Source organism: Roseovarius sp. B-10, from assembly GCF_056859295.1.
This window is the reverse complement of the sequence record NZ_JBSXOE010000030.1, coordinates 1-55,280: the sequence shown is the minus strand read 5'-3', so window position 1 is coordinate 55,280 and position 55,280 is coordinate 1. Positions and strand designations below refer to the sequence as shown.

Below are 55,280 nucleotides of genomic sequence, written 5' to 3'. Positions count from 1 at the left end.
CAGCGAATAGGGCTTGATGACGTAGTCATCCGCCCCGGTCTCGAGCCCGCGCACCCGGTCCACCTCTTCCGAGCGCGCCGACAGCATGATGATCGGGATGCCCCGCGTCTCCGACCGGGTCTTGAGCTGGCGGCACACCTCGATCCCCGAGACATTGGGCATCATCCAGTCGAGCACGATGATATCCGGCGGCGCCTCGGCCACCATCATCAGCGCCTCTTCGCCATTCCCGGCGGTCACCACGCGAAAGCCGTCGGCCTCCAGGTTGTAGCCCAGCACCTCGCGCTGCGCCGGCTCATCCTCGACCAGGAGCACGGTGGGTTGTTCGGTGGACATGGCCCGGTCCTCCCCTCACGACACCGGAGAGATCGAGGGGTCGGTGGAGGTCTTGTCGCCCTTGGGGCGCGGCTCGTCCGGCATCTCGCCGGTGACGAGGTAGATCACCTGCTCGGCCACCGAGGTAACCAGATCGCCCATCCGCTCGGTGTTCTTGGCGATGAAATGCAGGTGCATGCAGGGCGTGATGTTGCGCGCATCCTCCATCATGAAGGTCAGGAACTCGCGGAAGATGGCGTTGTACATCTGGTCGACGTCCTCGTCGCGCGCGATCACGTCCTCGGCCACCCCGGCGTCGCGCTGGATATAGGCGTCGAGCACGTCGCGCAGCATCTCCTCGACCTCGCGCGCCATCCGCCGCAGCGCCGCCGGAGAGCCGTTGACCTGCGTCATCGAGGTCAGCACGGCGGTGCGCTTGGCGATGTTCTTGGCATAATCGCCGATCCGCTCGAGGCTCGCGGAAATCTTGATGACGGTCAGCACCAGGCGAAGGTCGCTCGCCGCTGGCGCGCGCCGCGCGATCAGAAGCGCGGCCTCCTCGTTGATCTTCTCTTCCAGCGCGTCGATCGCCGCGTCGGCGCGGCGCACCTCCTCGGCCAGCTCCTCGTCGCGAGTCTCGAGTGACCGCGCCGCATCCGCGATGGCCCGCTCGACCATCCCGCCCATCTTCATGATCTGCGCCTGGATGGCCTCCAGATCGCGGTCAAACGAGGACACGATATGTTTTTCGTTCATGGTCTCTGACTCTCCTCCGCCGGGCCCCGCCCGTGATGGGCCCCGGGGGTGATATGGGTTGCGCGGTCACGCGCGGCTCGGCGCCCGTGCTAGCTGTCTTGGACAACAGGAATGCTAAACTTTTGCAACAGGATTATGACATCATGTTGCGTCGGGCGCCATGCCCGCCCGTTACCCGGTCCATCGCGGCAGAATCACGGAAAATGTGCTGCCCTGCCCCGGCTCGGACGCGATGCGCAGGCGCCCGCGGTGGCGGTTGACGATGTGCTTGACGATGGCAAGGCCCAGCCCCGTACCCCCCATCTCGCGAGAGCGGTGGGTGTCCACGCGATAGAACCGCTCGGTCAGGCGCGGGATATGCAGCGGGTCGATCCCGGGGCCGCGGTCGCGCACCGTGGCGGCGATGGCGGGTCCCCGCAGCGTCGCGTCGTCGGGATGCGGCGCAAGCGTGATCTCCACCTCGTTGTCGTCCCCACCATACTTGATCGCGTTCTCGACGAGGTTGGTGAACACCTGCTGCAACTGGTCTGCATTGCCCGGCACGAGGCACGCTTCTCCCGGCTCAAAGCGCAGCGCGCAGCCTCGTTCACGCGCCAGCGGCCGCAGCATGGTCACCACGGTGCCCATCACGTTACCCAGGTCGACCGGCTCGCGCGGGCGCACGCGCTCCTCGCCCTCGACCCGGCTCAGCGATAACAGGTCATGGACCAGCCGTTCCATCCGCGCCGCCTCGCGCGCCATGATGCCCAGAAACCGGTCCATCGCCGCCTCGTCGCGGCGCGCGGGCCCCTGCAACGTCTCGATGAAACCCATGAGCGAGGTCAGCGGCGTACGCAACTCGTGGCTCACGTTGGCGACGAAATCGCGCCGCATCTGCGCCGCCTGTTCGCGCTCGGTCAGGTCCTCGAACGACACCAGAACGCCGGGCGCCGCGCCCTCCTCGAGCGTCACCGCCGCCACGTGGGCGCGAAAGGTGCTGTCGCGCCCGTCCTTCGCGGCCTGGTAGGTGACACTGCGCACCGTGCCGTCCCCGGCGGTGGCCTCGATCGCCGCGCGCAGGTCGGGCTGGCGCATGGCGGTGAGGAAATGCCGCCCCTCGATGGCCTGCCCCAGCATCTCGCGCGCCGCCGCGTTGGCCGCGAGAATGCGTGCGTCGGGCCCCACGAGCACCGCCGCGAGCGGCACCGCCGCGAGCAGCGAGACGATGCCCTCCATCCCCGCTCAGACCTCGCTCAGCCCGGCGCGAAAGCGGCGCATCCGCTCCTGGTAATGCACGGCACTCGCGCGCAGCCCGGCGATGGCGTCGGCATCGAGGCCGCGCACCACCCGCCCCGGCGCGCCCACAACAAGGCTGCCATCGGGGATTTCCTTGCCTTCCGTCACCAGCGCGCCCGCCCCGATCAGGCAATCGCGCCCGATCACCGCGCCGTTGAGCACGGTGGCCCCCATGCCGATCAGGCTGTTCTCGCCGATGGTGCAGCCGTGCAGCATCGCCTTGTGCCCGATGGTGCAGCCCGCCCCGATCGTGAGCGGATAGCCCATGTCGGTGTGCATCACGCAGTTTTCCTGCACGTTGCTGCCCCTGCCCACGCGGATTTCCTCGTTGTCACCCCGCAGCGTGCAGCCGAACCAGACCGACGCCCCCGCCTCGATTACCACGCGGCCGATCACGTTGGCATCGGGCGCGATCCAGGTGTCGTCCGCCACCTCGGGCGCGACACCGTCCAGTGCATAGAGCGTCATAGCGTCTCCTCGAATTCGGTCTGCAGCCGCCGCACATGTTCGGTCAGCCAGGGCTGTTGCGTGCGGCGCAGGCGGGTTGCCTCGATGATGGTCCTGAGTCGCGCCTCGGCGACGTCGAGGTCGTCATTGACCAGCACGAAATCGTAGCTGTCCCAATGGCTTATCTCGTCCCAGCTCTTGTGCATCCGCCGCGCGATCACCTCCGGCGCGTCCTTGCCGCGCGCCTGCAGCCTGCGGTGCAGCTCGTGGATCGAGGGCGGCAGCAGAAAGATCGACAGCGTGTGCCCGCCAAGCGCGGAGTTTCTGATCTGCTGCGCACCCTGCCAGTCGATGTCGAAAAGCACGTCGTTTCCTGCGTCGATCGAGGCCTGTACGGGTGCGCGCGGCGAGCCGTAGAAATTGCCGAAGACATGCGCGTGTTCCAGCATCCCGCCCTCCGACACCTGCCGCTTGAACGCCTCTTCCGACAGGAAATGATAGTCGCGCCCGTCCTCCTCGCCCGCCCGCGGCGGGCGGGTGGTGGCCGAAACCGAAAAGCTCAGCGTCGGATCCCATTGCAAAAGCCGCTGCGACAGCGTCGACTTGCCCGCGCCCGAGGGCGAGGACAGGATGATCAGAAGCCCACGCCGCTCGCTCATCGCGCGGCCCCCCGCTTCATCTTGCCAAAAATATCCATCCACCCTCTCCGCTCATTCCACGTTCTGAATCTGCTCGCGCATCTGGTCGATCACCGTCTTGAGATCGAGCCCCACGGCCGTGAGATCCGCGTTCTGCGCCTTCGAACACAGCGTGTTGGCCTCGCGCATGAATTCCTGCGCCAGGAAATCGAGCTTGCGCCCCACCGGCGAGCCTTGCGCCAGCAATTCGCGCGCCGCCGCCACATGGGCGCGCAGCCGGTCGATTTCCTCGGTCACGTCGAGCCGCACCGCCACCAGCGCCAATTCTTGCGCGATCCGCTCAGGGGCAACCTGCCCGGCCTGGTCGGTGACCCGCGCCAGCGCCGCGCGATGCGCCTCGGCGATCGCCCCGGCGCGCGCGCCCAGCATGTCCTCGGCCTGCGTCACCCGCGCCGCGATCCGGTCGAGCTGATCCGCGATCACCCGGCCCAGCGCCGCGCCCTCGGCCTCGCGCATCGCCACGAAATCGCCCAGCAGCGCGTCGAATTCCGCCTCCAACGCCGAGGCGTCCTCCGCGTTGGCCACCGGCGCGCCGCCGGTCTCCAGCAGGCCACGCAGCGCCAGCACCTGCGCCGCTGTCGAAGGCGCGAGCGTCAGCCCCGCCGCATCGGCGCGCCGCTCGGTCTCGGCCAGCGCCGCCAGCGCCACGTCGAGCGCCCCCCCGTCAAGCGCCAGCCCACCCGCCTCGGCCATGTCGTGAAACCGCAGCACCACCGTCACGTTGCCGCGCGCGAGCCGCTTCGCGGCCGCCGACCGCAGCCGCGTCTCCAGCCCCTCGACGCCTTCGGGCAGGCGCAGCCGCAGGTCGAGCCCCTTGCCGTTGACGCCGCGTATCTCCCAGACCGTTGCGCGCGGGCCATGCTGTCCGCTGCGCGTGGCAAAGGCGGTCATCGAGCGGATCATGGGGCTTTGTGCCTCCCTCGTGGCGGTGCAGCCCCCGTGTTAGCCATTGCGCGTCCGGCTGGCAAGCCGCGCATCCGGGCGCGCAAGGGTTAACCAGATACCGCGAATTTTAGATACATGCGCGGCGAATTGTGGCAATCTTTACGCATCGTCCGGCGCGCAGAACGCGGCTTCACCAAGCTGAGGCAAGCCTGCGGCACCCAGGCGCATATCGACGGTGCGGGGGCGCACAACGAGGGATTAGGACCATGTGGGATGATCCGACGGAACCGGGCCCGGTGCAGGGCGACACAAGCGAAACACAGGCGCAGACCGAGGCGCACCTGCGCGCCTTTCGCGCCCATTGGGAGGATTGCCGACGCGGCGGCGACGTGCCCATGCGCGCCGATATCGACCCGCGCGGCATCGAACCGCTGATTTCCAGCGCCTTCATCGCCGAACGCATCGCACCGGGCATGGTGCGGCTGCGGGTGGCGGGAATGCACCTCAACGACCTGATGGGCATGGAGGTGCGCGGCATGCCGCTCGCCACCTTCATCGAGCCGGACGACCGCGATGCCTTTGCCCTGCGGCTGGTCGATCTCTTCGACGGCCCGGCGGTCCTGCGCTTCGCGCTGCGCGCGCGCCGCGGGGTCGGGCGGCCCGCGCTCGGCGGCACGCTGATGTTGCTGCCGCTACGCAGTGACCTGGGCGACATCTCGCGCGCGCTGGGCTGCCTCGTGACCGACGGCGCCAGCGGGCGCACGCCCCGCCGCTTCGGAATCGCGGATGCCGAGACGCAGCCGCTTTCCGGCGCCGCGCCGCGCCGCGCCGCACCGCCCCTGCGCACGCTGGCAGGCGGACGGTCGCAGGCCCCGACCGGGCCCCGCGACCGCTCTCACCTGCGGCTCGTCACCTGAGCATCAGACGGCCTGCGCCTCGGCCATGCGCTCGCGCTGGCCCTTGAGCTCCTCGGCCACGAGAAACGCAAGCTCCAGCGATTGCGACGCATTGAGCCGCGGATCACACGCGGTGTGGTAGCGATCCGACAGGCTCTCCTCGCTCAGCGCGCGCATCCCCCCGGTGCATTCGGTCACGTCCTGTCCGGTCATCTCGAAATGCACGCCGCCGGGGACGGTTCCTTCCGCGCGGTGGATGGCAAAGAATTCCTGCACCTCGCGCAGCACCGAGTCGAACGGCCGGGTCTTGTAGCCGGTGGCCGACTTGATCGTGTTGCCGTGCATCGGGTCGCACACCCACAGCACGTTGGCGCCCTCCTCCTCGACCGTGCGGATGAGCCGCGGCAGGTTCTCGCCCACCTTGCCCGCGCCGAACCGCGCGATCAGCGTCAGCCGCCCGGCCTCGTTCTCGGGGTTGAGCGTCGCCAACAGCCGCTTGAGATCGTCCGAGGTCATGGTCGGGCCGCATTTCAGCCCGATCGGGTTGAGCACCCCGCGCAGGAACTCCACATGCGCGCCGTCGGGCTGGCGCGTGCGGTCGCCGATCCACAGCATGTGTCCCGACCCTGCCAGCCATTTGCCAGAGGTCGAATCGAGACGGGTGAGCGCCTCCTCGTATTCCAGCAACAGCCCCTCGTGCGAGGTGTAGAAATCCACCGACTTGAGCGTGTGCGCGCTCTCGCTGTCCACGCCCGCGGCCTTCATGAAGTCGAGCGCGTCGGCGATATGGCTGGCCATCTCGCGATAGCGCGCGGCCTTCTCGCTCTCGGTGAAGCCCAGCGTCCACTGGTGCACCTGGTGCATATCGGCGTAGCCGCCGGTAGAGAACGCGCGCAACAGGTTCAGCGTCGCCGCCGCCTGCGTGTAGGCCTGCAGCATCTTCGCCGGGTCAGGGATGCGCGCCTCCGGGGTAAAGGCCAGCTCGTTGACGATGTCACCGCGATAGCTGGGCAGCTCGACACCCTCCACCACCTCGGTGGGCGCGCTGCGCGGCTTGGCGAACTGCCCGGCCATGCGCCCCACCTTGACCACCGGCACCTTGGCGCCATAGGTCAGCACCATCGCCATCTGCAGCATCACCTTGAACGTGTCGCGGATCGCATCGGCCGAGAACTGGTCGAACGCCTCGGCGCAATCGCCGCCCTGCAACAGGAACGCCTCGCCCCGCGACGCCGCCCCAAGCGCGCGCTTGAGGCGCCGCGCCTCCCCGGCAAAGACCAGAGGCGGATACTGGCGCAGACGATCCTCGACGCGGGCGAGCGCCCCGGCATCGGGATAATCCGGCATCTGCACCCGCTCTTTCGCGCGCCAGCCGGTTTTCTGCCATTCCGTCATCTTCGGTCTCCGCTTTCTCATTTGGTCGGACATCTCTATAATCCACCGGACGCGCAGAGGCCAGCCGCGGAATCGGTCAAAATGCGACACGAATGTGCGTGTTTGGCTTGTGAATCGCGACGTTTTGGTGACAGTGACGCTGGGACGGAGCGCAAGAGGGGGCCCGATGTCAGATGCCGTGACAGTCAAGGTGGATGTGCCAAGGGCGCCAACACGCTTCGTGTTCGTGCTGCTTGACTCGTTCACGCTCCTGAGCTTTGCCGGCGCGCTGGAATGCCTGCGCATCGCCAACCGCATGGCCGGAGCAGAGCTTTACACATGGGCTTTGACCGGAGACACCGACGATGTCGTGACCTGCTCCAACGGCGTGCGCTTCCACGTCGATTTCCCGCTCTCCGAACTGAAACGCGAGGATGTGCTGATCCTGTGCGGCGGGGTCGATGTCCAGAAGACCGCCACCAAGCGGATGCTCAACTGGCTGCGCCGCGAGGCGCGCCGCGGGTTGCGCATCGGCGGGCTGTGCACCGCATCCTACGTGATGGCGCGCGCCGGGCTGCTCGACGGCAAGCGCGCCACCATCCACTGGGAGAATCACGATGCCTTTCTCGAGGAATTCGAAGAGGTAACGCTGACCAAGTCGATCTTCATGATCGACGGCAACCGCATGACCACGGCAGGCGGCACCGCCTCGATCGACCTGATGCTCAGCCTGATCGCCGCCGAGCATGGCGAAAAGCTCGCCAACGCGGTGGCCGACCAGCAGATCTATTCCTCGATCCGCACCGACCAGGACACCCAGCGTCTCTCGGTGCCCACCCGAATCGGCGTGCGCCACCCCAAGCTCAGCCAGGTCATCCAGATGATGGAGAGCAATATCGAGGAACCGATCAGCCCCTCGATCCTCGCCCGCGAGGTGGGCATGTCCACCCGCCAGCTCGAACGCCTGTTCCGCCGTTACCTCAGCCGCAGCCCCAAGCGCTATTACATGGAACTGCGGCTGCAAAAGGCGCGCAACCTGTTGATGCAGACCGACATGACGGTGATCAACGTGGCGCTTGCCTGCGGCTTCGCCTCGCCGTCGCATTTCTCAAAATGCTACCGCGCGCACTACCAGACCACCCCCTACCGCGAGCGCGGTGCCCACGGGGCGCGGCTATCGGTCTGACGCGGCGGGGCGCGAGGGCGGTATCGGCCTTGTGCGGACGTTGGACCATCTGGTCCCGGCGCGGAATCAAGGGCGAAGCCCGCCGCGCCATCGCATGTCCGCCCCCCGGACAGGCGATTTGGCTAAGCTAGCGCGCCGATTGCATGTTCTTCGGGAAAGCAGAAATAAAGTGCCCTGAAAAACCGTTGGATCGCCTGCCCGCGGACATGCGATGGCGCGGCTCACTGCAACGGCAGCTCCAGGCCAACCACAACACCTGACCCTCCGCGCCAAGCCCCGTCCTCCCCGGGCCTGACCCCCAGGATATCCCGAGACATCCCGCCTGCCCTACTGCGCGCCTTCCGTCTCGATCTTCAGCTCGATGCCGCAATGCTTGCAATGGATTGCGTCGGGGTCGTGCTTCAACAGCCCGCATTCCGGGCACTTGTGGCGCACCTTGGCGGGCACGAAAATGGTCCGCGCCAGCCGCAGGAACAGCCCCACACCCACGATCATGATCCCCACCGCCAGCAGCCGGCCAGTCCCGCTGTCCATCAGGATGTCGCCGTACCCCGTCGTCGTCAGCGTCGTCACCGTGAAATAGAGCGCGTCCACGTAAGTGTTCAGCCCCGGCTCCCGCCCGCCGCGCAACAGGTGAACCAATGCTGTCATGGCAAAGATAAACACCAGCAGGTTGACCGCGGCGAGGATCGCGTCCTCGTGCAGGCGAAAGAACCGCCAGTCGCGCCGCAGGTCGCGCAGCAGGTGATAGGAATGCACCAATCGCAGCGCGCGCAGCAGCCGCAACGCCGCCCATCCCTGCCCCAGCACCGGCACCGCCACCAGCGAGACCAGCACCGCGATATCCACCAGCACGTAGATCTGCCGCAGGTGGCGCAGCCGATTCTCCGCGATCCACAGCCGGCACAGGAAGTCGGCCCCGATCACTGCCGCCACCAGAATGTCCGCCACCAGTATCGCGGGCGTCAGCGGCAGCGTTGCCGTGGCGAGAAAGAACACGATGCTCGCCACGTCGAACACCAAGAGCGCATAGCGAAACCGCGTCGCGCGTTTCGAGCGCCCCTCGTAGAGGAGGCGGACACTGTCGTGCAGGCTGCGATCCGAACTGCTCATGCGCCCGAGCATATGCGCGCAACCGCCCGGGCTACAGCGAAAAATCAGCCCGTTGCCTCGGCCTTCTCGGCGAGCGACAGCCACTCCTCCTCGGCCTCGGCCAGCGCCTTTTGACGCGCGGTCAGCGCCTCGGTCGCGCGGCGGAACTTGACCGGCTCGCGACTATAGAGATCGGGATCGGCCAACAGCTCCTCCAGCTTGGCGATCTCCGCCTCCAGCCGCTCGATCTGCCCGGGCAACTCCTCCAGCCGGTGCGCCTCGGTAAAGCTCAGCCGTACAGGCTTGACTTCCTGCTTCAACTCCGCGTTCTTCTGCGTTGTTTTCGCGCTTTTTTTCGCAGTTTCATCGCTTTCCTTCGCGCCATCGCGTTGCGCGCGATAATCGCTCCAGCCGCCGGCATAGGCGGTTGCGCGGCCGTCACCCTCCATGGCAATTGTGGTGCTTGCCACCCGGTCGAGGAAATCACGGTCGTGGCTCACCAGCAGAACGGTCCCCGCGTAATCGTCCAGCAATTCCTGCAACAAATCCAGCGTCTCGATATCGAGATCGTTGGTCGGCTCGTCGAGCACCAGCACGTTGCTCTTCCGCGCCATGATCCGCGCCAGCAAGAGCCGCGCTTTTTCTCCACCCGACAATGACTTGACCGGCGCGCGTGCCTGCCGCTCGTCGAACAGGAAATCCTTGAGATACCCCACGACGTGGCGCGGCTGCCCACGCACCAGCACCTGGTCCGCCTGGCCAGAGACGCGCATCTCCGAGTCACCCGTCAGGCTCTCCCACAGCGTCATCTCGGGGTCGAGCCGCGCACGCGCCTGGTCAAACACCGCCGGCACCAGGTTGGTGCCATGCGTGACCGTGCCGCTGTCGGGGGCCACTTCGCCCATCAGCATCTTCAAGAGCGTCGTCTTGCCCACGCCATTGGGCCCGACAAACGCCACGCGCTCGCCCCGCATGATCCGCAGGCTGAACGGCTTCAAGATGAGCTTGTCATCGTAAGCTTTTGAAATATCCTTGGCTTCGATCACCTTGCGACCGGAGTTCGGGCCACTCTCCAGCGCCATTGCCGCCGTGCCCTGCCGCTTGATCTGGTTGCGCCGTTCCTCGCGCAGCGCCTGCAACGCGCGCACCCGCCCCTGGTTACGCTTGCGCCGCGCGCTGATGCCCTCCACGGCCCAGCGGGCCTCGGCCTTGATCTTGCGGTCGAGCTTGTGGCGCTGCTGGTCCTCTTCCTCCCAGACCTTGTCACGCCATTCCTCGAAATGCGCGAATCCCCGCTCCTGCCGCCGCGTCATTCCCCTGTCAATCCATAGAGTTGCACGGCTAAGCTCACGCAGAAAAGCGCGGTCGTGGCTGATGAGAACAAAGCCCTTTCGCGTGGCCTTCAACTGCTCTTCCAGCCAGCCGATCGCCTCGATGTCGAGATGGTTGGTCGGCTCGTCGAGCAGCATCAGCTCCGGCGCCTCGGCCATCAGCTTGGCCAGCGCCGCGCGCCGCCGTTCCCCGCCCGAGGCGGTCTCGACCGGCCGCGCGGGGTCGAATTTCAGCCCCTCGCCCGCCATCTCCACCCGGTATTCCTCGCCCGGCGCCAGCGCGCTCGCCGCGAAATCACCCAGCGTGGCAAAGCCGGTCATCGCCGGTTCCTGCTCCATGTAGCCCACGCTCACGCCCGGCGAGACGACGCGCACGCCCCGGTCGGGCTCCACCAGCCCGGCCATCACCTTCATCAGCGTCGATTTTCCCGATCCGTTCCGTCCCACCAATGCCACCCGGTCGCCGGGCTGCACCACCAGCGACAGGTCGGCGAACAGCGGTGCGCCGCCAAAAGTGAGCGAGATATCGGTGAGTTGCAAAAGCGGGGCACGGGCCATGCGCGCGGGCTATCCCGCGGCCCCGCCACAGTCAAGCCTCACCCCGCCAGCGCCCGCAGCAGCCGCGCGCGCGCCGCCGGGATTGCGCCGATCTCGACCCCGGTAAAGACGTGCAACGTGTCCATCTGCCGGTCGATCACCGCGTGATCGCTCACCCAGCCGCCCATCATCAGGTAGGTTCGCAGCAAGGGCGGCATATGCCGCATCGCCTGCCTGGGATCGGGTTTGTGCCGTTTCAATCGCTCGGCAAAGCGGAACACGGCGGGCGCCTTGACCCGCGGCCACCACCGCCGCGGCGCCAGGTGCCGCGCCCCCAGCACCGCAAAGGCATCGAGATACGGGGCCGTCTCCACTCCCTTGAAAGACGAACAGCCAAACAGCATCGCCACCCCGTGCTCGTCCACCAGCCGCGTCATCGCCGCCCACGCCACGCGCAGGATGTCCGGATCGGTCAGACCGGGCCGGATGCAGAATCGCCCCATCTCGGCCATCCGCCCCTCGAACGCACCCAGTGCCGACAATTCATAGAACTGCGCCGAATAGCTGCGCGCAATCCCGGCCCCGTCCTCCAGCAGCAGCACCCGGAAACAGCAGACCAGCCGCCCGCCCCGCGCCTCCTCGACCAGCAGGTGCAGGCACACCGCGTCATGGGCATCGGCGTCGCAGCCTCCGGCAGTCCCCAGAAACGCCTCGGCGCGCAGCGCCTGGGCGCGGGCGACGTCCCCGGGACCGCGCGCCAGCCGAGCCACGTAGCGCCCCTGCCGGATCTCCCTCATGTCACCGTCTCCACGCGGTCGCTCGATCCTCGGCGATATCTCATGCACTCGGCGCGTGACATCTCCAAGACAATGCGGCGCGCGTCGCGCTATTCGCCGAACAGTTGCTCGGGGTTGAGCGCGCCGATATTGCTGAGCACCTGCCGCAGGAAGCCGTTCTTGACCACCGAGCTGTCTGTCACCCGGCGCGAGAGCGGCACGATCTGTCCGTCCTCCAGCCCGAATCTCTCGATATTGGCGATGGTGTCGTCGTCGTTGAACGAGATCGCCAGCACCTCGCGCTCGATCACCTGCGGGCGCAGCATCATGTAGGTGCGCTTGCGCGAGCGGACGTAGTAATAATCGCCATCGCCCACCATCCCCGAGACCGAGGGCGGCCCGATCAGGTCATCCACCGTCGCGCGGGTATCGACCCCGACGATCAGATTCTCGAGATCGTTCTCGGGCGGGACATAGCCATGATTCTGGTAGGTGGCCGAGCAGGCGGCCACCCCGATGAGACCACACAGGGCAAGGACACGCAGCACTCGCATTGAAATCGCCGTCATCTCTGCCCTCTTGTCACCACCGCTCACGGCTTTTATCCCGCTTACATCAATGCAGCCCCCGGGTTCAAGAATTCAAAGCAAGAGGCCGCGATGTCCACCGATACCGGCTCCACCCACCGTATCCCCGTCCCGCGCCTCGCCCGGCACGGCGGCCACCGCTTCGAGATCGTGCCCGACGCGGCGGCGCGCGCGACGCTGGCCGCGCGCCTCGACCTCCTCGATCTGCGCAAGCTGACCCTCAGGGGAGAGATCACCCCCGACGGCCCCCGCGACTGGCTGCTCAGCGCCACGCTCGGGGCGACGGTCGTGCAGCCCTGCGGCGTCACCCTCGCGCCGGTGACCACCCGGATCGACGAGACCGTGACGCGCCGCTACACGCCCGACGCCACCCCGCCAGAGGCCGCGCCCGCCGACGAGATCGAGATGCCCGAGGACGACACGATAGAGCCCCTTGGCGCGGTGATCGACCTCGATGCCGTGCTCGCCGAGGCGCTGGCGCTGGCGCTGCCGCCCTGGCCGCGCAGCGACGCGGCAGAACTCGGCACGCTCTCGGCCGCGCCCGACGGCGCGGAAAACGACGATGACGACGCGCCCCGCCGCCCCTTTGCCGGGCTCGCCGGACTGCGCGACCGGCTGGCCGGGAATGACGACGACGAGGGCAATGACGGCGGCCCCTCCGGCTGAGCCGGAAGCCACCCCAAGAATCGCTTGCCCCGGCCCCAAATCTCTGTATTTTCGCGCTCTCACCGGAATTTGGGGTTGAACCGGCGGCTCGGTCAGGATTAAGAGCCGCGAACACCCGTGAAACATGGGCCGATCCGGCCCGCAGGAATTGAGGTTGTGACATGGCCGTCCAACAGAACAAGGTCTCGAAATCGCGCCGCAACAATCGCCGCGCGCATGATTCACTCACCGCGGGCAATCCCAACGAATGCCCCAATTGCGGCGAGTTGAAGCGCCCGCACCACGTCTGCGCGGCCTGTGGCCACTACGCAGAACGCGAAGTCGTCGCCCTGGTGGACGATATCGACCTGGAAGACGACGCCGCCTGAGACACTATTCGGGGGCATCGGCCGCATGGGCGCTCAGGGCGATCAGGACATGACCGGCGCGGGGCGCTTCGTGATCTCGATTGACGCCATGGGCGGCGATGAGGGGCCCGCCGCCGTGGTGGCGGGCATGGCCCAGTCCGCCAGCAAGAATCCGCGCATCGGATTCATCCTGCACGGCCCGCGCGACACGCTCGCGCCGCTGGTCGCCAGGCGCCGGGAGCTGACCGACCGGGTCACCATCCGCAACGCACCCGAGGTCGTGTCGATGACCGACAAGCCCGCTCAGGTGGTGCGCCACGGGCACGACACCTCGATGTGGTCGGCGCTCGAATCGGTGCGCGCGGGCGAGGCGACGGTCTGCGTCTCCTGCGGCAATACCGGCGCGCTGATGCTGATGTCGGTCATCCGCCTGCGCAAGCTGCCGGGCATCTACCGCCCCGCCATCGCTGTGATGTGGCCCTCGCAGAACCCGCAACAGCACAACATCATGCTCGACGGCGGCGCGGATATCCGGGCCGACGCCAAGGACCTGATGCAATACGCGTTGATGGGCGCGTCCTACGCGCGCAACGGCTTTGGCCTCAAGCGCCCGCGCATCGGCCTGCTGAACGTGGGCACCGAAGAGCACAAGGGCCGCGCCGAGCTGCGCGAGGCGCATGAGCTGATCGCCGCCAATGCAACGAGCGCGGATTTCGAGTTCGTGGGCTTCGTCGAGGGGCGCGACCTGCCCGGCACGCGCTGCGACGTGATCGTGACCGACGGCTTCACCGGCAATGTCGCGCTCAAGACCGGCGAGGGCATCGCCAACCTGATCACCGACCTCCTGCGCGAGGCCTTCGCCTACACGCCGCTGTCGCGGCTGGCGGCGCTGCTGGCCTATACCTCGCTTCGGCGGATGAAAAAACGCGTCGATCCGCGCCGCGCCAATGGCGGCGTGTTCCTCGGGCTGAACGGCACCGTGGTCAAGTCGCACGGCGCGGCGGACGCCACGGGCGTTTCGTCGGCGATAAAGCTCGCCTTCGACCTCGCGCAGACCGGCTTCACCGCCAAGCTCGCCGCCCGCGTCGCCGCCGCGGCCCCGCTCGACCGCGAGGACGACGGCGACCAACACGACACAGGGGACGACAACACCGGAGACGACAACACCGGGGACGACAACCACGGAGACCTCGCGCCATGACCCGCCGCGCCACGGCCCTCGGCACCGGGCACTACCTGCCCGCCCGCATCGTGCCCAACAGCGAATTCGAGGCCACCCTCGACACCACGGACGAGTGGATCCGCTCGCGCTCGGGGATCGAGCGCCGCCGCTTCGCCGCCGAGGACGAGACCACCTCCACCCTCGCCCTCCATGCCGCGCGCGCCGCCCTCGCCAATGCCGGGCTCACGCCGGACGACATCGACGGCCTGATCGTCGCCACCTCCACGCCGGACCTCACCTTCCCCTCGGTCGCCACGATGGTGCAGGAGGGGCTGGGCATGACCCACGGTTTCGCCTTCGACGTGCAGGCGGTCTGCGCCGGGTTCGTCTACGCGCTCGCCACCGCCAACGCGATGATCGTCGCGGGCCAGGCCGAGCGCCTGCTGCTGATCGGGGCCGAGACGTTCTCGCGCATCATGGACTGGTCCGACCGCTCCACCTGCGTGCTGTTCGGCGACGGCGCCGGCGCTCTGGTACTCGGGGCCACCGAGGGCACCGGCACCAACGCCGATCGCGGCATCCTCTCGGTCGATCTCAATTCCGACGGGCGCTACCGCGACATGCTCTACGTCGATGGCGGCGTATCGACGACTGGCGATGCGGGCAAGCTCAGGATGCAGGGCAACGCGCTCTTCCGGCAGGCCGTCGAGAAACTCGCCTCCACCGCCGAGACCGCGCTCGGCAAGGTCGGCCTCACCGGGCCGGACGTCGATTGGATCGTGCCGCACCAGGCCAATATCCGCATCATCCAGGGCACCGCAAAGAAGCTGGGCCTGTCGATGGACCGCGTCATCGTCACCGTGCAGGACCACGGCAACACCTCCGCCGCCTCGATCCCGCTGGCGCTCTCGGTGGGCGTGGCCGAGGGGCGCATCCGCCCCGGGCAGATCGTCTTGTCCGAGGCGATCGGCGGCGGGCTGGCGTGGGGCGCGGTGGTGATGCGCTGGTAAACCGCGCGTCGGCCTGCAAAAATCCGCGCCACCTCCCAGCACCCGGGACCATCACGATTGACACGGCACGGGCTTCGCCGCAAACTGAGCCGCAAAAATGCGGGGACGGTATGACCAACAAGACACTGACACGGATGGACCTGAGCGAAGCGGTATTCCGCGAGGTGGGGCTGTCGCGCAACGACGCGGCCCAGATGGTGGAGAGCGTGCTTACCCACGTCTCGGACGCGCTCTCGCGCGGCGAACCGGTCAAGATATCTTCCTTCGGCACGTTCTCGGTGCGCGACAAGTCGGCCCGCGTGGGCCGCAACCCCAAGACCGGCGAGGAAGTGCCCATCAAGCCGCGCCGGGTGCTCACCTTCCGGCCCTCGCACCTGATGAAGGATCGCGTTGCGATCGGCAACAAGCGCTGAGGACACCGCCGCACATGGGCAAATCCGCCGACGCCTTCCGCACCATCAGCGAGGTGGCAGACTGGCTCGAGGTGCCCGCCCACGTGCTGCGCTTCTGGGAAAGCAAGTTCACCCAGGTGAAACCGGTCAAGCGCGCGGGCGGGCGACGCTACTACCGCCCCGCGGACATGCGCCTGCTCGGCGGGATCAAGGTGCTGCTGCACGACGAGGGCATGACCATCAAGGGTGTGCAGAAGATGCTGCGCGAACAGGGGGTAAGCCACGTCGCCGCGCTCTCGCCCGGGTTCGAGGGAGAGCAGGCGGCACCCACGCCAGTCGCGCAGGTGCTCAGCTTCGCCCGCCCCGACACGCCGCAGGGCGTCCCCCCGGACGCGGCCGCGCAAGAGCCAACCTCCGACACAGAGCCCGAGCCTGACGTCGCCCCCACCACCGCGGCAGAACCCGAACCAGAACCGCAAACCGAGTCAGAGCCCGCACCGGAGCCGCAGACAGCGACAGAGCCTGGATCGGAGCCCGAGACCGAACCGGAAACCGCCTCTGCGCCCGAACCGGCCCCCGAACCGCAGGCCCCCGCCCTGCCCCCGCTGCCGGATCTGCCCGACGATCCGCCCGACGACGTGGCCGCCGCGCCGGGGCCGCTCGCGCGTCTCGCCACGCTGCCCCGCCCGCTGCCAGCCGATCTCGCGGCCACGCTCTCGGCGCTGGCCGAACGGCTGCGCGACGCGGGTGCGCCAAAGGCATGAGCGGCGGCAATATTTCGCATCGCCCCCCTTGCCCCCGCGCGCAAAACCGGTATGAACAGCGCATCGTCGGGCTATGGCGCAGCCTGGTAGCGCGTCCGTCTGGGGGACGGAAGGTCGCAGGTTCGAGTCCTGCTAGCCCGACCAAATCGACCGACGATCCCGCCGCCCGCGTGTCGCGGGGCCTCTGCGACGGCCGAGGGGGCCACCGATGACCGGCGTTCTCTCCTGCCAGCAAATCTCGGCGATGATCGACGCGGGCCAGATCGCCTCCGATCCCGCCATCCTGCCCGAACAGGTCCAGCCCGCCAGCCTCGATCTCCGCCTCGGTCCGGTCGCCTACCGGGTGCGCGCCTCGTTCCTGCCCGGTGCCGGACAGACCGTCGCCGACCGGCTTGATGAGTTCGGGATGCACCGCATCGAGCTTGGCCCCGGCGCGGTTCTGGAAAAGGGCTGCGTCTACCTCGTCCCGCTGATGGAACGGCTGGCACTGCCCGAGGGCGTGCAGGCGGTGGCCAACGCCAAATCCTCCACCGGACGGCTCGACCTGCTCACCCGCACGATCACCGATGGCGGGACCGAATTCGACCGCGTGCCGCCGGGCCACACCGGCCCGCTCTATGCCGAAATCTGCCCGCGTTCCTTCTCGGTGCTGGTGCGCCCCGGCATGCGGCTCAACCAGGTTCGCTTTCGCTCGGGCGACGCGCGGCTCTCCGATGCCGCGATGCATCGCTTGCACGCCGAGACACCGCTCGTCGACGGCCCGGCGGTGATCGACGGCGGGCTCGCCTTCTCGGTCGACCTGCGCCCCGAGGCAGGCACGCTCACCGGCTACCGCGCCAAGCCGCATACCGGCCTGATCGACCTCGACCGCATCGGCCACTACCCGGCCGCCGATTTCTGGGAAGAGGTCCACGCGCGCGACGGCCATATCGTCCTCGACCCCGGCGCGTTCTACATCCTCGTCAGCCGCGAGGCGGTGCACATCCCCCCCGGCTATGCCGCCGAGATGGCCCCCTTCGTGGCGATGGCGGGCGAATTCCGGGTGCATTACGCGGGGTTCTTCGATCCCGGCTTCGGCCATGCGGCTGCGGGCGGCACCGGCGCGCGTGGCGTGCTCGAGGTGCGCTGCCACGAGGCGCCCTTCGTGCTAGAGCACGGCCAGATCGTCGGGCGGCTGGTGTATGAGAGCATGGATACGGTGCCCGACCGCCTCTACGGCGCGGACATTGCGTCAAACTACCAGGGACAGGGGTTGAAACTCTCCAAGCACTTCCGGGCCTGACGCCCGGTCAGAAGCGCCCCATCCGCCGCCCCAGTTTCATCGTCTTGCGGGCATTGCGCGCGGTCTTCTGCCCGTCGGGACCGTTGTCACCGCGGCCACGCGTGACCTTGTCGATCCCGGCATTGACCCCGCGCCGCATCACCTGCCGCATGACCATGCGGATCACCATGTTGATCACCTGGTTGGCGTTCATCGCGGCCTCCTCTCGCTGCCTCTGTCCGGGACCATAGCACCGAAACGTGCGGAAATCAGGGCGGGTGCGGCGATTATCTTGACGATTTCCTGCGCGAGCGTCCGCGCGATGCGCCGAACCGTGCGGTTCGGGCCGCGAACCGACAGGTTCGTCAGTCCCCGAACAACTCGTCCTGCCCTGCGGGCGGCACTTCCGCGTCCTCGTCCTCCTCGCCTTCGTCGCCGATCCCCGGCAATGTCCCCGGCGGCGGGCGGTTGTCCAGCAGCCCCGCGGCGCGCAATTCCTTGAGTCCCGGCAGGTCGCGCGCGCTTTCCAGGCCGAAATGGTCGAGGAATGTCTCGGTGACCACGAAGGTCACCGGACGGCCCGGCGTCATCTTGCGTCTGCCGAAACGAATCCATTCCATTTCAAGGAGTTGATCGACGGTTCCCCGGCTGACGGACACGCCGCGTATCTCCTCGATCTCGGCGCGGGTGACCGGCTGATGGTAGGCGATGATGGCCAATGTCTCGATGGCCGCCCGGCTCAGTTTGCGGGTCTCCACCACCTCGCGCCGCATCAGAAAGCCAAGGTCGGGCGCGGTGCGCATGGCCCAGCCATCGCCCACTTTCACCAGTGTAACCCCCCGTCCCTCATACCTTTTCTTCAGATGGACCAGCGCTTCCGCCGGATCGCATCCATGCGGCATCCGCGCTGCCATCTCGCGCGTGTCCATCGGCTCGGTGGCGGCAAAAAGCATCGCCTCGATCATCCGCTCCTGCTCGGCCATCGGCGGAGCCTCGAACAGGTTTTCCTTTTCTGTATCAATATCTTGCGGCATGTTCTTAATCCTTCCGCCGAAGCTCGACCGGCGCGAATATCTCGGTCTGCCGCAGCTCCGCCCGCCCCTCCTTCACAAGCTCCAGCGCCGCGGCAAAGGTCGAGGCCGTGGCCGAGCGCCGCCTCTGCCGATCGGTGGTGAACCCCTCCGGCAGATAGCTCGCGATATCGGTCCATGTCGCCGCCTCGCCGATCACCCCGCGCAATCGCTCAAGTGCTTGTTCCATAGTGAAAATTGCGTCACGGTCCATGACGAAGGGGCGAAATTCGTCGCGCGTGCGAAGCCGCGCATAGGCCTGCATCAGGTCCAGCAGGTTCGCCGTATAGCGCACCTCGCGCCGCCGCGTCACGTCCTCGGGCAGCCCCCGCGCAAAGAAATCCCGCCCCAGCCGATCGCGCGCCATCAGCCGCGCCGCGCAATCCCGCATCGCCTGCAACCGCTCAAGCTGAAACGCCAGATGCGCCGCCAGGTCCTCGCCCGACGGCCCCTCTTCGGCGGGGTCGGGCGGCAAGAGCAGACGCGACTTGAGAAACGCAAGCCACGCCGCCATCACGAGGTAATCGGCGGCCAGCTCGATCCGCAGGGCGCGCGCTTGCTCGACGAAGGCGAGGTATTGCCGCGCCAGTTGCAGGACGGAAATGCGCCTTAAATCAACCTTTTGCGTGCGCGAGAGCGTCAGTAACAGGTCCAGCGGCCCCTCGAACCCGTCGACATCGACGATGAGCGCCTCCGCCGCGAGCCGCTCGGCCACAGGCACCGGTTCCGCGCTGTCATCGAAGGTGTCTTCAGCCATGTTGCCGTCCGCCCGTCAACGCATCAAGCTGCGCCGCGAGGGCGGAGATGTCAACCGGATCGGGCGTCCGGCGCGCGGCCAACGCCCGCTCGGCACGGTCCTGCGCAGCGGCCCGCATCTCGCCCGCTGCCGCCGTCACGGCCTGTCGCTCGGCCAGCGTGCCGTTGCAGTGCAGGACCACGTCGCACCCCGCCGCGAGCGCGGCCCGCGCCCGCTCTACCAGGCTGCCCGAGAGCGCGTTCATGGCGATATCATCGGTCATCAAGAGCCCGTCAAACCCGATGGAGCGGCGAATTATTTCAATGATAACAGGTGACAAGGTCGCTGGCCGCGCATCGAGCGCGGCATAAACCACATGCGCCGTCATCGCCATCGGCAAATCGGCAAGCGCCTCGAACGGGGCGAAATCGACCTCGGCCAGATGCTCTGCCGGATCGGTCACGCGGGGCAGTTCGTGGTGGCTGTCAGCCCTCGCGCGCCCGTGTCCCGGGATGTGCTTGACCACCGGCAGAACGCCCCCCTCCATAAGCCCGTCCGCCACCGCCCGGCCAAAGAGCGCAACCCGCCCCGCCGTCTCGCCATAGCAGCGGTCACGCAGAAACGGGTGGGTGTCCCGCCCCGCCACGTCCACCAAAGGCGCACAGTTGCTGTCGATCCCGAGGGCAACAAGCTCGTCGGCGATGATCCGGTAGCGCAGGTGCAGCGCCTCCGCCGCCTGCGCGCCAGCCGCGGCCACGTGATCGAGCGGCGCGGGCCACTCGCGCCAGGCAGGCGCACGCAGGCGTTGCACGCGCCCGCCTTCCTGGTCGATGGTGATAACCGCCTCGTGCCCCGCCGCCTCGCGTAGTTCGTGGCACAGCGCGCGCACCTGGTCGGGGGTGTCAATATTTCGCGCGAAGAGGATGAATCCGAAGGGCTTAACCTCGCGAAAAAACGCTTTTTCTCCGGGGGTTAGCCGATACCCCTCGGCGCCGGTGATGACCGCGCCGAACCCTGTCACCGAGTAACCACCGGGATGCACTCGGCCCGCTCTGCCTGCAAGGCCGAACAGAAACGGCGCGCATCTGCGAGGTCTTCGAAACCGGCTGCGCGCAGCCGGTAGAAAATCCGCCCGCCGCTCTCCGCGCGCTGCACCACACGGCGTTTGCCGTCCAGCAGATCACCAAGCTGCGCTGTCAGACGCTCCCATTCCGAGCGCGCCACCTCTGCTGAATCGAAGGCCCCGAGCTGCGCGAGCCGCGAACCAACCGGCAGGCTTTCGGGATCGACCTCGACCGACGGGGCGCTGGTCGCCGCCGCGAGCGCGTAGGCCACCGGATCGGGCAGCGCCGGGCGCAGCTGCGGACGCAACGACCGCCCGAGCCCCCCCTCGGCCGTTTCAGTGGGCGCCTGCGCCTCGGGCTCGGATGTGGGCTCGGTCGCGGCGCGCGGCGCTGCCTGCGCCGGTTGCCGCACCACCGCGAGATGCACGTCACCCGAGCGCGGCGCCGTCGGCGCCTGTGCTGTGGCGCTCGCCGTACTCGGAATATCCTCTAGCGTCAGATCGAGCGGCGGGGGTGCGATGATTACCCGGTCGGGCGGCTCTTCTGTCGCCGCCTGCGCCGCCACACGGTTGACCGACAGGCCCTGATGCGCCGCCTCGCGCCCGCCCGGCTCGGCCGGAGCCTCGCGCATGGGATCGCTGAGCGCGCGCACGACCGGCACGCCCGACACGTCGCGCATGATCACCTGGTAACCCCAGTGGCCAATTCCGGCCAAGAGCGCCATTGACACCAGCGCACCAGTAATATTGGTAAATTTCGTCACGGCCACCGCCACGCGATCGTCCGACCCGTACTCCGTCCGGGATGCCTGCATCTCTGCCATGATCTGCCTCTCGCCACCGGCGATACATGGTCGCCGGTTCCTGGTTGCCTGCTCGCACCGGTGGCGGCGGCGTTCAGCGCATCTCGTCCACCGGAGTGACGCCAAGGATACCAAGACCGGCGCAAATCACAACCGTTGCCGCGCGCACCAGCGCGATTTTCCCGCGCGTTGTGGCCGGATCGCCCTCTTGCAGGAATCGCAGCGCCGGTTCGTCATGGCCACGGTTCCACAGACCGTGCAGTTCCGAGGCCAGGTCGTAGAGGTAGAACGCCACCCTGTGCGGCTCGCCTGCGCGCGCGGCGATCTCCACCTGCCGCGGCCATTCCGCGATCTTGCGCGCGAGCGCCAGTTCCGCCTCGTGCGAGAGCACCGACAGATCGGCCTCCGCAAGTGTCGCGTCATCCACCGTGATCCCCGCGGCAGTAGCCTTGCGCAGCACCGAGTTGACCCGCGCATTTGCGTATTGGACGTAGAAGACCGGGTTGTCCTTGGACTGTTCCAGAACACGCGCGAAGTCGAAGTCGAGCGCCGCGTCGTTCTTGCGCGTGAGCATGACAAAGCGGGTCACGTCTGGCCCGACCTCGTCCACCACGTCGCGCAGGGTGATGAAGGTGCCGGCGCGCTTGGACATCTTGAACGGCTCGCCGTTCTTGTAGAGCTTGACCAGTTGACAGAGCTTGATCTCGATCGGTACGCGCCCATCCGACAGCGCCGACACGGCGGCCTTCATCCGCTTGACATAGCCACCGTGATCGGCCCCGAACACGTCGATAAGCAGATCGTATCCCCTTGAAATCTTGTCGTAATGATAGGCAATATCGGGGGCGAAATAAGTCCATCCACCATCGGATTTCATGATCGGCCGATCCACGTCATCGCCGTGTTCCGTCGATTTGAACAGGGTCTGCTCGCGCGGTTCCCAGTCCTCGGGCATCTTGCCCTTGGGCGGCTCGAGCACGCCGCGATAGATCAGCCCCTTGCCGCGCAGATCCTCGATCGCGGCCTCGATCAATCCGGTGCCGTAGAGCGATTTCTCAGAGAAGAAGTGATCCATCTCGACGCCTAGCGAGGCCAGATCCTCGCGGATGAGCGTCATCATCGCATCGGTGGCGAAGTCGCGCACCTCGGCCAGCCAGACCGCTTCGGGCTCGTCGACATACGCGGCGCCGACCTTGTCCTTGAGCGCGCGACCCACCTCGATCAAGTAGTCGCCCGGATAGGTGCCATCGGCAAAGGCCACCTCCTGCCCGTGCGCCTCGAGATAGCGCAGGTAGACCGAGCGCGCGAGCACATCGACCTGAGCGCCGCCATCGTTGATGTAGTATTCGCGCGTGACGTCATAGCCCGCGAAATCCAGGAGGCTCGCCAGCGCGTCGCCGAACACCGCGCCGCGGGTGTGGCCGACGTGCAACGGGCCGGTCGGATTGGCCGATACGTATTCGACATTGACGCGGCGACCCTGCCCCAGCGTTGCGCGGCCGAAATCTGCCCCCTGCCGCAGCGCATCGCGCAGCACATCGTGCCAGACCGAAGGCGCCAACCGCAGGTTGAGAAATCCGGGGCCGGCCACCTCGGCGCTATCGATGCGCGCATCGGCGGCGAGGTGCTCCGCGAGCACGGTGGCGATGTCACGCGGCTTCATCCCCGCCGGTTTCGCCAGCACCATCGCGGCATTGGTCGCCATGTCGCCATGCGCGGGATCGCGCGGCGGCTCGACAGTGACGCTCCCGAGGTCGAGCGAGGCAGGCAGCGCACCTTCGGCCTGCAGACCGCCCAAGGTATCGAGAACGAGACCGCGAATGTCGTCAAAGAGGTTCATGAGCCGCCTTTCCGTGTTGGCACGCGCGCCGGTTTACCACCCGTGGCCCGCGCGTCAATCGCCTTGGGCGCGGTTCAAGCCGCCCGCTCAGGCGAGGTTGATCACCGCGCCGCGCGGCCTGTCGCGCGCCCCCTCTGCGAGCTGCCGTGCCTGACGTATCAGGGCCGTGCGTCCGGTGTACGGGCCGAGCCGCAGAACGTTGACACGGGCGTGCGTGCCCGCCTCGGCCTGCATGTGCGGGGCGAGCGCCGCCAGCGCCGCGTCGAACGCCCGCGCCTCGGGGCGCGCGTCATGGCTTGCCGCACGGCAGCCAACGAGCACCAGCCCCTCTCCCTGCGCCAGCCCGTCCATCAGCGCGCGCGTCAGTGCCGGGATCGCCGCCACCGCCGCCCCGAGACGGCGCGGGCTACGCAGCGGGTGCAGATGTACCAGCAGGTCGAGCGGTGTGTCGCCCCATATCTCGCCCAACCGTCGGCATTGGCCGGGACGCAGGCAATCGAGCGTCAGGCTCTCGATCTTTCCGGGCGCGCGCCGCGCCAGTGCCAGCGCGCGCCGTTCCGCATGATCGGCCACGACCACCAGCGCCCCGGTCGCCGCGAACCTTTCTGCCAGCTCTCCACCGACCGCACAGCCCGCAGACGCGATCAGCACGGTTTTCCGAGATGTCTCCCCGTCCACACCACCCTCACCCACTCGATACGCATCCCGTGGATATCACTAGCACCCGGCATCACGCGCTTCAACTTGCCGGCGGCTGCGTGTTCCCGTCGGTGTCGCGCGGCGTGGCAAGGGCGGCGATACGCATGTCCTCGCCACGCCGTGGCGCGTCCTCGCCCACGACGAAGCGCTGCGCGCCATTCGCGCAGCATCAGGACGATGGCGGGCATCTGCAACCGCCATGCCAGCCATTGCGCCCCGACATCGAGCGCACCCACCATGCCGCGCGCCGTTACCGGGTCGAGCGCTTCTGTCCCTGTACCAGGCGGCAAGCCTACACCCCGTCCGGTAGGTCTTGTGCCGACGTCCCGCCGACCAGCCGGGCGTGGCTTTGCAATGCGAACCGGTCGGTCATGCCGGCGATGTAATCGCCTACCAACCGCGCCAGCGCCGCCCGGTCAGGCGCGCGCGCCACGTCCGCGCGCCACTCTTCGGGCAGGTGGTCGGGCGCGTCGAGGTAGACCGGGAACAACTCTCCGATCACCTGCGCCACCATGCGCCGCATGTCGTTGACCGCCGGGGCGCGATACATCCGGGTAAAGAGAAACGCCCGGATCGCCTGCAAATCCTCCCACAACCCGGGCGAAAAACGGATCACCGGCACCCCAAGTGCGCGCAGCTCCTCCACCGAACCCGGCGAATGGGCGGCCAGCAGGCGCTGGCTCTCGGCGATCACGTCGCCTACCATCTCACCGAATACCCGGCGCAGCGCCTCGTGGCGGCGGCGCTTTGGGTCGAGGCGCGGGTAGAGCCGGTCCACCTCGGCATAACAGGGGCCGACGATGGGCAGCGCCGCGATTTCCTCGTCGCCAAATAACCCCGCGCGCAGCCCGTCATGCAGGTCGTGGTTGTTGTAGGCGATATCGTCGGCGATGGCGGCCACCTGCGCCTCGCCGCCCGCATGGGTGCCAAGCTCCAACCCATGCACCGCGTCGCATTCTGCCAGCGCCAGCGGCAGATCGCCCGTCACCGGACCATTATGCTTGGCCAGTCCTTCCAGCGTCTCCCATGTGAGGTTGAGCCCGTCGAAGGCGGCATAGTGGCGCTCCAGCACCGTCACGATGCGGAGCGCCTGCGCGTTGTGATCGAAGCCGCCATAGGGCGCCATCAGCGCGGCCAGCGTGTCCTCGCCCGCGTGGCCAAAGGGCGTATGGCCAAGGTCATGGGCAAGCGCGACGGCCTCGGTCAGGTCGGTGTCGAGGCCGAGCGCGCCCGCGATGGTACGCGCCACCTGCGCCACCTCGATCGAATGGGTGAGCCGGGTGCGATAGTAATCGCCCTCGTGCGCGACAAACACCTGTGTCTTGTGCTTGAGCCTGCGAAAGGCGCTGGAATGAATGATGCGGTCGCGGTCGCGCTGAAAGGGCGAGCGAAAGGCGCTCTCTTCCTCCGCCACGCGGCGGCCGCGTGTCCGGCCCGGGTCGGTCGCGAAAGGGGCGGTCATTGATCGGTCCTTGTGGCGGGGCACTCGGAGCATATATTGCAGAAAGAACTGTCACGCGAAACCACCGAGGATGCCAATGCAACTGCCCCCCAAGGTCACCCCCCGCGCTTATGCCCGCCTCGCCGAGATCGGTGCCGGCGCCGACGGCAAGGCGCTGCGCGTGGCGGTCGAGGGCGGCGGCTGTTCGGGGTTTCAGTACGACATCCGCCTCGATGCGCCTGCCGAGGACGACCTCGTGCTCGAAGGCGAGGGCGAGCGGGTTGTGGTGGACAGCGTCTCGCTGCCCTTCCTTGCGGGCGCGACAATCGACTTCACCGAAGAACTGATCGGCGCGCGCTTTACCATCGACAATCCCAATGCCACCGCGTCCTGTGGATGCGGCACGTCCTTCTCGATCTGAGCCTTGCACCACGCGCGGGGCCGCGCGATAGAGGAACAACGGCGACGGGAGAGGCGGCCATGCGCATCGCATGCTTCAACATCAACGGGATCAAGGCGCGGCATGCCGCGCTCTGCGACTGGCTGGACGAGGCGTCCCCGGACGTGGTGTTGCTACAGGAAATCAAGTCAGTGGACGAGAACTTCCCGCGCGAGATGTTCGAGGATCGCGGCTACAACGTCGAGACCCACGGGCAGAAGGGCTTCAACGGGGTGGCCATCCTGTCGAAGCTTCCGCTCGAAGATGTCTCTCGCGGTCTGCCCGGCGATGACAGCGACGAGCAAGCCCGCTGGATCGAGGCCACGGTGACGGGCGAAAAGGGCGCGCTGCGTGTCTGCGGCCTCTACCTGCCCAACGGTAACCCCGCGCCGGGGCCGAAATACGACTACAAGCTCGCCTGGATGGAGCGGATGCACGCCCGCGCGAAGGCGCTTCTCGCCACCGAGGAGCCGGTGCTCATGGGGGGCGATTACAACGTCATCCCCCAGGACGAAGACGCCGCCCGCCCCGAGGCGTGGCGCGACGACGCGCTCGCCCTGCCCGACAGCCGCGCCGCCTTTCGCCGCCTGCTGCACCTGGGCCTGACAGAGGCGTTCCGCGCCCGCGTGCAGGGGCCGGGCCATTACACGTTCTGGGATTACCAGGCCGGCGCGTGGCAGCGCAACAACGGCATCCGCATCGACCACATGCTGCTCAGCCCGCAGGCCGCCGACCGGATGACCGATTGCGGCATCGACACGGCCGTGCGCGGACGCGACAAGCCGTCCGATCATGTGCCGCTTTGGGTCGATCTCGACATCTGAGCGCGGGTTCAGGCGGCGAATGGCCACTCGCGCCGGTAATGGCCATCGGCAAACCCGGGACTGACGCGGCCCAACCAAGGGGCTTGCCACGCGCCCCCCAGCATCCAGTCGAGTTCGGGATCGCGGATGCGCTTGGTGCAGCCATTGGGCACGAGACCGATCTCGCCGAGATAGACCTCGCCGTCGCGAATGAACATGTCCACCCGGATGAAATCGAAGAACCGCCCGATCGCCTCGGCGGCCTCCACCATCAGGTCGAGCCGCGCGGGTGGCGCCACGGGCCGCGCCCCGCCCTTGCGCACGTAGAGCTGCTTGTCCAGCCAGGTGCCTGAGCGGCTGTAGACCGTCTGCAAGTGCGTGCCCGAGCGGTCGGCGTCGTGCTGATAGACCACGACGCGCCCGTTGCAGACGTAGAATTTCCAGTCGGCGGCATCGCTCTCGCCCTCACGCAGGTCCTCCTCGAGATAGATCGCGCGCTCGATCAGCTCGTACCACCAAAGGCTCAGGCGCTTGCTGTGCACCCGCCTGAGCCATCGCCGCGTGAGCGGGATCAGATCAGTACGGTGGTCGTCATCCAGGGGAAAGGTCATCGGCAGGTTGGTTCCCGAGCCGTGGTTGCACTTGAGCCAATAGGTGCCGGCCGCGATCTCGTCATTGCCGGGCAGATCGGGCGTATCCCCGCGCCACAGGATGCGCGGGCGGTGAACCTGCGCGCGCAAGTGCTGCGGGAGCCAATCATGCGCGCGCAGCTTGTCCGAGGGGGTGACGCGCGGGATCAGGCCGAAGAACTTGAATAGGAGTTGCTTGCTGGTAAAGGTCTGCGGGTCGATCAGGTCAGGCCAGTGCCCGTGGTTCTTGCGGTATATCTCGACCGACCGCACAAGCCCGGGCGCGAACTCCTCGCCCAGCCTCTCGACGCCGCGCAGGTAGCGGTCCGGCACCGGCTCGTGGATACCATGCAGGCGCTCGTCGGCTATGCGCTCCAGCGCCAGTTTCGCGTATTTCTCGGCGCGCACTATTCGTCCCAGCCCGATGGGGGCCGTGCGCCCCCGGTTGTCAGCCATCGTTGATCGGCTGCCCAACCGCGTCAATCGCGTTGTAGCCGTAAATCCAGTCAAATTGCCGGATCATTCGCGAAGGTGCGAGCCGTCCGCCAGCGCGTAGCGCGGTGTGTGCCGCCCATCTCAGCGGTGGGAAGGCGAGGTGGTATTTCCACGCGTTGGCGCTCGCCGCCGCAACCACCCGGCGCGCCCGCGATTCGCGCAGGGCCTGGTAGCGCACCAATCCCTTTGCCACATCGCCTTCCTCGTCGAGCGCCGCGGCCAGCACCCAGCCATCCTCGAGCGCGAGGCACGCCCCCTGCGCCATGAAGGGCAGCGTGGGATGTGCCGCGTCGCCGAGAATCGCCAGCCCCTCGCCATGCCACGCGCGGGCCACCTCGTGTCGGAACAGGCCCCAGAGATTTACCTTGTCCACGGCGGCGAGCATCCCCTGCACCTCGTCGCAGAAATCGCCGAACGCGGCACGCAACGACTGCGGATCGTCGGTCTGGCTCCAGCTTTCGGCGGTCCAGGCGGCGCGCTCCTGTACCGCCACGAGGTTGAGCAGGCTACCGCCGCGCAAAGGATAGCTCACAACGTGGCGGATCGGCCCCATGTGGACACGCACCTCCGGGCCGCGCTCGGCGCTGTTGGGAACGAGCGCGCGCCACGCCACCTGCCCCGTGAAGAAGGGGGCACGTGGGCCGTTGAGCGCGGCACGCACCACCGAATGCAACCCGTCCGCGCCGATCACGAGGTCGGCGTCGAACCCGGCACCGTTGGCCAGTTCAACACGCGGGCGCCGCCCGTCGGTGACGCCGATGATCCGCTGTAACAGCCGGATGCGAACGCCCGCTGCGCGCGCACCGTTGGCCAGCAGGTTGATGAGATCCGCACGGTGGAGAAAATGATAGCCGCCCTGCCCCGTGTCACCGAGATCGAGCCGCACCACCTCGCCCCCACGGTAATCACAAAGCCGCACCGTCCGCGCCATCACCGCGCGCTGGCGCAGCTCCGCGCCCAGCCCGAGCGCATCGAGCACCCTCGCGCCATTGGGGCTGATCTGAAGTCCGGCACCCACCTCGGCGATTTCGGATGCCTGTTCGAACACGGTGACATCCGCGCCGCGCCGCGCCAGCGCTTGCGCCACGGCCAGCCCGCCGATCCCCGCGCCGATCACGGCGACCCTCATTGCGTTCAGACCCATGGCCCCTTTCCCGAAAAAGACGCGCGCCGGAGGAGTGCTCCGGCGCGCGCCTGTCCGTTCCCGTCGCCCGAAGCAGCGCCTCAGTCGTCGCGATGCACCTTTTCGCGGCGTTCGTGGCGCTCCTGCGCCTCGAGCGTCATGGTGGCAATCGGGCGCGCGTCCAGCCGCTTGAGGCTGATCGGCTCGCCCGTCACCTCGCAATATCCGTATTCCCCGTCTTCGATGCGGCGGAGCGCGGCGTCGATCTTGGCTACCAGCTTGCGCTGGCGATCGCGGGTGCGCAGTTCCAGCGCGCGGTCGGTTTCTTCGCTGGCGCGGTCGGCCACGTCGGGAATTGCTCTTGTCCCGTCCTGCAGGGATTCGATTGCCTCGCGGCTGCCTTCGAGCAATTCCAGCCGCCAGCGCACCAGCTTGCGGCGGAAATACTCCAACTGCAGCTCATTCATGAACGGCTCGTTTTCTGCGGGCGTGTAATCCTCTGGCAAGAACACTTCGGCTTTCATCTCGATCCCCTCGTCAAGGCCAGTGTCCGGCATCATGAACTCCTCAGACAGTCGGTGCCTTCGAGCGCTCATCTACACGCGGCGCCGGGGAATGTCACTAGCCAATCACGCGCCATTGATGTGGCCGGGCGAAGCGTCTAGGTTCCCGACATTGTTTCCATTTCCGCGCACGAAGGGGCCGTCCGACCGATGAAATTCGAAGGAACCGATGCCTATGTCGCCACCGGCGACCTGACCGTGGCGGTCAATGCCGCCGTCACGCTCGAACGGCCCCTCCTGGTCAAGGGAGAGCCGGGCACCGGCAAGACCGAACTGGCGCGCCAAGTGGCACAGGCGATGGGGATGCGACTCATCGAATGGCATGTCAAATCCACCACCCGCGCGGCGCAAGGGCTCTATGAGTACGATGCCGTCAGCCGCCTCCGCGACAGCCAGCTCGGCGACGAACGCGTGCACGATGTGTCCAACTACATCCGCCGCGGCAAGCTGTGGGAGGCATTTGCCTCCGATGAGCGCGTGGTGCTGCTCATCGACGAGATCGACAAGGCCGATATCGAGTTTCCCAACGACCTGTTGCAGGAACTCGACCGGATGGAATTTCACGTCTACGAAACCGGCGAGACGGTGCGCGCCCGTCACCGCCCGGTCATCATCATCACCTCCAACAACGAGAAGGAATTACCCGACGCCTTTCTGCGGCGCTGTTTCTTCCACTACATCCGGTTCCCCGAGGCCGAGACGCTCAGGCGAATCGTCGAGGTGCACCATCCCGGCCTCAAGGAGGCCCTGCTGGCCACCGCGCTCACGCAGTTTTACGAGATTCGCGACACGCCGGGGCTCAAGAAGAAGCCCTCCACCTCCGAAGTGCTCGACTGGCTTAAGCTGATTCTCGCCGAAGATCTCTCGCCCGAGGATCTGCGGCGCGACGGGGCTGACGCGCTGCCCAAACTGCACGGTGCACTACTGAAAAACGAACAGGACGTGCACCTGTTCGAGCGGCTCGCCTTCTTGGCTCGACGGCAGCGCTGAGGTTTTCCAGAAGCAGGCATTTCATCCCTGACATCTGGTCTGATCCATGACATCAGTAGTCCAAAGGCGATCTTTCCGATCAAGGAGGCGCGCATGGATCATGCAACGGTGATGACGCTCGTGCAGTGGATGCACGGGGCCGAATGGCGGCTCACCCTGCAGCATTCCTGCCCCTGCCACGCCCTTGTCTGGATGACACGCGGACAGGGCATAGCCGTGGTCGAGGGCGTGCGCCGGGGCATAGGCGTTCACAACGCGCTGGTACTGCCCGCTCGCACGATGTTCTCGCTCGATCCGGGCAAGACCGGCTTTGGCCTCGTCTGCGAGATGCCTGCGCAGGCCACGGCGCCTATGCCCGACCGGCCACTGCACATGCGAATCCGGGACGTCATGGGCCAAAACGAGCTGACAGCTATCTTCGAGGGGATGCAGCGCGAGCAGAACGACGCGCGCCCGTTCTCGGAAGAGGTGGTGGACGCGCAGGCGGCCCTGATGAGCGTCTGGCTGCGCCGCGCCATGCTCTCGCAACCCGAAGAGCCCGCCTCCGGTGCCGCCGAACGACTGGTGCGGGCCTACGCCGCGCTGATCGAGCGCCACCACGCCAGCACCCGCAGCATGGCCGACCACGCCCGCACGCTGGGCGTGACGCCGACGCACCTGACGCGCGTATGCCGGCGCCTCTCGGGGCTGAGCGCCGCCGAGTTGCTGACCGAACGCAGCCTGCATGCCGCACGCGACCTGATCGAGGCAAGCGATCGCCCGATGGCGCAGATCGCCGCCGAACTTGGCTTCGGCAGCGCTGCCTACTTCTCACGCTTCATCCTGCACCACACCGGCCGGACGCCCTCGGACCTGCGCAGCGCCGCCCGCGCGCGCGTCGCCTCTCCCATCGCCACTGCGGCCCGGCAGGTTATCTGACGACCCATCCGGGTTGCGTGCGCGGGCACGCCGGGCTCTAATGGAAGCGGTCCCAAGCGAGAGAATCCTGCCATGCCGCGCCCTGTCCCGCCCCATCACCCCGGTCTCGCCACGCTGTGCGACGATCTATGCGCGGGCCGGATGGGACGACGCGCATTTCTCGGCCATGCCACCGCGCTCGGACTGGGGGCAGGCGCGGCGCTGTCGCTCGCCGGATTGCCGGGCTCGGCGCACGCGGAAACAGCCATCGCGCAGGGCGGCACGTTGCGCATCCAGCAGAATGTGAAGCCGCTCGGGGATCCGCGCAGCTTCGACTGGAGCGAGATGGGCAACCAGGTCCGCGGTTTTCTCGAATACCTGGTTGAATACCGCCGCGACGGCACCTTTCGCGGCATGTTGCTCGAGGGTTGGGACGTCAGTGCCGACGCCACCCGCTACGTGCTGCACCTGCGCCCCGGCGTGCGCTGGAACAATGGCGATGCGTTCACCGCCGCCGATGTCGCGCACAATATTGCACGCTGGTGCGACAGCACCGCGCCGGGCAATTCAATGGCCAGCCGGTTCTCTGCGCTGATCGACTTCGCCACCGGGCAGGTACGCGAGGGTGCGATCGAGATCACCGATCCGCTCACCGTCACCCTGCGGCTCAACCGCCCCGACATCACGCTGATCGCTGGCATGTCGGATTACCCTTCGGCAATCGTGCATCAGAGCTATGACGGCGGCGATCCCTTCGCGCATGGCATCGGCACGGGCCCGTTTCGCCCGGTCAGCCTGAGGGTGGGCGAGCACTGCGTTCTCGAGCGCAACCGCGATCACAACTGGTGGGGAACAGAGGTGTTCGGCGGACCGTGGCTTGATCGGGTGGAATTCATCGACCTCGGAACCAACCCGACGACCTGGCTCGCCGCCGCCGAGGCGGGTGAGATCGACCTGCTCTACGAGAGCGTCGGTGCCTTCATCCCGGCGATGGACGCCATCGGCTGGACCGCGACCCGCGTCGAGAGCGCCGCCACCATCGTGTTTCGCGGTGCGCAGAACGCGCGCATGGTCGGCACCAACCCCTATGCCCGCCGGGGCGTGCGCCGCGCGCTGGCGCTGGCAGTGGATAACGCGATCTGTCTCGAGCTCGGCCATGAAGGGCGCGGCACGGTCGCCAACAACGATCACGTGAGCCCGCTGCAGCCCGCGCATGCCGATCTCGGTCCGGTGCCCTACGACCCGGCAGAGGCGCGCCGCCTCGTAACCGAGGCGGGGCTCATGGGCTACAAGCACGAGCTGGTTACCCTCGATGACGAATGGCAGCGCTACAGCGGTGACGCGGTCGCGGCGCAGCTTCGCGATGCCGGCCTCAGGGTGGAGCGGCGCATCGTACCGGGGGCGAGCTTCTGGGCCAACTGGCGCAAGTACCCGTTTTCCGGCACCCAGTGGAATCACCGCCCTCTCGCCGTGCAGGTGCTCGGGCTGGCCTACCGCTCGAACGCGGCGTGGAACGAGACGGGCTTTGCCAATGCCGAGTTTGATGCCTTGCTGGACGAAGCCAATGCCCTCTTCGATGCCGACGAACGCCGCAAGGTCATGGCACGGCTTCAGTCGATTCTGCGCGAGGAGGGGGTCATCATCCAGCCCTACTGGCGGGATCTGCACAATCATCACAACGGGCGGCTCGTGAATGCCGCCAAGCATCCAGCCCACGAAATCCATTTGTACCGGATCGGTTTCGCCGCCTGACCGCGCGTGGATCAGCTCCCGAGGATCACCCGCACGTAATTGCGCGTCTCCTTGTAGGGGGGCACGCCGCCGTATTTCTCCACCGCCTGCGGCCCTGCGTTATACGCCGCCAGCGCCAGCCGCCACGAGCCGAACTTGCGGTGCTGTGCGGCGAGGTAACGCGCACCGCCCTCAAGGTTCTGCCGCGGATCGCGGGGATTGACACCCAGCAACCGTGCCGTCTGCGGCATGAGCTGCGCCAGCCCGAGCGCACCCTTGTGCGACACGGCGTCAGCCCGCCAACCCGATTCCTGCTGCACCAGCCGCAGGAACAGGCTTTCGGGGATGCCGTGACGGCGCGCCGCCTGCTTGGCCATGTCAAGATAAGGGCCGCGATAGGCCCCGCGAAACTGCGGCGACGGCGAGAGATCGCCCCACATCGTCGGCGTAACAAAGCCCGGACGCTCGAGCCTTATGGCGCTCTTGCGCTCTTGCCGCTCCCGCCGGTCGAGGACGCGCGCCTGCGACTGGAACACGTCGATCCGCCCCTTGGTCGAGAGCGTTTCCGCAAAACCTTGCTGCGGCCCGGCCAGCACGACGAGCAGCGCCACCCCAATCCAGCGCATCACTTTTGATCCCCCCGATCCATCTCCGAGCAGAAAATACAGAATTCCGCAGGATTTTCGAGCCTTTTTCGAAATGGGCTGTCACCAGCGCGGGGAATCGCCGTCGGAACGCGAATTTTAACCTTTCCTTCACGCTGTTGCGGTGGTGTAACCGGGGACAAGGCGCAACAGCGAGAATAAGGAGGGCGCGATGGCCGGCTCCGTAAACAAGGTGATCCTTATCGGCAACCTGGGCCGCGACCCGGAGACCCGGACTTTCCAGAACGGGGGCAAGGTGTGCAACCTGCGCATCGCCACCTCCGAGACATGGAAGGACCGCAACACCGGCGAGCGCCGCGAAAAGACCGAATGGCATTCGGTCGCGATCTTTTCCGAGCCGCTGGCACGCGTGGCCGAGCAATACCTGCGCAAGGGCTCCAAGGTCTATATTGAAGGCCAGTTGGAAACCCGCAAATGGCAGGATCAGTCCGGGCAAGACCGCTACAGCACCGAGGTGGTGCTGCGGCCCTACCGCAGCGAACTGACGATGCTAGACGGCCGCGGCGACAGCGGCGGCGGAGGCGGCGGCTATGGGAGCGACCAGGACCAAGGCCAGGGAAGCGGCGATTACGGTGGTGGTGCCCCGGTCGGACGCCCGTCCGGCGACATGGATGACGAGATCCCGTTCTGATCCCGAGCGCATCCGCGCCGCTTTGCCTCTGGTCATTCTGCGTCGCGGCGTCTAAGGCGCATGCGGAACAGGATCAGGACAACGCCCAATGGATTTGCGTAATATCGCCATCATCGCCCATGTCGACCACGGCAAGACAACGCTCGTGGACGAGTTGCTCAAGCAGTCCGGTGCCTTTCGCGCCGGGCAGGCCGTGGACGAGCGCGCGATGGACAGCAATGACCTCGAACGCGAGCGCGGCATCACCATCTTCGCCAAGCCCACCTCGGTGGTCTGGAAAGGCACCCGCATCAACATCGTCGACACCCCCGGACACGCCGATTTCGGTGGCGAGGTCGAACGCATCCTGAGCATGGTCGATGGTGTCGTGCTGCTCGTCGATGCCGCCGAAGGGCCGATGCCACAGACCAAGTTCGTCACCTCCAAGGCGCTGCGGCTCGGGCTGCGCCCGATCGTGGTACTCAACAAGGCCGACAAGCCCGCCGCCGAGCCCGACCGCGTACTCAACGAGGTATTCGACCTCTTCGCCAGCCTCGACGCCAACGACGATCAGCTCGATTTCCCGCATATGTACGCCTCGGGGCTCAACGGCTGGGCGGATCACGCGCTCGACGGGCCGCGCCGCGATCTCTCGGCACTGTTCGATCTGATCGTCAACCACGTTCCCGCGCCGAAACAACTCGCCCAGGCCAACGATGATTTCCGCATGCTTGCCACCACGCTTGGGGCCGATCCTTTCGTCGGGCGTATCCTCACCGGTCGCGTCGAATCGGGACGGCTAAAGGTAGGCCAGACCGTTCAGGCCCTCAGCCGCATCGGCCAGAAAATCGAACAGTTCCGCGTGAGCCGCATTCAGGCATTCCGCGGCCTCGCCAGCCAGGATATCGACGAGGCAAACGCTGGCGACATCGTCACCATCGCCGGCATGTCCAAGGCCACCGTGGCCGATACGATCTGTGCGCTTGCCGTCGATACGCCGATCGCGGCCCAGCCTATTGACCCGCCCACCATCTCGGTCACTTTCGGCATCAATGACAGCCCGCTCGCCGGTCGCGACGGCAAGAAGGTGCAGAGCCGCGTGATCCGCGAACGCCTGATGAAAGAGGCCGAGTCGAACGTCGCCATCAAGGTCAGCGACACCCCCGGCGGCGAAGCTTTCGACGTGGCGGGCCGCGGCGAATTGCAGATGGGCGTGCTGATCGAAAATATGCGCCGCGAAGGGTTCGAGCTTTCGATCACGCGCCCGCAGGTGCTGATGCGCGAGGGCGAGAATGGCGAGCGGCTGGAGCCGGTCGAGGAAGTCACCATCGACGTAGACGACGAATTCACCGGCGCGGTGATCGAGAAGATCACCGGCCCGCGCAAGGGCGAACTGGCCGAGATGAAGCCCTCCGGCGCGGGCAAAACGCGGATCGTGGCGCATGTGCCGTCGCGCGGGCTGATTGGTTATCACGGCGAGTTTCTGACCGACACCCGCGGTACCGGCGTGCTCAACCGCGTCTTTCACGGCTGGGTGCCGCATCGCGGGCCGATTCCCGGGCGGCGCGCGGGCGTGCTCATCTCGATGGAATCGGGCGAGGCGGTGGCCTACGCGTTATGGAATCTCGAGGAACGCGGGCGCATGTTCATTGGCGCGCAGGCCAAGGTGTACGAGGGAATGATCATCGGCGAGCACAGCCGTGAAAATGATCTCGAGGTCAATCCGCTCAAGGGCAAGAAGCTGACCAACGTGCGCGCCTCCGGCACCGACGAGGCGGTGCGCCTGACCACGCCGATCACCCTCAGCCTGGAAGAGGCGATCGCCTATATCAATGATGACGAGTTGGTGGAGGTAACGCCGAACGCGATCCGCCTGCGCAAGCGCCACCTCGATCCGCACGAGCGCAAGCGCGCCGCCAAGCAGGGCTGAGACGCGCGGCCCAGGGCGCGATGACAGCGGGCTGCTTCAATGCCTCAATGTCCTCGGCTACGAGGGCCACTGGCCACCACAGGATCAAGAATAACGAGGAGTGTTCGCCTCGCGCTCTCTCTCAGATACACGACACGGGACGTAGGGCACGCCTCGCCTGTGCCAGTTGACATGCTTGCCACCAGCGCGCGGTCCGGGCCACTATCAGCCGAGGCGCGCGGGAGGTGCAGATGCCGGGATGGCTTGGATGGATCGTAATCGCGACACTGCTAGCCGGTACCCCGGCAGGAGCGGAGCCTTTGGAATGTCCCGATCCACGCTTCGAGGTTCTGAGCGATGACGACGCCCTGGCACAGAAAGTATGTGCCTTCGCGCGCGAGTCGGCAGAGAAGCTGGCTGCCTGTAACGTGCCCATCTCCGAGACGCGACGAGTACGCATCGAAGTCGTGACCGAGATGCCCGAAAAATGTCTGGGCCTTTATTATTGCGGCGAGGATAAAATTGAAATCCCCATGCCCGAAGTCATGCAGTCAATGCGCCTCTCCGACAGCAGCCTCTCTCACGTGTCACCCGAGGCATTCTTTCGGAGTATCATCGTCCATGAACTGGCCCACGCCGCCTTTGACGAGGTACCCTGCCCGTTCGGATGCTGCATCACCGCCAGCGAATATGTAGCCTATAACATGCAGGTCATGTCGCTGCCCGAAGCCGATATCACCATCTTCGAGACCGGCCTCGATAAGTCCAAGAAAATCTCGCGGGATTTCCTGAACCCGGTCATTCTCTTCATGGCGCCTGATACCTTCATGACCTGGGCATGGATTCACCTCAATCAGCGCCCGGATGCCTGCGCCTATATCGACGATGTAATGGAAGGCCGCGTCCGCCTGGACTATGAGCGTCCGTGACGCGATCAGTCGGTCAATTCGACAATCAGCAATTCCCGCTCCGACGCGCCGCGCGCGTGGTCTAGCGCCTCCTGGTATTCGGGGCTGTGATAGCACGCCTCGGCCGCCTCGAGGCTGGGAAAGCGGGCCACCACGTTTCGGGGACGATCCTTGCCCTCGAGTTGCACATACCGCCCTCCGCGCGCGAGGAACTCGCCCCCGTGCGCGGCGATCGCCGGTCCAGCCAGCGCGGCGTAGCGGCCATAGGCCTCGTCATCGGTGACGGTGACATGGGCGATCCAGAGCGCGGGCATGGGGTATCCTTTCACAGGGCGTGGTGGTGAGGTCAGACGCCGTCGACGATCACAAGGTCACGGTTCGCCGCCGACAGGGCGAGCGGCAGGATACGGCGATATTCAGCGCAGTTGTACCAGTCGAGCGCGGATTGACGGTCGGGAAACTCGATAATGACGTGCCGGTCGGGGCAATTGCCCTCGATCACGGTCTGTGCCCCGCCCTTCGCCAGGAACCGACCGCCGAACTTGCGTGCCAGCGCCTCGGTCTGCTCGGCATAAGCGGCATAGTCCTGCGGATCGGTGATGGTGATCCGACCGATGATATAGACGCTCATTCACCCTCCTCAGGAGGCCAGAACCTCCTCCGCCGCGGTGATCGCCGCCTCGGCGCCGCCGATATCGCTGCCGCCGCCCTGCGCCATGTCGGGACGACCGCCGCCGCCCTTGCCGCCGAGCGCGGGCACCGCCGCGCGCACGAGGTCCACGGCCGAAACGCGGCCTGCAAGGTCGGCGGTCACGCCCGCCGCCACCGCCACCTTGCCGCCGGTATCGGCAATAAGCAAGATGGCACCGCTGCCAAGACGCGCCTTGTGTTCGTCGATGAGCGGCGGCAGGTCGCGCCCCTGCACGCCGGAGAGCACCTGCGCAAGGAAGGTGACACCGCCCACCTCCCGCGGTTCCGGACCGGCATCCCCTGCGGCACCGCCCGTCATCGCCAGCTCGCGGCGAAGCTGCGCCACCTCGTTGGCCAGCGCCCGGCGCTCCTCGACGAGCGCGCGGACGCGCTCGGGCACGTCTTCGGCCCGCGCCTTCAGGTCCCCCGCCACCGCCGCGAGGCCGGCACTCCGCGCAGTGAGATGGTCGAATGCCGCCGCCCCGGTCAGTGCCTCGATCCGGCGCACCCCGGCGCTCGACGCCCCTTCGCCGATCACGGCGAAGGTGCCGATGTCGCCGGTCCGTCGCACATGGGTGCCGCCGCACAGCTCGATCGAGTAGGTCGTCCCGTCCGTGCCCTTGCCGGAGCCGTCTAACCACCCCATCGAGACCACCCGGACCTCGTCACCGTACTTCTCGCCGAAAAGCGCCTGCGCGCCGATGGCACGGGCGTCGTCCGGGGTCATGATCCGCGTCTCCACGGGGCTGTTCTGGCGGATGAAGGCGTTGACCTCGGCCTCGACGCGGGAAAGATCGTCGGGATCGAGCGCCTTGGCGTGAGAAAAGTCGAAACGCAGCCGGTCCGGCGCGTTGAGGCTGCCACGTTGCGCTACATGCGGTCCAAGCGCGCGCCGCAGCGCCTCGTGCAGAAGGTGCGTGGCGGAGTGATTGGCGCGGATGGTGCCGCGCCTTTCGTGATCAACCTCGAGCCGCGCCGCCTCGCCCGCCTTGATCGCGCCGGTCTCGACCTCGGCCATGTGCACGAACACGCCCGCCACCTTCTTGCAATCGCTCACCCGGGCGCGGCCACTCTCGGTCTCGATCACGCCGGTGTCGCCGACCTGCCCGCCGGCCTCGGCATAGAACGGCGTTTGGTTGAGCACGATCTGCACGCGCGTGCCAGATGCGGCCTCCGCAATCTCGGTGCCATCGGCGACCAGCGTCAGGATGCGCCCCTCGGCGCGCTCGGTCTCGTAGCCGAGAAACTCCGTGACCCCGTGGGTCTCGGCAATGTCGAACCACACCTGCTGGTCAGCGGTCTCTCCCGACCCGGCCCACGCGGCGCGCGCCTTGGCCTTCTGTTCGGCCATCGCCGCCTCGAAACCCCCAAGATCGACCTCCCGCCCCTGCTCGCGTAGCGCGTCTTGCGTCAGGTCGAGCGGAAACCCGAACGTATCATAAAGCCGGAACGCCGCCCGACCGGGGAGGGCCGCGCCCTCCGGCAGGTGGCCAAGCTCATCCTCCAGAAGCCGCAAACCACGCTCCAGCGTCTGGCGAAACCGCGTCTCCTCGAGACGCAACGTCTCGGTGATAAGCGCCTGCGCGCGGCCCAGCTCCGGGAATGCCTGCCCCATCTGCGCCACCAGCGCGGGCACCAGCCGGTGCATCACCGGCTCCTTGGCGCCCAGCATGTGCGCATGGCGCATGGCGCGGCGCATGATCCGGCGCAGCACGTAGCCGCGCCCCTCGTTGGAGGGCATCACGCCGTCGGCGATGAGGAACGAGGTCGAGCGCAGGTGATCCGCGATCACCCGGTGATGCACGCGGCCCGGTCCGTCGGGGTCGGCGCTCGTGGCGTGCGCGCTCGCCTCGATCAGGCTGCGCATCAGGTCGGTGTCGTAGTTGTCGTGCTTGCCCTGCAACAGCGCACCGATCCGCTCGAGCCCCATACCGGTATCGATGGACTGCATGTCGAGCGGGCGCATCGAGCCGTCCTCGAACCGCTCGTTCTGCATGAACACGAGGTTCCATATCTCGATGAAGCGGTCGCCATCCTCATCGGGGCTGCCTGGCGGCCCGCCGGGCACTTCGGGGCCGTGATCGTAGAAGATTTCGGTGCACGGCCCGCACGGCCCGGTCGACCCCATCGACCAGAAATTGTCTTCGCTCGCGATGCGGATGATCCGCTCGTCGGGCAGGCCCGCGTATTTCTTCCAGATATCCGCGGCCTCGTCGTCCGTGTGGTAGACCGTCACCAACAGCTTCGAGGAATCGATCCCGAAATCGCGCGTCAGCAGATCCCAAGCGTAAGGGATGGCCTGCTCCTTGAAATAGTCCCCGAAGCTGAAATTCCCCAGCATCTCAAAGAACGTATGATGCCGTGCGGTGTAGCCGACATTGTCGAGATCGTTGTGCTTGCCGCCGGCGCGCACGCATTTCTGGCTGGTCGCGGCGCGCGTGTAGTCGCGATGCTCAACCCCGGTGAAGCAGTTCTTGAACTGCACCATTCCGGAATTGGTGAACATCAGCGTCGGGTCATTGCGCGGCACCAATGGCGAGCTTTCGACGACGCGGTGGTCGTTGCGCTCGAAGAAATCGAGGAATGCGCTGCGTATCTCGTTGAGCGTGGGCATGGATGTGGGGCTTCCGGCATTGTGAAACAGGGCGTTCGTGCCGATTTAGCCGTCAGCGCCGCCCGTGTCCACAGCCCAAAACCCCTTGCCGCACGCTCGTGCTCAGGCTTCTAGGACGGGCCCGGTGTCGGTCTCTTCGGCCATATCGAAATCGAGCCCGTGCGCCGCGCGGATCTTGTCCTCGATCTCGGTTGCGACCCGCGGGTTCTCCTTCAGAAATGTCTTGGCATTCTCGCGGCCCTGCCCGATGCGCTCGTCACCATAGCTGAACCAGCTCCCCGACTTATCGACGATGCCTGCCTTCACACCCATGTCGAGAAGCTCCCCGGTCTTGGAGATTCCCTCGCCATACATGATATCGAACTCCACCTGCTTGAAGGGCGGCGCAACCTTGTTCTTGACCACCTTTACGCGGGTTGCGTTGCCGACAACTTCGTCTCGATCCTTGATGGCACCGATGCGACGGATGTCGAGACGGACTGAACTGTAGAACTTGAGCGCATTGCCGCCCGTGGTGGTCTCGGGACTGCCGAACATGACGCCGATTTTCATGCGTATCTGGTTGATGAACACAACCGTGCACTTGGTGCGGCTGATCGAGCCGGTGAGCTTGCGCATGGCCTGGCTCATGAGCCGCGCGTGGACGCCCACGCTGCTATCGCCCATCTCACCCTCGAGTTCAGACTTTGGGGTGAGTGCGGCGACCGAATCGACGACGATGAGGCTGACCGCGCCGGAGCGCACCAGCGTATCGACAATTTCGAGCGCCTGTTCGCCGGTATCGGGCTGCGAGATGAGCAACTCGTCGAGATCGACACCGAGCTTGCGCGCATAGATCGGGTCGAGCGCGTGCTCGGCATCGACGAAAGCGCAGACACCGCCCTTTTTCTGTTCCTCGGCCACGCAATGCAGCGTGAGCGTGGTCTTGCCAGAGCTTTCGGGTCCGTAGACTTCCACCACGCGCCCCTTCGGAATACCACCGATCCCGAGTGCGATGTCGAGGCCGATGGAGCCGGTAGAGGTGGCTTCGATGTCGGCGACGGGATTGTCGCCGCCCATCTTCATGATCGAGCCCTTGCCGAATTGCCGTTCGATCTGTGCCAAGGCGCTGTCCAGCGCCTTCTGCTTGTCCGCCATACGCTTGTTGTCCATTGAAAGTAGGTCTGCCGTTGCCATTGCGTAGCTCCGTTATTTCATACCCCGTGGAGGGCAGCAATGCCCGCCTTTGTTCTGGTATTGTTCCCATTCATGGGGCAAAACACACGCCATGACAAGAGACAATCTTGGTGATGACAGCATCCCGGCGAGACGTTAAGAAGTTATTGACGCCGATGCCAAAACTGGCGGCCAGGATCGGGACACACTGGATTTGCTCGTTTTCTCTCGACAGAACCTTGTCCTTCTCTCGGTTCCCAAGACCGGCAGTACCGCCTACGAGGCCGCGCTCGCGCCCCATGCTGCGATGGTGATCAGCGCGCCGCCCGACCTCAAGCACGCGCCTGTGTTTCGATACAACCGCTTCTTCCGGCCGATGATCGAACGCTTCATCGGTGCCGATCCGGACGTGGTCGCCGTGATGCGCGAGCCGATCGACTGGCTGGGAAGCTGGTACCGTTATCGTCGCCGCGATGCCCTTGATGGGCACCCCAACAGCACAATCGGCCAGAGCTTCGACGAGTTCGTGGCCGCCTATTGCCGCGGAGATGCGCCGCCCTTCGCCCGTGTCGGCAGCCAGGCGAAGTTCCTCGAGCCCCAACGCAATGGTACCCGCGTCACCCATCTCTTTCGCTACGAGGACCAGGACGGGTTGCGCGGTTTCCTCGAACGGAGGCTCGGTGTCTCCATCGACCCCCCCTCCTGCAATCGCTCGCCGCAGTCCGCGCTCGAGCTGTCCGCACGTATCGAGGGGCGACTGCGCCGCAAGTACGCGGATGACTTCGCGCTCTATGACGGGATCGGGCCGGACGGACACTACGAGGCTCCCGCGCCGCTACCGCCGCCCACCTCCTGAATATCTGCGCCGTCAAAATCCGGTTTCCGCGCCAAGCGGTGCACCGTCTCCACAAGCTCGTCGAGGGAAAACGGCTTGGGCAGGAAGACCGACCTCGGCAACCGCGCCTGCGCGTCGCCAAAGGTCTCTTCGGCATAGCCGGAGACGAACACCACGGGCACGTCCGGGCGATCGGCCAGCGCCCTTTGCACCCAGCCCGGACCGTCCAGCCCCGGCATCACGACATCGGTGACGAAAACATCCACCGAAAGCGTCCTGTCGCCAAGGATTTCGAGCGCTTCCTCGGCAGAGCCTGCCTCGATCACGCTATAGCCGCGAAGTTGCAATGCACGGCTCGCGAATGCGCGCACCGGCACCTCGTCCTCCACGAGCAGGATCACCCCGGCGCCGCGCGCGGCGTCGGGCAAGGCCGCACCGCCCTCCGTCCGCGCGGCCTCGCAATGCGCGTGAGCCGGGAAATACAGCCGGAACGTCGTGCCCCGCCCCTCAACGCTATCGGCGAAGATGAAGCCCCCGCTTTGCTTGACGATGCCATAGACCGTCGACAGGCCGAGCCCAGTGCCCTTGCCGACACCCTTGGTGGTGAAGAATGGCTCGAACACCTTGTCGAGCTTGTCCGGCCCAATACCGGCACCCTCGTCTATCACCTCGACCGAAACATACTTGCCGGGGGCCACGACCGCGCGGTCGCGGCACAGCGGCTCATCAAGCGCGATGTTCTGCGTCACGATACGGATATCCCCTCCATTGGGCATGGCGTCCCGGGAATTGACCACCAGGTTCATGATGACCTGCTCGAACTGGCGCTTGTCTGCCCGGATCGCGTCGAGGCCCGGATCGTGGCTCAGTGTGAGCGTTATCCGCTCCCCGACGAGCCGATTGAGCAGGTGCGTGAGATCCGAAAGCGTGTCGCGCAGATCGAGAATGCGGGGGTGCATCGTCTGCTTGCGCGAATAGGCGAGCAGTTGGCTGACCAGTGCCGCGGCGCGGTTGGCATTCTGGGTGATCTGGGTCAAGTCGGCATAGTCCTGATCTCCTGGATCGTGGCGGAGCAGGATCAGGTCGCAATGCCCGGTGATCGCGGTGAGAAGATTGTTGAAATCATGCGCGATCCCCCCGGCAAGCTGGCCGATCGCCTGCATTTTCTGGCTCTGGACGAATTGCGCCTGAAGTGATTTGAGCTCCGTGGCGTCAGTCATCACCGCGATGAGCACCGTCTCGTCGCCGTCGCGCGCCCGGTTGAGCGCCACCTGCACAAACCTCTCGCCCTCGGCCTGCCGCACGCGCAGGAACTCGGGGTGAACCGTCCCGCGCTCGGCGGCCGCGTCGGCGATCCAGTCTGCAACCGGCCGACCAAGCCCCTCGAGCATCTCGCCAAGCCGCAGGCCGCCTGTCTCCTCACAGCCCAGCAGCATCCGTGCCGGCCTGTTGGACAGACGGATGCAGCCCTCGGTGTCGAGCTTGAGCAGCGGAACCGGTAAATGGTCGAAGAAGACCCAGCCGTCCACCGCGCCCGGCCCGGTCTCGATCCCCGGCAGGAGATACGCCTCTCGGCGCCCGGCGATACCAAGCCGCTCGAAATACAGACAATCAAGCGGTCCGTCCGGCGTGGCAACCTTGCAAAAGGCCCCCGATCGCACCGTTCCGGTGCCGCAAACCTCGTCGAGCGTGCGGACGCGGCTGCCTATCAAATCGCGCGCCGCCGGGTTCATGTAGAGCACGGTGCCATTGCGCCCGAGCGTCATCATCGGAAGCGGATGTGCCTCGGGGTCCCTGAGCGGGGGATCGGCGGATTTCTCGATGCGCCACATGTAGAGCGCCTCGCCCGCCTTGTGCACCGAGAGACGCATGTGGCCCGCACGCGTCACCATGTCCTCCCGCGCCGCGCCGACCGCGGCGGCGCGCGATTCCATTCGAAACAGGAGTGGGCCGGGATTGGCAAGCTGCTCGCGCAGTAGGGCCGCAAGCGTGCTTCCCTTTACCGTCGCGAAATCATGGCGCGCAGCGCGATTGGCGAACACGATCGCGCCCTCGGGGCCGGACAACAGAAGGGGCTGCGGGTCGTGCTCAATAACGCCAGCGGCTTGGGAGAACAACGCCGCGCTGTCACGCGCGGCGCGATACCGGACCACCCAGAGCCAGAGCGCCGCGCAAAACAGGATTGCGGCTACGAGCGTCAGCATCCACCGTGCCTGCCCGCTGCCCATCAGAATACCTGTCGCTGCAAAGAGCGCCGCTGCCACCCCAAGGATACCCGCACGCGGAGCCAGCCGCTGTCCGGCACGCTGCCAGTTCTCTTCGGATATTGTCAGGAATGCCACCCGCCGCGCCTTTTGCTCCATGACCTCTCCGGCGCGATCCTGCGACGAAACGATTAAGGCAGACTTAACGGCAACGGAAAAATCACGTCAAGATTGCAATCATGAATTAAACTCGCGAAAAAAATGTGTTGAAAAGAAACCGTCCCCGGTCTCGCTGATCGGCCAGCGCCTCGACGTTGCACAGAACCAATCGCCGGATTCACATAAAAAACGGTCGATAACACGCTCGTTTTCCTCGATAAAAATAGAACATGTGCAATAAACGAGCCGTCCGCCAGGTGCGACGAGATCCGCCGCCCGCACGAGGATATCGTGTTGCATGCGACCCAGGTCCGCCAGATCGTCGGGCGTCAGGTTCCATTTGGCCTGCGGCCCGCGCCGCCAGGTGCCGCTACCGGAACACGGCACGTCGCAAAGCACCGCATCAAACGGCGCAAGTCCCTGCAAATCTTGCGTTTCACAGAGCCGAACCTCTGCCCCCGCCCGGGCCGCGCGGGCCGGCAGGTCGGACATGCGTCGCGCCGAGGCATCATGGGCGAACCATTCCCCGTCGAGCCGGGCAGCAAGCGCCAGCGTCTTACCGCCGCCCCCCGCGCAGTAGTCCAGAACGCGCGCCCCGGGCCGCAGGTCAAGCGCCTCCATCGCCGCCTGGCTGCTGGCATCCTGAAGCTCGACCGTGCCTGTCCTATAAAGTGAAGACATGGAGATCTTACGTTCACCTTCAAGAACATGCAGCGCCATCTTCGCCTCATCGAGCGGGCGGGTGACGATTCCCTCCCGTGCCAGCGCCGCTTGCGCCGCAGAGCGCGACATCCGCCGGGCATTGACCCGAAGCGTGACCGGCGCGCGGTGGCGCAGCATTTCGGCTGCCTGCGCCGCCCCGTTGTCGAGAGCGGCCTCAAAGCGCGGCCAGAGCCAATCCGGCAGGTCGCGCGCCTCCGCGTCGTCCGGCGCACGCCCCGCCGCGCGTTCGGCATCGGAAAGCACCGTGGGTGCGTGCCCTTCACCGGTGAAAAGTGTATCGGGATCAATGCCCAGCTCGCGAAGTAACCCGATCAGGAGCGCGCGCGCGCCGTCCCCGCCACCGCGCGCCGCGCAGGACCGCCAGCGCCGCAGCACCGCGAAAACGTGATCGCGCACCGCCGCCCGGTCCTTGGAGCCGGCATAGCGCGCACCGCGCGCCCAATTGGTAAGTGCCCGCTCCGCCGGGGCACCTTCGCGGACCCCGTCGATAACCGTGATCGCCGCCGAAATGCGCGCGCCCGGGGTCATGATGAAACTTTAAGTTCGGATCGCAAGAGTCTGAAAAACCTAACTTGCTCGGTAATTTGGCGCCTCGCGTGTGATCTGCACGTCATGGACATGACTTTCCTTCAAACCCGCTCCCGAGATGCGCACGAACCGACACTTGTGGCGCATCTCGTCCACGGTGGCACAGCCGGTATAGCCCATGGCCGCGCGCAGACCACCGACAAGCTGGTGCAGCACCGTGCCCGCGGGGCCCTTGTAGGGTACCTGCCCCTCGATCCCTTCGGGCACCAGCTTGTCCGAGGCCGCATCCTTCTGGAAGTAGCGGTCGGCCGAGCCACGCGCCATCGCGCCTAGACTGCCCATGCCACGATACGCCTTGAACGAGCGGCCCTGGTAGAGGATCACCTCGCCGGGGCTCTCGTCGGTGCCCGCGAGCATCGAACCCACCATCGCGCATGACGCCCCCGCCGCGATCGCCTTGGCGAAATCGCCAGAGAACTTGATGCCGCCATCGGCGATCACCGGTATATCGCCCGCCGCCGCCGCGCTGTCCATGATCGCGGTGAGCTGCGGCATGCCCACGCCCGCCACCACGCGGGTGGTGCAGATGCTGCCCGGTCCGATCCCTACCTTCACCGCGTCGGCGCCCGCGTCGATCAGCGCGCGGGTGGCCTCGGCGGTGGCGACGTTGCCAGCGACGACCTGCACCTCGTTCGAGATCGACTTGGCCCTCTTGACCGCGACGGCCACGCCCTCGGAATGGCCGTGCGCGGTGTCGATCACCACCATGTCGACGCCCGCCTCCACCAGCGCCTGCGTGCGCTCGAACCCGGCATCGCCCACGGTCGAGGCCGCGGCCACCCGCAGGCGTCCGAGCCGGTCCTTGCAGGCCGTGGGATTGAGCACCGCTTGCTCGGAATCGCGCAGCGTCAGCAGGCCGGTGAGCTTGCCCTCGCGGTCGGTCACGAGAAGCTTCTCGATGCGCCGCGCCTTCATCAGCGAGCGCGCCTCGTCGCGATCGGCGGGTTCGCGCAGGATGGCGAGGTTGTCGGAGGTCATCATCACGCTCACCGGCGTGTTCTCGTCCTCGGCAAAGCGCATGTCGCGATTGGTGACGATGCCGACGACGCGCCCGCCCTCGTCCACCACCGGGAACCCGGTGATCTTGTAGCGCTCCTGGAGCGCCTTGGCATCCGCGAGTGTCTGGTCGGGGCGGAGCGTGATCGGGTTGTAGACGATCCCGGATTCAAACCGCTTCACGCGGCGCACCTCGCGGGCCTGTTCCTCGACGGTCAGGTTGCGGTGGATTACCCCCATGCCGCCCATCTGCGCCATCGAGATGGCCATGCGCCCCTCGGTCACCGTGTCCATGGCCGAACTCAAGAGCGGAATGTTGAGGGCGATATCGCGGGTGACGCGCGTGCGCGTGTCGGCGTCGGAGGGAAGTACCGAGGATGCCGCGGGCACCAGCAGGACGTCGTCAAAGGTGAGTGCCTCGCGAATCTCCATTCCGTCTCTCCGTGAATGTCTCGTTTGGCGGCTCCCTATCGCATGTATCACGGGTAGGGGAAAGGGCGTTCTCGCCGCAGTCGCAGCCCGCGCCCGGCACCGGGTCATAGCCGCTCCCGCCCCAGGGATTGCACCGGGCGATCCGCCGCAGTGCAAGCCACCCGCCACGCAATGCTCCGTGGCTCTCCAGCGCGTCGAGCGCGTATTGGCTGCACGTGGGCTGATAGCGACAAGACCAGCCGAGCCAGGGCGACAGGATCAGCCGGTAGCCCCGAACCGGCAGCGCGAGCATGCGGGCGAGCGGGCTCATTCGCGCCCCCGCAGGCGGTCGAGAGCGAAGGAGAGATCGCGGCGCAACTCATCAAACGGGCGCTGCCCCGTCTCTCCCGCCCGACCGATCAGCACATAATCCCAACCCGGTTGCCCACTGGCGGGCAGGATCTCACGCGCCACTGCGCGCAGCCGCCGCTTGGCACGGTTGCGGGCCACGGCGTTGCCCACCTTCTTGGAACAGGTAAATCCAACACGGACGCCGGGATCGTCATCGTGCCGATCACGCCCCTGCACCATCATCGTCTTGGTACCCTGCCGCTTTGCCCGGGCGGCGGCCAGGAATTCGGCGCGTCTGCGCATCACGTCCAGCGTAACGCGCGGACATGATGAATCCGCCGGAGGCGTATTCCCTGCCTTGTTGTCAGGGGCCTCCGGCGGTGTCATGGTCATGTCGAAGGGCTGGCGCTCAGGCGCTCAGCGACTTGCGGCCGCGGGCGCGGCGGGCATTGAGAATCTTGCGCCCGGCCTTGGTGGCCATGCGCGCGCGAAACCCGTGACGATGCTTGCGCACGAGGTTCGAGGGTTGAAAGGTGCGTTTCATCGCTCCGTCTCCGGTTCTGCGGGGCACCGCGCGACAGGAATCGCACCGAGCCCGGATGTGTTCGAAGCCCGTTCTATAAAGACGCTCCCCGGCCAAGTCAAACCCTCGCCCGGAGATTTTCCCTTGCATTTTCGCGGACACCCCCTGCTCTCGGTGTATTACAGAAACCACGACGCGCATCACCCGGGATCACCCCCTCGTGAAGGTACTGGCGAGCGAGCGCCGGACCGTACATTTAGGAGCGAGAACGAACAAACCCGGTGAACTCATGGACCAGAGCTCCTCATCCACGCCCACGACCCGGAGGCGGCGCCTCGTGCGCCACGTCCCGCTCGCTATTATCCTCGTGGCGGCGGTGGTGGGCTATGTCACCTTGCGCGAGCACATCACCTTCGAAACGCTGCGCGAGCATCGCGAGATGCTCCTGGCCTTTCGCGACACCCATTTCGCGGCGCTGACGGCAGCCTTTATCACCACCTACGTGGTGATCGTCGCCTTCTCGCTGCCCGGCGCGGCGGTGGCCTCGGTCACCGGCGGCTTTCTTTTCGGGCTCGTGTTGGGCACGGCGTTCAACGTCACCGCCGCCTCGCTGGGGGCGATCGCCATCTTCCTCGCCGCCCGCTGGGGGCTGGGCGCGGCCCTCGCGGCACGGATCGAGACGTCGGAGGGCCGCCTCAAGCGGCTCAAGAAGCGCCTGCATGACAACGAGGTCAGCGTGCTGTTCCTGATGCGGCTGGTGCCCGCGGTTCCGTTCTTCGTGGCCAACCTGCTACCGGCGCTAGTGGGCGTGCGGTTTCGCAACTTCGTGCTCACCACGGTGTTGGGGATTATCCCCGGGGCGATCGTATTCACCTGGATCGGCGTGGGGCTTGGCGAGGTGTTCGACCGGGGTGACACACCCGATCTTTCTCTCTTGTGGGAGCCACAGATCATCGGCCCCATTCTCGGGCTTGCGGCGCTCGCCGCGCTGCCGATGCTCATCAAGGCCATCCGTGGAAAAAGGGACATTTGAGAATGCACAAACTGACACCGGATCTGCTGGTCATCGGGGCCGGCTCGGGCGGGCTTTCAATCGCCGCGGGTGCCGTGCAGATGGGGGCGAGCGTCGTCCTTCTCGAAGGCCACAGGATGGGCGGCGATTGCCTCAATTTCGGTTGCGTACCCTCCAAGGCGCTGATCGCAAGCGGCAAGGCCGCCCACGCCCAGGCCAATGCCGTGCAGTTCGGCATCGCCGACGTTGTCCCGCAGGTCGATTACGCCGCCGCCAAGGATCACGTCGCAGACGTCATCGCGCAGATCGCACCGGTCGATAGCCAGGAGCGATTCGAGGGGCTCGGCGTGCGGGTGATCCGCGAGTACGGCGAATTCATCTCGCCCACCGAGGTGCAGGCGGGGGCCCACATCATCTCTGCCCGGCGCACGGTCATCGCTACCGGATCCTCGCCCCTGGTGCCGCCGATTCCGGGGCTCGATCGCGTGCCATACGAGACCAATGAGACCATCTTCGAGCTGCGCGAGCGCCCAGATCACCTGCTGGTCATCGGCGGTGGCCCGATCGGTATGGAACTGGCGCAGGCGCATCGTCGTCTCGGCTGTGCCGTCACCGTGATCGAGGGCGAGAAAGTGCTGGGCCAGGACGATCCCGAGATGGTCGAGGTGGTTCGCGCCCGCTTCGACGCGGAAGGCATCGCGATAGAGGAAGCGGCGTTCGCCGCCGAGATAAGCGGTAAGGCAGGCGCCATCGAAGTCGTGGCCAAGGACGGCCGTGTATTCAAGGGCAGCCACCTTCTGATGGCCGTCGGGCGCAAGGCCAACACCGACCGGCTCAACCTCGAGGCGGCGGGCATCGAGACGACAAGGCGCGGAATCAAGGTGGACGCTTCGCTACGCACCAGCAACAGGCGCGTCCATGCCATCGGCGACGTGGCGGGAGGGCTGCAATTCACCCATGTTGCGGGCTACCAGGCGGGTCTCATCATCCGGCAGGCGCTGCTCGGTCTGCCCGCGAAGAATCGCACCGATCACATCCCGTGGGCCACCTACACCGATCCCGAACTGGCCCATATCGGCCTCACCGAAGCACAGGCGCGCGACATACATGCCGGCAATCTCGAGGTTCTCCGCTTTCCCTACAACCACAACGACCGCGCCATCGCCGAGCGCAAGACCACAGGCCTCATCAAGGTGATGGTCGTGCGGGGTCGGCCGGTCGGCGCGTCGATTGCGGGCGCGCAGGCGGGCGAGCTCATCAGCCTCTGGGCACTGGTCATCGCCAACAAGCTCAAGATGAAACACGTGGCAGGCATGGTCGCGCCCTACCCCACGCTGGGCGAAATCAACAAGCGCGTCGCCGGAGCCTATTTCTCGCCCCGGCTCTTTGATAGCGCTATGGTGAAACAGGTGGTGCGCCTCGTGCAGCGTTGGCTGCCTTGACGCCGCTAATGGGAGGGCACGCGTGCTAAGATCGCTTTCAGGCCGGTTCCTGATCCTCACGGCCATCTTCGTGATGCTGGCCGAGGTGCTGATCTTCGTGCCCTCCGTGGCGCGGTTCCGCGAACAGTTCCTGCTCGACCGCCTGCAACGCGCGCAGATCGCCTCACTGGGACTGCTGACCGGCGGCGAGGTTTCCGCCGATCTCGAGGAAGAGCTCCTGCGCAACGCCGAGGTTTTCAACGTGGTACTGCGCCGCGATGAGGCGCGCCAACTCGTCCTCTCCTCGCCGGTTCCCGCGCCTGTCTCGCAAAGCTTCGACTTGCGGGATCCGTCGGCTGTCACCCTCATCACGGACGCCTTCCGCCGCCTCGCACAAACTGATCCAGAAGTCATCCGCGTGATCGGCGAGCCGGTGCGCATGGGTGGAATCCTCATAGAGATCACGCTCGACACCGCCGATCTGCGCACAGCGATGATAGATTACGGGCTGCGCATCCTGTGGCTGTCGCTGGTCATCTCGGTGATCACGGCGGGACTTCTCTTCGTGGTGGTGCAATGCTTCGTCGTGCGTCCTATCCGCCGCGTGGTCGGGGCCATGCAGACCTATGCCGCCGATCCCGAGGATGCCCGCCTCGTGATCACCCCATCCTCGGGCATCACCGAACTGCGAGAGGCCGAGGAAAGCCTGCATTCTCTGCAACGCCAGCTCACCGCCGCGCTCAAGCAGAAAGAGCACCTCGCCCAGCTAGGCAGTGCCGTGGCCAAGATCAGCCACGACCTGCGCAACATCCTTACCTCCGCACAGCTCTTCACCGACCGGCTGGAGATGAGCGAGGACCCCCGCGTGCGGCGCATGGCCCCCAAGCTGGTCAACTCGCTGACCCGCGCGGTGCACCTGTGCGAAGCCACCCTCGCCTACGGTAAGGCCGAAGAGCCCGCACCCAAACTGGCGCGCCACAACCTCGCCGACCTGGTGACGGACGCCATCGAGGGCGAACGCCTTGCCGCGGGCGATCTTGCCGTGGGATTCGAGAACCGTGTAGCCGCCGACGTGGTGCTGCGCGCCGATGCCGAACAGTTCTACCGCGTGCTCACCAATCTTATGCGAAACGCACGTCAGGCGATCGTCAGAGCCGGCGTGCCGGGCCGCATCATCGTCTCCGCCGAGGCCGACACGCGGGACTGGGTGATCCGGGTCGAGGATACCGGCCCCGGCCTGCCGTCCAAGGCACGCGACCATCTGTTCGAGCCGTTCCGTGGCGGCGCGAGCAGTGGCGGCACCGGGCTCGGCCTCTCGATCGCCGCCGAACTGGTGCGTGGCCACGGCGGCACGCTGACCCTCGAACGCAGCGACGAGAACGGCACCTGTTTTCGCATCACCCTGCCCAAGGGAAATTTCGCGACCGCGGCATAAAACCGCCAACTCCCCCTTGCATCGGCACATCGCAAAGTCTAAACGCTGACCTCGACGGACCGATAGCTCAGCTGGATAGAGTACTTGACTACGAATCAAGGGGTCGGGGGTTCGAATCCTCCTCGGTCCGCCACAAAACCCAAGAATAACAAGGGTTTGAAAGTAGGTCGCGCAAGCGACCTTTTTCATTTCCGCGCCGGGGTAACGTCTGGGGCAACAGATTGCGACGCCCCGATACGCTTGTATCAGAACAAGCCGCGAGTCGCTCGGACCATGCGATTGAGCTACTCACCCATCGGTTGGGCAGTATCTGGCGTGGTTTAAGCTACTCTTTGCACCTGCTGATCGGTTTGGGTTTCATTTTTTCTCTGCCAATAGATCACAGCAGGTGGTCTGCCGCCCAGTGCCGATTACGGGAGCTGTTGGACGCAGAGCCGGACATCGCGATGCTGCGTTGCCTGCAACGCCTCGCCTGCGATCAGAGGTTTGGGTAAAGCGGGAATGATTCGCAGAGCGCTTCGACCTCTGCCGCGACCATGGACTCAACGGCGGCGTTGCCGTCCTCGCCGTTGGCGGCCAGGCCGTCGGTGACCTGCACGATCCAGTCGCCGATCTGGCGGAACTCGGGTTCGGCGAAGCCACGGGTGGTCCCCGCCGGGGTGCCCAGGCGGATGCCGCTGGTCACGGTCGGTTTCTCGGGGTCGAAGGGGATGCCGTTCTTGTTGCAGGTGATCTGGGCGCGTTCCAGCGCCGCCTCGGTGGCGTTGCCCTTCACGCCCTTGGGGCGCAGGTCGACCAGCATGACGTGGCTCTCGGTGCCGCCGGTGACGATGTCCAGACCGCCCTTCATAAGCTGATCGGCCAGCGCCTGGGCGTTCTTGACCACTTGGTTCTGGTAGGTCTTGAACTCCGGGCGCAGTGCCTCGCCAAAGGCCACGGCCTTGCCCGCGATCACATGCATCAACGGCCCGCCCTGGATGCCGGGGAAGATGGCCGAGTTGACCTTTTTCGCAATCGCCTCGTCATTGGTGAGGATCATGCCGCCACGCGGACCACGCAGGGTCTTGTGCGTCGTGGTGGTGACCACATGGGCATGCGGGAAGGGATCGGGGTAGACCCCCGCCGCGATCAGCCCGGCGAAATGCGCCACATCCGCCAGCAGCCAGGCGCCCACGCTGTCGGCGATCTCGCGGATGCGGGCGAAGTCGATCTGCTGCGGGATGGCAGAGCCGCCTGCGATGATCATTTTCGGCTGCTGTTCGGTGGCGAGCTGCTGGATCTGGTCGTAGTCGATCTGACTGTCTCGCTGGCGCACACCGTATTGCACGGCGTTGAACCACTTGCCCGACTGGTTGGGCCTGGCACCATGGGTCAGGTGGCCGCCAGCATCAAGGCTCATGCCGAGGATCGTATCGCCGGGGTTCAGCAGCGCCTGGAAGACACCCTGGTTGGCCTGGCTGCCCGAGTTGGGCTGCACATTGGCGAACTGGCAGCCGAAGAGTTTGCAGGCACGTTCGATGGCAAGGGTCTCGGCGATGTCGACGTATTGGCAACCGCCGTAATAGCGCCGCCCGGGATAGCCTTCGGCGTACTTGTTGGTCATTACGCTGCCCTGCGCTTCAAGCACCGCTGCCGAGACAATGTTCTCCGAGGCGATCAACTCGATCTCGTGGCGCTGACGGCCCAGTTCCTTGCCGATCGCGTCCCAGACCTCCGGGTCCCGCGACGAAAGCGGTTCGGTGAAGAAGGTTTCGACAGGGGATTGCACGGTCATGACGGTATCCTCTCGCTGTGTCGGTTGTGCGGGCGGCGACGGGGCCGGAGCGGCGGTGACGCTCCGGCCAGTCTCGGGTCCGGTTCAGGCAGCCGGAAGGGCGATGGCGCGGGCCGCAGCGCCGTCGCGCGCGCCGTAATGGCCCAGCACGCTGGCCGCCAGCCGCGCGCCCATTTTCCCGGCGCGGTCCACCGGGTGCCCTTGGGCCAGCCCGGCCAGGAAGCCGCTGGCATAGGCATCGCCCGCGCCGGTGCTGTCGACCACCTGCGCGACGGGTGCCGCGGGCACGTGGTGCCGGCCATCCGCATCGGCCACCCAGGAGCCCTTTTCGTGCTCGGTGACCGCGGCGACGGCGACCTTGGACATGGCCCAGTCCAGCGCCGCCTCGGCGCCGTCGCGTCCTGCCAGGGCGCCGATCTCGGCATGATTGCCGATCAGGACGTCGACATAGCGCGAGACCGTGTTGCGCATCACCTCGATGTTTCGCTCCACGCAGCCTGCATCCGATGGCGTCAGCGCCACGGTGGCCCCGGCAGCCTTGGCCACCTGGGCCAGCGTTTCGATCACCGCCGCGCCATGCGGCGCGTCCCAGATATAGCCTTCGATGAAGAGGATGTCGAAATCCTCCGGCAGCGCCGCGCGCGCTTCGAAGGGCATCAGCGTGGTCGCCGCACCCAGGTAGGTGCTCATCGTGCGTTCGCCGTCGGGGGTGACAAGGACCACGCAGCGCCCGGTCCCGTGATCGTCGTTCTGGACGACCGCGACCGGCGCGGCCAGCTCGAGTCCCACCATTTCCTGGCGGAAGGTCTCTCCAAGATCGTCATCGGCAACCTTGCCGATGTAGGTCCCCCGCACCGGCGTTTCGGCCAGATGCGCGATGGTATTGGCGACCGAACCGCCGGACTGGCGCACGCCCGGTCCGACCTCGTCGAACAGGGCATGGGCGGCCTCGGCTTCGACCAGGTGCATCCCGCCCGGCGTCAGCCCGTGGCGGGTGACCACCTCGGGTGGCACGGCGGCGACGACATCGACCAGGGCATTGCCCAGGCCCACGATATGCGGTGTGCGTTTTATCATCTTGGCCTCCCTCAATACCGGTAATGCTCGGGCTTGAACGGCCCTTGCGGCGTCACGCCGATATACTCCGCCTGGTCGGGGCGCAGTTCGGTCAGCTTGACGCCGATGCGGTCCAGGTGCAGGCGCGCCACCTTTTCATCG

The 55,280-nt window shown here is 66.5% G+C and carries 57 protein-coding genes and 2 tRNA genes (1 of these 59 running past the window's edge); 23 read left to right on the top strand and 36 right to left on the bottom strand.

All coding sequences use genetic code 11. The features are described from left to right. The 6 genes from phoB to AC13D8_RS07885 all read right to left on the bottom strand — a co-directional run. Positions 1–336, bottom strand: partial view of a phosphate regulon transcriptional regulator PhoB gene (gene phoB, locus AC13D8_RS07910; protein WP_129433696.1) — the start only. Its footprint begins 354 nt before the window's first position; the window shows 336 of its 690 coding nt (coding positions 1–336); the start codon lies at positions 334–336; its stop codon lies beyond the left edge, outside the window. A gap of 15 nt (positions 337–351) precedes the next feature. Then, positions 352–1,071 carry a phosphate signaling complex protein PhoU gene (phoU, locus tag AC13D8_RS07905; protein WP_129433695.1) on the bottom strand — a complete coding sequence of 240 codons (720 nt, stop codon included), beginning with the start codon at positions 1,069–1,071 and terminating at the stop codon, positions 352–354. A 171-nt stretch (positions 1,072–1,242) separates the two neighbouring features. After that, positions 1,243–2,286: a sensor histidine kinase gene (locus tag AC13D8_RS07900; RefSeq protein WP_482968398.1), complete on the bottom strand. Its 1,044-nt coding sequence runs from the start codon at positions 2,284–2,286 to the stop codon at positions 1,243–1,245. A gap of 6 nt (positions 2,287–2,292) precedes the next feature. Further along, positions 2,293–2,814, bottom strand: coding sequence for a gamma carbonic anhydrase family protein (locus AC13D8_RS07895; RefSeq protein ID WP_104020463.1), 522 nt, complete (start codon positions 2,812–2,814; stop codon positions 2,293–2,295). After that, positions 2,811–3,452, bottom strand: coding sequence for a guanylate kinase (gene gmk / locus AC13D8_RS07890; protein WP_482968397.1), 642 nt, complete (start codon positions 3,450–3,452; stop codon positions 2,811–2,813). Before gmk ends, AC13D8_RS07895 begins: the two co-directional genes overlap by 4 nt. A gap of 51 nt (positions 3,453–3,503) precedes the next feature. Then, entirely contained in the window at positions 3,504–4,394 is an 891-nt protein-coding gene (locus tag AC13D8_RS07885; RefSeq protein ID WP_482968396.1) for a YicC/YloC family endoribonuclease, read from the bottom strand. A gap of 248 nt (positions 4,395–4,642) precedes the next feature. On the opposite strand from AC13D8_RS07885, the gene AC13D8_RS07880 reads away from it, so the two are divergent. Continuing rightward, positions 4,643–5,293, top strand: coding sequence for a PAS domain-containing protein (locus AC13D8_RS07880; RefSeq protein WP_482968395.1), 651 nt, complete (start codon positions 4,643–4,645; stop codon positions 5,291–5,293). A gap of 3 nt (positions 5,294–5,296) precedes the next feature. Here the strand turns inward: AC13D8_RS07880 and AC13D8_RS07875 are convergent, their stop codons facing one another. Beyond that, entirely contained in the window at positions 5,297–6,667 is a 1,371-nt protein-coding gene (locus tag AC13D8_RS07875) for a class II 3-deoxy-7-phosphoheptulonate synthase (protein WP_482968394.1), read from the bottom strand. Between the two features lie 166 nt (positions 6,668–6,833). On the opposite strand from AC13D8_RS07875, the gene AC13D8_RS07870 reads away from it, so the two are divergent. Beyond that, on the top strand, positions 6,834–7,832 hold the full coding sequence (locus AC13D8_RS07870) for a GlxA family transcriptional regulator (RefSeq protein ID WP_482968393.1): 999 nt from the start codon (positions 6,834–6,836) through the stop codon (positions 7,830–7,832). Between the two features lie 327 nt (positions 7,833–8,159). Here AC13D8_RS07870 and AC13D8_RS07865 read toward each other — a convergent pair whose 3' ends face one another. From AC13D8_RS07865 to AC13D8_RS07850, 4 genes are all read right to left on the bottom strand, one after another. Beyond that, positions 8,160–8,945, bottom strand: coding sequence for an ion channel (locus AC13D8_RS07865; RefSeq protein WP_482968392.1), 786 nt, complete (start codon positions 8,943–8,945; stop codon positions 8,160–8,162). A gap of 44 nt (positions 8,946–8,989) precedes the next feature. Continuing rightward, positions 8,990–10,813, bottom strand: coding sequence for an ABC-F family ATP-binding cassette domain-containing protein (locus AC13D8_RS07860; RefSeq protein WP_482968391.1), 1,824 nt, complete (start codon positions 10,811–10,813; stop codon positions 8,990–8,992). Between the two features lie 38 nt (positions 10,814–10,851). Next, positions 10,852–11,589 (bottom strand): GNAT family N-acetyltransferase, encoded by a 738-nt coding sequence (locus AC13D8_RS07855; protein ID WP_482968390.1) that lies wholly within the window; start codon positions 11,587–11,589, stop codon positions 10,852–10,854. 89 nt (positions 11,590–11,678) lie between these two features. Next, entirely contained in the window at positions 11,679–12,137 is a 459-nt protein-coding gene (locus AC13D8_RS07850) for an outer membrane protein assembly factor BamE (protein WP_129433673.1), read from the bottom strand. 90 nt (positions 12,138–12,227) lie between these two features. Here AC13D8_RS07850 and AC13D8_RS07845 point away from each other — a divergent pair, with 90 nt between their 5' ends. The 8 genes from AC13D8_RS07845 (at position 12,228) to AC13D8_RS07810 (ending at position 17,778) form a co-directional block, all read left to right on the top strand. Next, positions 12,228–12,821, top strand: coding sequence for a YceD family protein (locus AC13D8_RS07845; protein WP_129433670.1), 594 nt, complete (start codon positions 12,228–12,230; stop codon positions 12,819–12,821). A gap of 161 nt (positions 12,822–12,982) precedes the next feature. Continuing rightward, a complete protein-coding gene (rpmF, locus tag AC13D8_RS07840) occupies positions 12,983–13,189 on the top strand; it encodes a 50S ribosomal protein L32 (RefSeq protein WP_482968389.1) in 207 nt (68 codons plus the stop codon). 25 nt (positions 13,190–13,214) lie between these two features. Then, a complete protein-coding gene (gene plsX / locus AC13D8_RS07835) occupies positions 13,215–14,369 on the top strand; it encodes a phosphate acyltransferase PlsX (RefSeq protein ID WP_482968388.1) in 1,155 nt (384 codons plus the stop codon). Beyond that, positions 14,366–15,340: a beta-ketoacyl-ACP synthase III gene (locus AC13D8_RS07830; protein ID WP_482968387.1), complete on the top strand. Its 975-nt coding sequence runs from the start codon at positions 14,366–14,368 to the stop codon at positions 15,338–15,340. Before plsX ends, AC13D8_RS07830 begins: the two co-directional genes overlap by 4 nt. A gap of 110 nt (positions 15,341–15,450) precedes the next feature. Next, positions 15,451–15,753: an integration host factor subunit alpha gene (ihfA, locus tag AC13D8_RS07825; protein ID WP_129433661.1), complete on the top strand. Its 303-nt coding sequence runs from the start codon at positions 15,451–15,453 to the stop codon at positions 15,751–15,753. Positions 15,754–15,767: 14 nt separating this feature from the next. After that, complete coding sequence (locus AC13D8_RS07820; protein ID WP_482968386.1) at positions 15,768–16,496, top strand: MerR family transcriptional regulator; 729 nt, start codon at positions 15,768–15,770, stop codon at positions 16,494–16,496. A 67-nt stretch (positions 16,497–16,563) separates the two neighbouring features. Continuing rightward, positions 16,564–16,640: transfer RNA gene (locus AC13D8_RS07815), tRNA-Pro, on the top strand. Between the two features lie 64 nt (positions 16,641–16,704). Beyond that, complete coding sequence (locus tag AC13D8_RS07810; protein WP_482968385.1) at positions 16,705–17,778, top strand: 2'-deoxycytidine 5'-triphosphate deaminase; 1,074 nt, start codon at positions 16,705–16,707, stop codon at positions 17,776–17,778. A 7-nt stretch (positions 17,779–17,785) separates the two neighbouring features. On the opposite strand, the gene AC13D8_RS07805 is transcribed toward AC13D8_RS07810, so the two are convergent. The 8 genes from AC13D8_RS07805 to AC13D8_RS07770 form a co-directional block, all read right to left on the bottom strand. After that, on the bottom strand, positions 17,786–17,971 hold the full coding sequence (locus AC13D8_RS07805) for a hypothetical protein (protein WP_129433652.1): 186 nt from the start codon (positions 17,969–17,971) through the stop codon (positions 17,786–17,788). A gap of 151 nt (positions 17,972–18,122) precedes the next feature. Further along, the gene (gene scpB, locus AC13D8_RS07800; RefSeq protein WP_482968384.1) at positions 18,123–18,791 is read right to left on the bottom strand and encodes an SMC-Scp complex subunit ScpB; all 669 of its coding nucleotides are present in this window, start codon (positions 18,789–18,791) and stop codon (positions 18,123–18,125) included. Positions 18,792–18,795: 4 nt separating this feature from the next. Continuing rightward, on the bottom strand, positions 18,796–19,584 hold the full coding sequence (locus tag AC13D8_RS07795; protein ID WP_129433646.1) for a segregation and condensation protein A: 789 nt from the start codon (positions 19,582–19,584) through the stop codon (positions 18,796–18,798). Beyond that, positions 19,577–20,584 carry a beta-N-acetylhexosaminidase gene (nagZ, locus tag AC13D8_RS07790; protein WP_482968383.1) on the bottom strand — a complete coding sequence of 336 codons (1,008 nt, stop codon included), beginning with the start codon at positions 20,582–20,584 and terminating at the stop codon, positions 19,577–19,579. The genes AC13D8_RS07795 and nagZ overlap by 8 nt, the downstream gene beginning before the upstream one ends. Then, the gene (locus AC13D8_RS07785; protein WP_482968382.1) at positions 20,581–21,450 is read right to left on the bottom strand and encodes an SPOR domain-containing protein; all 870 of its coding nucleotides are present in this window, start codon (positions 21,448–21,450) and stop codon (positions 20,581–20,583) included. Before AC13D8_RS07785 ends, nagZ begins: the two co-directional genes overlap by 4 nt. A 73-nt stretch (positions 21,451–21,523) precedes the next feature. Next, complete coding sequence (argS, locus tag AC13D8_RS07780) at positions 21,524–23,269, bottom strand: arginine--tRNA ligase (protein ID WP_482968381.1); 1,746 nt, start codon at positions 23,267–23,269, stop codon at positions 21,524–21,526. Between the two features lie 87 nt (positions 23,270–23,356). Continuing rightward, positions 23,357–23,947, bottom strand: coding sequence for a hypothetical protein (locus tag AC13D8_RS07775; protein ID WP_482968380.1), 591 nt, complete (start codon positions 23,945–23,947; stop codon positions 23,357–23,359). Between the two features lie 313 nt (positions 23,948–24,260). Continuing rightward, a complete protein-coding gene (locus AC13D8_RS07770) occupies positions 24,261–25,430 on the bottom strand; it encodes a deoxyguanosinetriphosphate triphosphohydrolase (protein ID WP_482968379.1) in 1,170 nt (389 codons plus the stop codon). A 76-nt stretch (positions 25,431–25,506) separates the two neighbouring features. On the opposite strand from AC13D8_RS07770, the gene AC13D8_RS07765 reads away from it, so the two are divergent. Together AC13D8_RS07765 and xth are read left to right on the top strand one after the other, a co-directional pair. Beyond that, the gene (locus AC13D8_RS07765; protein WP_129433627.1) at positions 25,507–25,830 is read left to right on the top strand and encodes a HesB/IscA family protein; all 324 of its coding nucleotides are present in this window, start codon (positions 25,507–25,509) and stop codon (positions 25,828–25,830) included. A gap of 59 nt (positions 25,831–25,889) precedes the next feature. Further along, entirely contained in the window at positions 25,890–26,672 is a 783-nt protein-coding gene (xth, locus tag AC13D8_RS07760; protein ID WP_482968378.1) for an exodeoxyribonuclease III, read from the top strand. A gap of 8 nt (positions 26,673–26,680) precedes the next feature. Here xth and AC13D8_RS07755 read toward each other — a convergent pair whose 3' ends face one another. The 3 genes from AC13D8_RS07755 to dksA all read right to left on the bottom strand — a co-directional run bounded on the left by AC13D8_RS07755 (position 26,681) and on the right by dksA (position 29,455). Further along, the gene (locus tag AC13D8_RS07755) at positions 26,681–27,736 is read right to left on the bottom strand and encodes an ATP-grasp fold amidoligase family protein (protein ID WP_482968377.1); all 1,056 of its coding nucleotides are present in this window, start codon (positions 27,734–27,736) and stop codon (positions 26,681–26,683) included. Further along, on the bottom strand, positions 27,729–28,919 hold the full coding sequence (locus AC13D8_RS07750) for an FAD-dependent oxidoreductase (RefSeq protein ID WP_482968376.1): 1,191 nt from the start codon (positions 28,917–28,919) through the stop codon (positions 27,729–27,731). The genes AC13D8_RS07755 and AC13D8_RS07750 overlap by 8 nt, the downstream gene beginning before the upstream one ends. A gap of 80 nt (positions 28,920–28,999) precedes the next feature. Beyond that, complete coding sequence (gene dksA / locus AC13D8_RS07745) at positions 29,000–29,455, bottom strand: RNA polymerase-binding protein DksA (RefSeq protein WP_206018402.1); 456 nt, start codon at positions 29,453–29,455, stop codon at positions 29,000–29,002. A gap of 156 nt (positions 29,456–29,611) precedes the next feature. On the opposite strand from dksA, the gene AC13D8_RS07740 reads away from it, so the two are divergent. From AC13D8_RS07740 to AC13D8_RS07730, 3 genes are all read left to right on the top strand, one after another. Next, entirely contained in the window at positions 29,612–30,451 is an 840-nt protein-coding gene (locus AC13D8_RS07740) for an AAA family ATPase (protein ID WP_482968375.1), read from the top strand. Between the two features lie 93 nt (positions 30,452–30,544). Next, the gene (locus tag AC13D8_RS07735) at positions 30,545–31,369 is read left to right on the top strand and encodes an AraC family transcriptional regulator (RefSeq protein ID WP_482968374.1); all 825 of its coding nucleotides are present in this window, start codon (positions 30,545–30,547) and stop codon (positions 31,367–31,369) included. A gap of 72 nt (positions 31,370–31,441) precedes the next feature. Continuing rightward, entirely contained in the window at positions 31,442–33,100 is a 1,659-nt protein-coding gene (locus tag AC13D8_RS07730; RefSeq protein WP_482968373.1) for an ABC transporter substrate-binding protein, read from the top strand. Positions 33,101–33,111: 11 nt separating this feature from the next. On the opposite strand, the gene AC13D8_RS07725 is transcribed toward AC13D8_RS07730, so the two are convergent. Then, entirely contained in the window at positions 33,112–33,705 is a 594-nt protein-coding gene (locus tag AC13D8_RS07725) for a lytic transglycosylase domain-containing protein (RefSeq protein ID WP_482968372.1), read from the bottom strand. A 190-nt stretch (positions 33,706–33,895) separates the two neighbouring features. On the opposite strand from AC13D8_RS07725, the gene ssb reads away from it, so the two are divergent. From ssb to AC13D8_RS07710, 3 genes are all read left to right on the top strand, one after another. Continuing rightward, entirely contained in the window at positions 33,896–34,375 is a 480-nt protein-coding gene (gene ssb, locus AC13D8_RS07720; protein WP_129433609.1) for a single-stranded DNA-binding protein, read from the top strand. Positions 34,376–34,463: 88 nt separating this feature from the next. Then, complete coding sequence (gene typA, locus AC13D8_RS07715; protein WP_104020430.1) at positions 34,464–36,284, top strand: translational GTPase TypA; 1,821 nt, start codon at positions 34,464–34,466, stop codon at positions 36,282–36,284. Positions 36,285–36,514: 230 nt separating this feature from the next. Next, positions 36,515–37,192 (top strand): DUF6639 family protein, encoded by a 678-nt coding sequence (locus AC13D8_RS07710; protein WP_482968371.1) that lies wholly within the window; start codon positions 36,515–36,517, stop codon positions 37,190–37,192. A 5-nt stretch (positions 37,193–37,197) separates the two neighbouring features. Here the strand turns inward: AC13D8_RS07710 and AC13D8_RS07705 are convergent, their stop codons facing one another. The 4 genes from AC13D8_RS07705 to recA all read right to left on the bottom strand — a co-directional run bounded on the left by AC13D8_RS07705 (position 37,198) and on the right by recA (position 41,651). Further along, positions 37,198–37,485, bottom strand: coding sequence for a DUF1330 domain-containing protein (locus AC13D8_RS07705; protein ID WP_482968370.1), 288 nt, complete (start codon positions 37,483–37,485; stop codon positions 37,198–37,200). Positions 37,486–37,517: 32 nt separating this feature from the next. Then, the gene (locus AC13D8_RS07700) at positions 37,518–37,802 is read right to left on the bottom strand and encodes a DUF1330 domain-containing protein (RefSeq protein WP_104020427.1); all 285 of its coding nucleotides are present in this window, start codon (positions 37,800–37,802) and stop codon (positions 37,518–37,520) included. A 9-nt stretch (positions 37,803–37,811) separates the two neighbouring features. After that, positions 37,812–40,475: an alanine--tRNA ligase gene (gene alaS, locus AC13D8_RS07695; protein WP_482968369.1), complete on the bottom strand. Its 2,664-nt coding sequence runs from the start codon at positions 40,473–40,475 to the stop codon at positions 37,812–37,814. A gap of 102 nt (positions 40,476–40,577) precedes the next feature. Then, complete coding sequence (gene recA, locus AC13D8_RS07690; RefSeq protein ID WP_129433594.1) at positions 40,578–41,651, bottom strand: recombinase RecA; 1,074 nt, start codon at positions 41,649–41,651, stop codon at positions 40,578–40,580. Between the two features lie 193 nt (positions 41,652–41,844). On the opposite strand from recA, the gene AC13D8_RS07685 reads away from it, so the two are divergent. Then, entirely contained in the window at positions 41,845–42,486 is a 642-nt protein-coding gene (locus AC13D8_RS07685) for a gamma-glutamyl kinase (RefSeq protein ID WP_482968368.1), read from the top strand. On the opposite strand, the gene AC13D8_RS07680 is transcribed toward AC13D8_RS07685, so the two are convergent. The 6 genes from AC13D8_RS07680 to rpmH form a co-directional block, all read right to left on the bottom strand. After that, positions 42,447–44,828 (bottom strand): ATP-binding protein, encoded by a 2,382-nt coding sequence (locus tag AC13D8_RS07680; RefSeq protein ID WP_482968367.1) that lies wholly within the window; start codon positions 44,826–44,828, stop codon positions 42,447–42,449. The two genes, AC13D8_RS07685 and AC13D8_RS07680, sit on opposite strands and share 40 nt — an antisense overlap. Before the next feature lie 78 nt (positions 44,829–44,906). Next, positions 44,907–46,079 (bottom strand): RsmB/NOP family class I SAM-dependent RNA methyltransferase, encoded by a 1,173-nt coding sequence (locus AC13D8_RS07675; protein ID WP_482968366.1) that lies wholly within the window; start codon positions 46,077–46,079, stop codon positions 44,907–44,909. A 39-nt stretch (positions 46,080–46,118) separates the two neighbouring features. Beyond that, complete coding sequence (guaB, locus tag AC13D8_RS07670) at positions 46,119–47,567, bottom strand: IMP dehydrogenase (protein WP_104020421.1); 1,449 nt, start codon at positions 47,565–47,567, stop codon at positions 46,119–46,121. Then, positions 47,539–47,877, bottom strand: a complete 339-nt coding sequence (gene yidD, locus AC13D8_RS07665; RefSeq protein WP_482968365.1) for a membrane protein insertion efficiency factor YidD — start codon at positions 47,875–47,877, stop codon at positions 47,539–47,541. Before yidD ends, guaB begins: the two co-directional genes overlap by 29 nt. Next, positions 47,874–48,284, bottom strand: a complete 411-nt coding sequence (gene rnpA, locus AC13D8_RS07660; protein WP_482968538.1) for a ribonuclease P protein component — start codon at positions 48,282–48,284, stop codon at positions 47,874–47,876. The genes yidD and rnpA overlap by 4 nt, the downstream gene beginning before the upstream one ends. Positions 48,285–48,306: 22 nt before the next feature. Beyond that, positions 48,307–48,441 (bottom strand): 50S ribosomal protein L34, encoded by a 135-nt coding sequence (rpmH, locus tag AC13D8_RS07655; RefSeq protein WP_104020418.1) that lies wholly within the window; start codon positions 48,439–48,441, stop codon positions 48,307–48,309. A 268-nt stretch (positions 48,442–48,709) separates the two neighbouring features. On the opposite strand from rpmH, the gene AC13D8_RS07650 reads away from it, so the two are divergent. The 4 genes from AC13D8_RS07650 to AC13D8_RS07635 all read left to right on the top strand — a co-directional run bounded on the left by AC13D8_RS07650 (position 48,710) and on the right by AC13D8_RS07635 (position 52,421). After that, the gene (locus AC13D8_RS07650; protein ID WP_482968364.1) at positions 48,710–49,453 is read left to right on the top strand and encodes a TVP38/TMEM64 family protein; all 744 of its coding nucleotides are present in this window, start codon (positions 48,710–48,712) and stop codon (positions 49,451–49,453) included. A 2-nt stretch (positions 49,454–49,455) separates the two neighbouring features. Next, positions 49,456–50,874 (top strand): dihydrolipoyl dehydrogenase family protein, encoded by a 1,419-nt coding sequence (locus AC13D8_RS07645; RefSeq protein WP_482968363.1) that lies wholly within the window; start codon positions 49,456–49,458, stop codon positions 50,872–50,874. Between the two features lie 22 nt (positions 50,875–50,896). After that, on the top strand, positions 50,897–52,288 hold the full coding sequence (locus AC13D8_RS07640; protein ID WP_482968362.1) for a sensor histidine kinase: 1,392 nt from the start codon (positions 50,897–50,899) through the stop codon (positions 52,286–52,288). Positions 52,289–52,344: 56 nt separating this feature from the next. Further along, a tRNA-Arg gene (locus AC13D8_RS07635) sits at positions 52,345–52,421 on the top strand. A gap of 345 nt (positions 52,422–52,766) precedes the next feature. Here AC13D8_RS07635 and glyA read toward each other — a convergent pair. The 3 genes from glyA to AC13D8_RS07620 all read right to left on the bottom strand — a co-directional run. After that, positions 52,767–54,062, bottom strand: a complete 1,296-nt coding sequence (gene glyA / locus AC13D8_RS07630; RefSeq protein WP_482968361.1) for a serine hydroxymethyltransferase — start codon at positions 54,060–54,062, stop codon at positions 52,767–52,769. A gap of 84 nt (positions 54,063–54,146) precedes the next feature. Next, positions 54,147–55,139, bottom strand: coding sequence for an adenosine kinase (locus tag AC13D8_RS07625; protein WP_482968360.1), 993 nt, complete (start codon positions 55,137–55,139; stop codon positions 54,147–54,149). Positions 55,140–55,150: 11 nt separating this feature from the next. After that, the coding region (locus AC13D8_RS07620; RefSeq protein ID WP_482968355.1) for an adenosylhomocysteinase at positions 55,151–55,280 on the bottom strand (130 nt) is incomplete at its 5' end.

Coding starts and splice junctions, on each gene's coding strand:
- typA (WP_104020430.1), top strand. CDS start 34,464: ATGGATTTGCGTAATATCGCCATCATCGCCCATGTCGACCACGGCAAG.
- plsX (WP_482968388.1), top strand. CDS start 13,215: ATGGGCGCTCAGGGCGATCAGGACATGACCGGCGCGGGGCGCTTCGTG.
- alaS (WP_482968369.1), bottom strand. CDS start 40,475: ATGCCCACGCTCAACGAGATACGCAGCGCATTCCTCGATTTCTTCGAG.
- phoU (WP_129433695.1), bottom strand. CDS start 1,071: ATGAACGAAAAACATATCGTGTCCTCGTTTGACCGCGATCTGGAGGCC.
- argS (WP_482968381.1), bottom strand. CDS start 23,269: ATGAACCTCTTTGACGACATTCGCGGTCTCGTTCTCGATACCTTGGGC.
- AC13D8_RS07710 (WP_482968371.1), top strand. CDS start 36,515: ATGCCGGGATGGCTTGGATGGATCGTAATCGCGACACTGCTAGCCGGT.
- AC13D8_RS07680 (WP_482968367.1), bottom strand. CDS start 44,828: ATGGAGCAAAAGGCGCGGCGGGTGGCATTCCTGACAATATCCGAAGAG.
- AC13D8_RS07820 (WP_482968386.1), top strand. CDS start 15,768: ATGGGCAAATCCGCCGACGCCTTCCGCACCATCAGCGAGGTGGCAGAC.
- AC13D8_RS07650 (WP_482968364.1), top strand. CDS start 48,710: ATGGACCAGAGCTCCTCATCCACGCCCACGACCCGGAGGCGGCGCCTC.
- AC13D8_RS07625 (WP_482968360.1), bottom strand. CDS start 55,139: ATGATAAAACGCACACCGCATATCGTGGGCCTGGGCAATGCCCTGGTC.
- AC13D8_RS07830 (WP_482968387.1), top strand. CDS start 14,366: ATGACCCGCCGCGCCACGGCCCTCGGCACCGGGCACTACCTGCCCGCC.
- AC13D8_RS07895 (WP_104020463.1), bottom strand. CDS start 2,814: ATGACGCTCTATGCACTGGACGGTGTCGCGCCCGAGGTGGCGGACGAC.
- AC13D8_RS07725 (WP_482968372.1), bottom strand. CDS start 33,705: ATGCGCTGGATTGGGGTGGCGCTGCTCGTCGTGCTGGCCGGGCCGCAG.
- AC13D8_RS07740 (WP_482968375.1), top strand. CDS start 29,612: ATGAAATTCGAAGGAACCGATGCCTATGTCGCCACCGGCGACCTGACC.
- AC13D8_RS07810 (WP_482968385.1), top strand. CDS start 16,705: ATGACCGGCGTTCTCTCCTGCCAGCAAATCTCGGCGATGATCGACGCG.
- recA (WP_129433594.1), bottom strand. CDS start 41,651: ATGGCAACGGCAGACCTACTTTCAATGGACAACAAGCGTATGGCGGAC.
- dksA (WP_206018402.1), bottom strand. CDS start 29,455: ATGCCGGACACTGGCCTTGACGAGGGGATCGAGATGAAAGCCGAAGTG.
- AC13D8_RS07875 (WP_482968394.1), bottom strand. CDS start 6,667: ATGACGGAATGGCAGAAAACCGGCTGGCGCGCGAAAGAGCGGGTGCAG.
- AC13D8_RS07765 (WP_129433627.1), top strand. CDS start 25,507: ATGCAACTGCCCCCCAAGGTCACCCCCCGCGCTTATGCCCGCCTCGCC.
- AC13D8_RS07705 (WP_482968370.1), bottom strand. CDS start 37,485: ATGCCCGCGCTCTGGATCGCCCATGTCACCGTCACCGATGACGAGGCC.
- glyA (WP_482968361.1), bottom strand. CDS start 54,062: ATGACCGTGCAATCCCCTGTCGAAACCTTCTTCACCGAACCGCTTTCG.
- AC13D8_RS07700 (WP_104020427.1), bottom strand. CDS start 37,802: ATGAGCGTCTATATCATCGGTCGGATCACCATCACCGATCCGCAGGAC.
- xth (WP_482968378.1), top strand. CDS start 25,890: ATGCGCATCGCATGCTTCAACATCAACGGGATCAAGGCGCGGCATGCC.
- AC13D8_RS07880 (WP_482968395.1), top strand. CDS start 4,643: ATGTGGGATGATCCGACGGAACCGGGCCCGGTGCAGGGCGACACAAGC.
- AC13D8_RS07860 (WP_482968391.1), bottom strand. CDS start 10,813: ATGGCCCGTGCCCCGCTTTTGCAACTCACCGATATCTCGCTCACTTTT.
- AC13D8_RS07850 (WP_129433673.1), bottom strand. CDS start 12,137: ATGACGGCGATTTCAATGCGAGTGCTGCGTGTCCTTGCCCTGTGTGGT.
- AC13D8_RS07845 (WP_129433670.1), top strand. CDS start 12,228: ATGTCCACCGATACCGGCTCCACCCACCGTATCCCCGTCCCGCGCCTC.
- AC13D8_RS07795 (WP_129433646.1), bottom strand. CDS start 19,584: ATGGCTGAAGACACCTTCGATGACAGCGCGGAACCGGTGCCTGTGGCC.
- AC13D8_RS07900 (WP_482968398.1), bottom strand. CDS start 2,286: ATGGAGGGCATCGTCTCGCTGCTCGCGGCGGTGCCGCTCGCGGCGGTG.
- AC13D8_RS07805 (WP_129433652.1), bottom strand. CDS start 17,971: ATGAACGCCAACCAGGTGATCAACATGGTGATCCGCATGGTCATGCGG.
- AC13D8_RS07755 (WP_482968377.1), bottom strand. CDS start 27,736: ATGGCTGACAACCGGGGGCGCACGGCCCCCATCGGGCTGGGACGAATA.
- AC13D8_RS07675 (WP_482968366.1), bottom strand. CDS start 46,079: ATGACCCCGGGCGCGCGCATTTCGGCGGCGATCACGGTTATCGACGGG.
- gmk (WP_482968397.1), bottom strand. CDS start 3,452: ATGAGCGAGCGGCGTGGGCTTCTGATCATCCTGTCCTCGCCCTCGGGC.
- ssb (WP_129433609.1), top strand. CDS start 33,896: ATGGCCGGCTCCGTAAACAAGGTGATCCTTATCGGCAACCTGGGCCGC.
- guaB (WP_104020421.1), bottom strand. CDS start 47,567: ATGGAGATTCGCGAGGCACTCACCTTTGACGACGTCCTGCTGGTGCCC.
- AC13D8_RS07645 (WP_482968363.1), top strand. CDS start 49,456: ATGCACAAACTGACACCGGATCTGCTGGTCATCGGGGCCGGCTCGGGC.
- rnpA (WP_482968538.1), bottom strand. CDS start 48,284: ATGACACCGCCGGAGGCCCCTGACAACAAGGCAGGGAATACGCCTCCG.
- ihfA (WP_129433661.1), top strand. CDS start 15,451: ATGACCAACAAGACACTGACACGGATGGACCTGAGCGAAGCGGTATTC.
- AC13D8_RS07750 (WP_482968376.1), bottom strand. CDS start 28,919: ATGGGTCTGAACGCAATGAGGGTCGCCGTGATCGGCGCGGGGATCGGC.
- AC13D8_RS07735 (WP_482968374.1), top strand. CDS start 30,545: ATGGATCATGCAACGGTGATGACGCTCGTGCAGTGGATGCACGGGGCC.
- AC13D8_RS07730 (WP_482968373.1), top strand. CDS start 31,442: ATGCCGCGCCCTGTCCCGCCCCATCACCCCGGTCTCGCCACGCTGTGC.
- AC13D8_RS07885 (WP_482968396.1), bottom strand. CDS start 4,394: ATGATCCGCTCGATGACCGCCTTTGCCACGCGCAGCGGACAGCATGGC.
- yidD (WP_482968365.1), bottom strand. CDS start 47,877: ATGAGCCCGCTCGCCCGCATGCTCGCGCTGCCGGTTCGGGGCTACCGG.
- rpmH (WP_104020418.1), bottom strand. CDS start 48,441: ATGAAACGCACCTTTCAACCCTCGAACCTCGTGCGCAAGCATCGTCAC.
- AC13D8_RS07855 (WP_482968390.1), bottom strand. CDS start 11,589: ATGAGGGAGATCCGGCAGGGGCGCTACGTGGCTCGGCTGGCGCGCGGT.
- AC13D8_RS07865 (WP_482968392.1), bottom strand. CDS start 8,945: ATGAGCAGTTCGGATCGCAGCCTGCACGACAGTGTCCGCCTCCTCTAC.
- AC13D8_RS07785 (WP_482968382.1), bottom strand. CDS start 21,450: ATGGCAGAGATGCAGGCATCCCGGACGGAGTACGGGTCGGACGATCGC.
- AC13D8_RS07770 (WP_482968379.1), bottom strand. CDS start 25,430: ATGACCGCCCCTTTCGCGACCGACCCGGGCCGGACACGCGGCCGCCGC.
- rpmF (WP_482968389.1), top strand. CDS start 12,983: ATGGCCGTCCAACAGAACAAGGTCTCGAAATCGCGCCGCAACAATCGC.
- AC13D8_RS07870 (WP_482968393.1), top strand. CDS start 6,834: ATGTCAGATGCCGTGACAGTCAAGGTGGATGTGCCAAGGGCGCCAACA.
- scpB (WP_482968384.1), bottom strand. CDS start 18,791: ATGCCGCAAGATATTGATACAGAAAAGGAAAACCTGTTCGAGGCTCCG.